Raw genomic sequence first — 45,256 nt, forward strand, 5'->3', positions numbered from 1 at the left:
GGCGATGCTGGAAGACATCGCGATCCTGACCGGCGGTCAGCTGATCTCGGATGACCTCGGCATAAAGCTGGAAAGCGTCACGATCGACATGCTCGGCCGCGCCGGCAAGGTCGTGATCGACAAGGAAAACACCACCATCGTCAAAGGCGCCGGCAAGAAGAGGGACATCGAAGCCCGCGTCAACCAGATCAAGGCACAGATCGAGGAGACCACCTCGGATTACGACCGCGAGAAGCTGCAGGAGCGTCTTGCAAAACTCGCCGGCGGTGTCGCGGTGATCCGCGTCGGCGGCGCCACCGAGATCGAGGTCAAGGAGAAGAAGGATCGCGTCGAGGACGCCCTCAACGCGACCCGTGCGGCGGTGCAGGAAGGCATCGTGCCGGGCGGCGGCGTGGCGCTGCTGCGCGCCAAGAAGGCCGTCGGCCGTATCCACAACGACAATTCCGACGTCCAGGCCGGTATCAATATCGTGCTGAAGGCGCTGGAAGCTCCGGTCCGCCAGATCGCCGAGAACGCCGGCGTCGAAGGCTCGATCGTGGTCGGCAAGATCCTCGAAAACAAGTCGGAGACGTTCGGCTTCGATGCGCAGAACGAGGAATATGTCGACATGGTCGCCAAGGGCATCATCGACCCGGCCAAGGTGGTGCGCACCGCGCTGCAGGACGCTGCCTCCGTGGCCGCGCTGCTGGTGACGACGGAAGCCATGGTCGCCGAACTGCCGAAGGAGCCGGCGCCGCCGATGCCAGGCGGCGGTGGTGGCGGCATGGGCGGCATGGGCGGCATGGGCTTCTAAGGCCCGCCTGCTACCGACCGGACCGATCGACGAAGGCCGCCTCCGGGCGGCCTTCTTTTTTGGCAAAAAAGCTCTACGGTAACGCCCGATTCTGGATCCTCGGGGAACGTTCAAATGCGCGCGCTTCTATTCTGCCTGGCCGGTCTGATGACAGCTGCGCCGGATTTCACCTTGGCTCAAACGAAGCCCCCGACCAAGGCCGCGCCGGGTGCCAGCGAGATCAGATATTTCACGGCGATCGATGGCTTGATGGACGGCCAGGCCGATGTCGTTCTGAAGGAAACCCGCCAGGGCAAGACCGTCACCGCGGCGGTGCTCGACGTCTGCTATCCCGCCGAGAAGGGAAGCGACCGCAAGGACCGCTTCGTCGCCACCCTCGCGGTCAACGGCCAGACCCTGACCGGCACGACCCAGAGCCTCGGCGACAAGCAACCGGTCACGGTCCGGCTGGTGCGCAAGCCGACCGGCGACAGTTTTGAGTTCCGCGGGCAGATCAGCGTCGGCACGGCCGTGACGGAAGTGACTTCGACAGATAATTCCGATCTCAGCGAAAAGGAATTCCAGGAGAACCAGACCACCGACGACGGCATCACGGAGAGCCCGAAGGATTTCACCGAAGTGTCGCCGGAATCGATTGGCGTGCGGGTCAAGCTGGACGCCGCGCTGGACTTCCTGAAAAGTCTGAAGGGACAGGATCTCGAGGTTTCCCTCAGCAGCCTCAGCGTCTCCTGCGACGCGATGCGCGCCGGCCAGCAGACCATCAACATCAATATCGATCCGGAGCGATCGGCGGCCCTGATTGCGAAAGCCAAATCGTCGCCCGGCGTGGTCGCCGCTGGCTGGACCTCAGGCCTCGTGGAAATGGATCGCACCATCCGTTTCGCCGCCGCCGACTGGCGCGATGGCGACAAGCTCAATCGGGAAAAGCTGGCGGCGACGATTTCCGGCGTGCTGGCCAGGACGCTGGCGGCGAAGAATTCGGCGTCGGCCTGGGACGCCAATACCGGCAAGCTGAAGATCACCCTGAAGCGGCCGAGCCAGATCTTCCCGGCACTCGGCCTCACCGAGACCGTCGAAGTGATCGCGATGGTGTCGCCGGACAAGCCCGGCGCGACCGACCGGCTGATGCTGTGGATCGGCAGCCCCGCCATTTCGACGGCGGACGAAACCTCGGGCCCCAAGCTCAACCTGGCGGAGGAGTCCAGCCTCGACGAGGAAGGCGAGCTGAAGGACGACAATGGCTCGGTCGATGCGCTGGCCAGGGAGTTCAAGGGCCAGCGCTGGGACGGCGACAAGAACGCCTGGAAATAGAACGGTTCTCGCGGATCCACCGGGAGCTTCGCAAACGCACCCTGTCCATGCATTCGTGCATTTGACATGCCGCCTCCCAGCGGCAAAGAACGGTACATATCCGCACGAGAAGCTTCAGGGAATTGATGGCGCGCTGTGACGTAGTGGTGATCGGCGCCGGCCTCGGAGGCTTGACGGCCGGTGCGATCCTGGCGCGCGCCGGACGCAAGGTGCTGGTCATCGAGCGCAGCAACTCGGTCGGGGGCGCCGCGTCGAGCTACAAATCCGGCGACCTGTTCATCGAAGGCTCGCTGCAGGAAACCAGCGACCCGCATCATGTCAGTGACCCCAAGCATGACGCGCTGAGCCGCGCGAACGTGCTCGACGCGGTGAAGTGGATTCCGGCAGGTTCGTTGTACGAGGCGCGCGGCGGCCCGCTCGAGGCGCCGTTCGTGATGCCGGACAATTTCGACGCGGCCAGGCGCGCGCTGTCGGAGCGTTTTCCGCGGGCCCGCGCCGGGATCCATCAATTGCTCGACGAGATGGCGGCCATCGCATCGGCCGCGGGCTCGCTTGCGCAGGACGGCCAAGACAGCTCAACCTTGATGAATTCGCCGGATTGGACGCTGTCGCTGTCGCAAAAGCTCGATGCCGTGTTCGGCGACGACGAAGCCGTCAAATGCGCGCTTGCCGCCAACCTTTCGTATTTTCACGACGACCCGGCGACGCTGTGGTGGATCCATTTCGCGATGGCGCAGGGCAGCTATCTGCGGAGCGGCGGACGTTTCGTGCAAGGCGGATCGCAGCGGCTGTCGAGCGCGCTGGCCCGCGCCATCCGCGCCGCCGGCGGCGAGGTGCTGCTGCGCCGCGTCGCGACCGGCATTGCGCTCGACGCGCAAGGCGCTGCCTGCGCCGTCACGCACACCGCCAAGGACGGCAGCGACAGCCAGACCGTGGAATGCGCCCGCGTGATCGGCAACGCCGCGCCCGGCGCGCTCGTAGCCTTGATGCCACAAGCGGCCGCCGACCGGCTGCAGGCAAGTTACGCCAACCACGCGCCATCGATTTCGCTGTTCGCCATGACGCTCGGCCTTAACAAGCCGCCGCGCGAATTCGGCGTATCGGCCTATTCCACGCAATTGCTGCCACGCCAGCTGCGGCGGCTGTCCGACTTTCCGCAAGGCGCAAGGCTGATGGCCGGTGAACCCGGGGAGCGAATGCCGCCGATGTCGCTGGTCGATTTCGCCGCGATCGATTCCGGGATCCCCTCGCCGCCTCATGTGCTGTCGGTCTACGGACCCGATTTGCTGTCGAACTGGGACCCTTCGGACATGGACGCCTACCGCGCAAAGCGCGGGCGCTGGCAGGACGCCATCGTCCGCTATCTGGATTCGCTTTATCCCGGCCTTAGCCAGGCCGTGGTGGCGTCGTCGTTCAACACCGCCTTGTCGGTCAGGCAGTATCTCAATGCGCCTGATGGCGCGGTCTATGGCTTTGCGCCGATACCGCCGCGATCGATCGGGCAGGTCGTGGACCGCTCGCCGCGCACGGCGGTAGCGGGTCTCTATCTGGCGTCAGCCTATGCCGGCTTCGGCGGCTACAGCGGCGTGGTGCAGGCTGGCGGCGCCTGCGCCGACATGATCCTGCTCGAGGATTAGTAGGGACCTCAGTTCGTATTGATGCGAAAGCGCAGCGTCTTCGGTCCGACCAGCGAGACAAAATCGCCCTGCCGCTTCCAGGTCGCGGCCTCGCTCAGGGCGGCGACCAGTTCATCGTCGGCCTGCGCCCGCGCCGGCGGACAGGCGCGGTCCTGCAGCGGCCCGGCGACGAAAATCACCGTGTTGCCTGCCACCGAGAACTGGCCCTTGCCGCCCTTGCACCACAGTTCGAGGATCACCTCGCCGGCATCGCCGATCTCCAGCGACGGAATCCGCTTCGACCCGGGCTGACGCGCCACATCCAGCGTCATCTCGAGCCCGAACGGAAAACCGTCATCGGCGCGAGCCGGGCCGGGATTGAAGGCCGCCGCGACCAAGACCAGAACCAATGCAACGGTCCGCGTCAAAAACCCAGACACTGAAATCATAAGGCCTCTCGAAATGTCACCGCACGCAAAACCAGCGCCGTTCTAATGAATGCGCGCGACATTGGCCAGATCGCTCGCCCATCGGCGCATCAACGCCCCAATCAAGATCCGCTCACAACCTCGCGAAGTCCGAGCACCATCCGCCCCCTCGCCGCGGCACCCATGCTAGGGTTGACCACGACAGGCAGGAACATGAGACTTTAGTCTAATAAAACGCGGTCCCCGCCGTTTCTCAGGCCTTCAGGGCCATTCCCCGGAGACGTTAATCTTGAAAAATATCGGCTCAACGCTCGTGACCGTGTGGCGGATCGCCGCTCCCTATTTCCGCTCCGAAGACAAGTGGGCCGGCCGCGCGCTGCTGGCGGCGGTGATCGCCGCCGAGCTTGCCATCGTCGGCATCACGGTCCTGCTCAATCAGTGGAATAGCCGGTTCTACAACGCGCTGCAGGAGCGAAACTGGGACACCTTCGTGACCGAGATCACCTATTTCTGCGTACTCGCCGCCATCTACACGGTGATCGCGGTCTACCAGCTCTATCTCAATCAATGGCTGCAGATCCGCTGGCGGCAGTGGATGACCAAGCACTATCTCGGCGAATGGCTGGATCAGGCCAACCATTACCGGATGCAGCTTCAGGGCGACGCCGCCGACAACCCCGACCAGCGCATGACCGACGACGTCAAGCTGTTCGTCGAACGGACGCTCAACATCGGCGTCGGCCTGCTGAGCTCGATCGTCACGCTGGCTTCCTTTGTCGTCATCCTGTGGGGACTTTCCAATGCCGCGCCGCTGCACCTGTTCGGACGGGATTTTGCGATTCCCGGGTACCTGGTCTGGGGCGCGCTGATCTATGCGGTGCTCGGCACCGTGCTGACCCATCTGATCGGGTGGCCGCTGGTCGGGATCGATTTCCGGCAACAGCAATACGAGGCGGATTTTCGCTTCAACCTGGTGCGGGTCAGGGAAAATTCCGAGCAAATCGCGCTGCTGCACGGGGACGAAGCCGAGCGTGAGCGCCTGCTGGTCCGCTTCGGACGCGTTGTCGAGAACTGGCTCGCCATCATGTCCCGCACCAAGAAGCTGACGGCGTTCACCGCCAGCTATTCGCAGGCTTCGGTGATATTCCCCTACATCCTGGTCGCGCCGGCCTACTTCGCGGAAAAAATCCAGCTCGGCGGCATGATGCAGACCGCATCGGCTTTTTCCAGCGTTCAGGGCGCGCTGTCGTTCTTCATCAGCATCTATCGCCAGTTGGCTGAGTGGCAGGCGGTGGTGAACCGGCTCGACGGATTTGAGGCGGGGATATCCGCGGCAAGGCAACTTGCCACCCGCAACGAGAGGATTCATGTCGTCCAGGCGGCCGGCGACGGCGCCATCGACCTCAAGGGGCTGTCCGTGCAATTGCCGAACGGAAGGCCGCTGGTGAACGCGGACGGATTCAGTTTGCGCAAGGACGAGCGCACGCTGGTCACCGGTCCGTCCGGTTCGGGCAAGTCGACGCTGTTCCGGGCGATCGCGGGCATCTGGCCGTTCGGCGCGGGCTCCATCGCCATTCCGGCGAACGCGACCATGATGATGTTGCCGCAGCGGCCGTATTTCCCGGTCGGATCGCTGCACGCGGCGATCGAATATCCCGGCAAGGACGGGACCTTCCCGGCCGGTCAAATCCGCCAGGCGCTCGAAGCGGTGGGATTGCCGAAGCTGGCGCTGCAACTCGAGGAGCACGGTCACTGGAACCGGATGCTCTCGCTCGGCGAGCAACAGCGCCTTGGGCTCGCACGCGCGCTGTTGCATGCGCCGCAGTACCTGTTCCTCGATGAAGCAACCGCTTCGCTCGATGAACCTTCCGAGGCGGCGCTGTATGGTCTGCTCCGGGAGAAACTGCCGGCCACCACCCTGGTTTCGATCGGCCATCGCTCGACGCTCGAGGCCTTCCACCAGCGCAATGTCGTGCTCGCCCGTGACGGCAATGAATTTACGCTGCAGGAAGGCGGCGCCAGCGCCAAGCCGTTATGACGACCGGCGCTGGCCGGTAATGCTGACGGCGGCGAGGCTTTCGCTCCCCTCCCGCTACGCGCCCTTGCGCGTTGCGGGGAGAAGAAAAAGCGCGCCTAATCGGCTGAGGTTGGGAGACGCTCAATCTTAGCCAAGCTCGCCTTCTTCAGCCCAAACAAAAGGGGCGGCAGATCGCTCTGCCGCCCCTCAAGATCTCGAAGAGAAGAACTTACTTCAGGTTGGTCATCGCGGTCAGGTCAGCCGAGAGCTTGACGATGCCGGCCGCGCCGCACCAGCTGGAGCCGACGCCGGTTGGATTGATCGCCGTGATGGAGGTGCCGGAAGCTGCGGTGATGTTGCCGCGGGCTGCGAAATCGCTGGTGAAGGCGTTGCAATCACCCTTCGACAGGTCGGTGTCGGAGTAGCGAATATCCAGCGTGAACACCTTGTAGGTGAAGCCGACGCCGATGTTCCAGGTGTTGTAGTCGGCGTAGTTGATGCCGTTCGGGAACGGTCCCGCAAAGCCGGGATTGGTGAAGCCCGTGCCGTAGAACGAGTCAGAGGTTCCAAGCCACTGCCGGCCGAACTCGCCGGAGATGTACATGCCGAGGCCGCTCGAGCCGAAGGTGGAGCTGGGCGCCGTGAACTTGCCGGTGATCGACGCGTAGTTGCCCCAGGCACCCGACCCTAGGAAGCTCGGGGTGTAGTACTCGGTGGCGCCGATCGTGAACATGTCGTTCACGGTGTAGTTCACCTTGGCGTAGGCTTCGAAGAAGCTCAGGTTCTTCTTGATGACGTTGCCGTTGAACAGGAAGTTGGTCTGGCACTCGTTGCTGAGCGGAACGCCGGCCGTGTCGGTGGCGGCGCCGTAGTGGCAGGTGCCGCCGGGATACAGGTAACCCCAGACACCGAAGTCGAAGGCGAAGGCGCCGAAGGTCGGGCGGATACCGCCGTAGATGTCGATTTCAGCGGCGGCGCGGTTCGGGAAGGAGATGCTGGCGCCGGCGAGGCCGACGTAGAGCTGCAAATCCTTGGTGACGTTGTAGCGCGGCTCGAAGTAGGCCGAGACCGAGGGCTTGTGGTTGGACTGGGTGATGCCGCGGAAGATGTAGTCGCTGGCGATCGAGCTACCGAAGGCGATATCCCAGGGATCGAATGCCACCGGCGGCGGCGCCTTGACGGCCTTGACCCGCAAATCTGCCGCAAGAGCCGAACCCGATACCATTGCCAGCGCCGTTGCTAACAAAACGATCTTCTTCATGACGATCCCCATCACCTTTAAAACAGTCCAGTTCCGGGGCCCCCCAGGGACTAGCGGTAACCGACTGTAACCAAATTCCTTAACCTGACTGCAATCTGGTACGCCCCACCGGTTGCGTGAAGCAAAAAAGACAAGCATCTGCCGCCTTTTTGGGCGTTCGCGCGTTTTCAGGAAATGTTGTCGACGGGTGTTGCATTAAGACAACATTTTGGCGGTTCTTTGCGGCTTCCAGTGTCGGCTGAAGTGCATAGGCAGGCCGGTTGGCGCCCGCAAAACTACGGAGCGCCCGCACCAATCGAGGCGCCGGCGAATCGGAGGGAACCTGCACCGCCCCGCACCCGTCCCGCGCCGGACAATAGAATCGCAGCGAAAAGGCCGCAGCGAATGCTGCGGCCTTGAAACGTCATTCGCTGTTTGCGCCCTTACTCGATACGCGTGTCGTCATCTGCGCTGGAAGGCGACTGCTCCCAGGACGGCGCCGGGCTGGAAGCCGCAGGACTCGGAGACGCCCAGCTCTGAGCCGCGGGTTCAGGCGCGGGAGCCGGGGTCGGCGCAACCATCGGCTCCGCGGCCGGCTTGGGCTTGGGCGCGGCACGTTTGCGCGGGGCAGGTTTGGGAGCTGCGGGCGCGGAAGCCGCGGGCTTGGCGGCCGCCTTCCTGGCCGGGCTCTTTTTGGCGCTGGCCTTCTTCGCCGATTTCTTGGCAGATTTCTTGGCGGACTTTTTCGGTGCCGATTTCTTTGCCGACTTCTTGGCAGCTTTCTTCGCGGACTTCTTGGCCTTCTTTGCCGACTTCTTCGAAGATTTCTTGGCGGTTTTCTTGGCGGTTTTCTTCTTCGCCGCTACGGCCTTTTTGGCTTTCTTAGCCTTCTTGCCCTTCTTGCTCTTCTTCCCTTTAGCCATCGTGAACCTCCTGTTGCCGCCGATCAAATGTCTATCCGGCGTTTCAAGCCGTCCGCTTCCGCACGGGGCCAAACGATTCAGTTCGATCCTGGCCGGGGACCGCCTGTCGCCCAATCGAGAAGCTCAATCGTGTGCACCACAGGAACTGACGTACCGCCGGCAATCTGAACCATGCAGCCAATATTGCCCGCAGCAATCATGTCCGGCTTCACTGTCGCAATATTGGCGACCTTTCGATCGCGCAAACTGCTGGCAATGTCGGGCTGGAGAATGTTGTAAGTCCCCGCCGAACCGCAACACAAATGGCTCTCCGGTACATCTTTCACCACGAATCCGTTCTTGGAAAGCAATTCTTTCGGAGCTTGCGTGATTTTCTGTCCGTGCTGCAGCGAACACGCGGAGTGATAGGCGATGGTGATATCGCGCGGCTGCTGCGATGGCTGCAGTTCGATGCCGCTGACATACTCGGTAATATCCTTTGTCAGCGCGGAAACCGTGGCGGCCGGGCCGGCGAAATCGCGGTCCTCGCGCAGCATGAAGCCGTAATCCTTGATGACCGTGCCGCAGCCCGACGCAGTCACCAGGATGGCATCGAGACCGTCCCGTCCGGCCTCCTCGAGCCAGACGCCGATGTTGGCGCGGGCGCGCGCCAGCGCATCGCCATCGCGTCCGAGATGATGGGTCAGCGCGCCGCAGCATTGCTCGTCCTTGACCAGCACCACCTCGATGCCGTGCCGCGTCAGCAGATTGACGGCGGCCTGATTGATGCGCGGCGCCAGCACCTGCTGGGCGCAGCCCTGCAGCAGCGCGACCCGTCCGCGCCGCTCGCCGACCGCCGGGAAAACGCTGCCCCCGGCCGGGCCCGATGGCGGCAGCCTGCCCGGCGCCAGCGCTAGCATCGCCTTGATTCGCCGTAACAAACCGGGCGACCCTTGGGCCGTTTTGGGGGTCGGCAACAAGGCGCTGAGCGGCCGACCAAGCCGCGCCAGAATCATGCTCCAGCGAAACCATTGCGGCCGCGGCAGCACGAAGGCGAGAACCGCGCGCAAGGCCCGCTCGGTCAGCGGTCGGGAGTAGTCCTCTTCAATTTTCACCCGCGCCTGATCGACCAGATGCATGTAGTTGACCCCCGACGGACAGGTGGTCATGCAGGCGAGACAGGAGAGGCAGCGGTCGATGTGCTTGACCACCTCCGCGGTCGGCGGCCGGTTCTTTTCCAGCATTTCCTTGATGAGATAGATCCGCCCGCGCGGGCTATCGAGTTCGTCGCCGAGCAGCACGTAGGTCGGGCACGTCGCAGTGCAGAAACCGCAATGCACACAGGCGCGCAGGATCTTGTCGGCCTCCGCGATATCAGGGTCGGCGAGCTGCGCCAGGCTGAATTCGGTTTTCATGTCGCGGCCCCTCGTATCATCCGGCCGCGGTTGAGGATGTTCTTCGGATCGAAGCCGTGGCGGACGCGTTCGCTCAACTTCGCAAGGCCTTCCTGCTGCGGATGGAACACGTCGATATTGCGCCTGATATGTTCGGGTGCCCGTATCAAGGTGGCATGGCCGCCGGCGGCGTTGACGCGCGCGCGCACCAGCGCCGCCTGCGCATCCGGTTTCGGCGGCAGGGCCGCCCAGATCAGGCCGCCGCCCCAGTCGTAGACCACGTCGCCGCCGGTGTCGCGCGACAGCGCCTGGCCGAGCGCCCCGCCTGTCGCGGGGGGACAGACGATCCGCCACACCGGCCACGCGCCCAGCGCGCCGTCAGCCGCAAACGGCTTCACGTCGCGAACCGAACTCCAGAGTGCCGCCGAGGCGGCATCCTGCAGAATTTCAGCTGCGCCGAATGGCGCCAGCAGCGTCATCAACGAAGCCGCGCGATGCGCCGCCGAGGCCGTGATGCCCTCCAGCCGCAGCAGCGTGAGCGCCTGCGCTCCCATGTCCCCCAGCCCGCCGATCCCTGCCCGAAACGCCGAAGCCGGCAGGTGCGCCGCGCCTGATACGTCGAACGGCGAGCCCAGCGCCACCGTCATCGCCCGGTTCGCGGTGACATCGTCGAGCCCGCGCAGCACCAGCGTGCGTTCGCTTTCGGGCCGCGGCATCACCTTCATGGTCACTTCCGTCATGACCGCGAGCGTGCCCCAGGAGCCCGCCAGCAATTTGCAGAGGTCGTAGCCGGTGACGTTCTTCACCACCTTGCCGCCGGCCTTGAAACTGTCGCCGAAACCCGACACCGCGTGCGCGCCCAGGAGATGGTCGCGCGCGCCGCCCGCGCGGATGCGGCGAGGACCGGCGAGGCCGGCGCCGATCATGCCGCCGATGGTCCCGATATCCGGCGTGCCCAGCAGCGCCGACGTATTGATCGGCTCGAACGCAAATTGCTGGTTTTTGGAATCGATCAGGCTGAGCACGTCGGCCAGCGGGGCGCCGGCCTGCACGGTGATGATCAGCTCGTTCGGCTCGTAGGCCACGACCGCGTTCAGCGCCGACAGATCGAGCAGCGCATTGGTCGCCATCGGCTGGCCGATCAGCCGCTTGCTGCCATGGCCAATGATTTCCAGCGGCTGCTCGCTGGCGATGGCCGTGCGCACCGCCTGCTCGACGTCAGCCGCATCACGTATTTTCAAGGTGTCCACGCGCGCCTGCTTAAAACCGGGGAATGTCAGGAAACGCCAGATTGCCGCCGTGCACATGCACACGGCCGAGTTCGGCGCAACGATGCAGGGTCGGAAACACCTTGCCGGGGTTGAGCAGGCCCTGCGCGTCGAAGGCGCATTTCAGTCGCTGCTGCTGGTTGAGATCGATCTCCGAGAACATTTCCGGCATCAGGTCGCGCTTCTCGACGCCGACGCCGTGCTCGCCGGTCAGCACGCCGCCGAGTTCGACGCAGACCCGGAGGATGTCGGCGCCAAACGCCTCGGCCTTGTCCATCTCGCCGGGCTGGTTGGCATCGTACAGGATCAGGGGATGCAGGTTGCCGTCGCCGGCATGAAACACGTTGGCGACGCGCAGGCCGTATTTTTCGGAGAGACCGCGAATCCGCGCCAGCGCCTGCGGCAGCGCACCGCGCGGAATGGTGCCGTCCATGCAGAGATAATCCGGCGAGATCCGCCCCACCGCCGGAAAGGCCGCCTTGCGGCCGGCCCAGAACAAATTGCGCTCAACTTCGGACGTGGAGATTTGCAGCGTGGTCGAGCCGCAGCCTTGCGCGATCGCCTCGACGCGGCTGATCAACTCGTCGACCTCGACGCCGGGACCGTCGAGCTCGATGATCAGCAGCGCCTCGACGTCGAGCGGATAGCCGGCATGCACAAAGGCTTCGGCGGCGTGGATCGCGGGTTTGTCCATCATTTCCATGCCGCCCGGGATGATGCCGGCGCCGATGATCCGCGCCACGCATTCGCCGGCCGCCTCGACTTGCGCGAAACCGACCATCAGGGCGCGGGCGGTTTCCGGTTTCTGCAGGATCCGCACCGTGACCTCGGTGATGACGCCGAGCAGGCCTTCCGATCCCGTGATGATGCCCATCAGGTCGTAGCCCGAGGTTTCCGCGGATTTGCCGCCGATCCGGAGGATTTCTCCCGTGATCAGGACGATTTCGCAGCCCAGCACGTTGTTGGTGGTCATGCCGTATTTCAGGCAATGCACGCCGCCGGAATTTTCCGCGACATTGCCGCCGATCGAGCAGGCGATCTGCGACGAGGGGTCGGGTGCATAATAGAATCCGGCATGCGCGACCGCCTGGCTGATGGCGAGATTGGTGACGCCCGGCTCGGTCACGACCGCGCGGTTGTCGAAATCGATCTCGCGGATGCGCTTGAACTTGCCGAGGCCCAGCAAGACGCCATCGGCCAGCGGCAGCGCGCCGCCGGACAGCGAGGTTCCGGAACCGCGCGGCACCACCTTGATGCCCTGCTCGAAGCAGTATTTCAGGACGTTTGAGACCTGTTCGGTGGTGTCCGGCAGCACCACCACCATCGGCGGCTGGCGATAGGCCATCAGCCCGTCGGACTCGTAAGGCACCATCTCGGCCGCACTGTCGATCACGCCCTCGCCCGGCACGATCCCGCGCAGTGCCGCCACGATCTCGTCGCGGCGCGCCAGCACCGCCTGATCGGAAGCGGGCATCATGATGGTCATTTGTCAGGCCTCCCGTGCCGGCTGCGGGCACCTTCGCTCTCGTCGAATTATCATTGGAAATCAAGCACGTCTCGAGCGCTTTGGGTAGGCCATCCGGTTGGCCGGCGGAATTCCGATTGCGCGTCGGGCATCGGGGAACGAAGATCGCGCGCCATTCATTGTGACAGCAGGAGGATACCATGGGCCTGCGCCATTATTGCATTGCTTTGTCCATTGCCACGGTTGTCACGGCGCCTTCGTCTATCAGGGCTGCTCCGGCGGCGATCGACTGGGTCAGGTACAGCGTCCCGGAGACCGGGGCCGCGGTTGACATTCCAGCCTCGATATTCACCGAAGCGGCCGGAAAGCCGGAGGGAGGATATGGCGGTCGCTTCCTGACATCGGACCGCCGCGCCGATTTGACCATGCAGTCGGTTGTCAACGACGCCGGACTTTCGCCGGCCGCCTTCCTGGCCCGGAAAAACCCACCGCCGGGCATCGTGTACAAGCGGGTAACACCGCGGTTCTTCGTGGTATCGAGCTTCCGTAATGGAAGAATCTGGTACAATCGCTGCAATTTCGCCGGGCGCTTTGCCCATTGCGTGTTGATCAATTATCCAGCCGCCGAAAAGCGTCAGTGGGATAGCGTCGTCACCCGGATCAGCAACACCCTGGCCAGCCGGTAGCCCCTTCTCCAGATCGAGCGTCACGTGGCCGCAGCGTGGGTCAAATAGCGCGGCGCTCGCCATGAGCGTCCCACGATTCCGCGGTCTTTCCGCACAGCGGAACGCGTGTGGAATTCGAGGCCGCAACAGGCGATATTTTGCCGCCTCGCACGAAATTTCTCTACGCTTGCAATCTATTGCGGGGCATAATGGCCGCTTCAAAGGGAGATCAAGAAAATGCGTGAAGCGGTTATTGTTTCTTATGCGCGAACCGGGTTGGCGAAGTCCGGCCGCGGCGGGTTCAACATCACTCCGCCGATGTCGATGGCGGCCCACGCCATCAAGCACGCCGTCGAGCGCGCCGGCGTCGACAAGGATTACGTCGAGGACAGCTATATCGGCAATTGCGCCCATGGCGCGCCCAATATCGGCCGCCAGGCCGCATTGCTCGCGGGCCTGCCGAAGTCGACCGCCGGCGTCTCGGTCAACCGCTTCTGCTCGTCGGGACTGCAGACCATCGCGATGGCCGCCAACTCGATCCGCTCGGACGGCTCCGATTGCATCGTGGCCGGCGGCGTCGAAAGCATCTCGATCCCCGGCGGCCCGTTGCCGAAGGAAGCGGTCGATCCGGACCTGCTCAAAGTGGCGCCCGCCATCTTCATGGCGATGATCGACACCGCCGATATCGTCGCGGAGCGTTACAAGCTGAGCCGCGAATACCAGGATGAGTACTCGCTGGAATCGCAGCGCCGCATGGCCGCCGCCCAGCAGGCCAACAAGTTCAAGGACGAAATCGTCCCGATGAAGACCAAAATGAAGGTGGTCGACAAGGCCACCAAGGCCGAGAGCATCGTCGACTACACGGTCGACCGCGACGAATGCAACCGGCCCGAGACCACGATGGAAGGCCTCGCCAAGCTCGAGCCCGTGAGGGGTCCCGGCAAGTACATCACCGCCGGCAACGCCAGCCAGCTGTCGGACGGCGCCGCTGCCGTCGTGCTGATGGAAGCCAAGGACGCGGAAAAGCGCGGCCTCAATCCGCTCGGCCGCTTCGTCGCCTGGACGGCGGCAGGCTGCGAGCCGGACGAGATGGGCATCGGCCCGGTGTTCGCGGTGCCGAGGCTGCTGAAGCGCCACGGGCTCAAGATTGAGGATATCGACATCTGGGAGCTCAACGAAGCCTTCGCCAGCCAGTGCCTGTATTCCCGCGACAAGCTCGGCATCGATCCCGAGAAGTACAACGTCAACGGCGGCTCGATCGCGATCGGGCATCCCTTCGGCATGACCGGCGCGCGGTGTACCGGTCACCTGCTGCAGGAGGGACGCCGGCGCAAGGCCAAGTGGGGCGTCGTGACCATGTGCATCGGCGGCGGCCAGGGTGGCGCGGGCCTGTTCGAAATCTACAGCTGAGCTTTGCCTTAGTCCGGCACGGCCGGCACAAGACCAGCAGCGCGACGGGTGACCGCCGCGCTGCTTTCTTTTGAGTCCGGCTGGCATCTCGCGGCAAACTGGAGGTTGTCCAACGTTTCGGTTGACGCTGCCGCGATGCCTCATGATATACGGGAAATATATGCTTGGGATGGGCGCGAAGGCACGCCGGCTCATGCCTTCCAGCGGCCGCGACGAGGAACGATTTGAAGTCGAAAACGCCGAGGAAAGGCCGGTCTCGCGTCGCTGAAGGCGAGGACGGCACGCTAACCGATCGTGCGTACCACGAGCTCGAGGAGATGATCGTCACGCTGCAATTGTCGCCTGGAACGGTACTGTCGGAACAGGCGCTTGCGGTGCGCCTGAAGATCGGCCGGACCCCGATCCGGGAAGCCCTTCAGCGCCTCGCGCGGGACGGGCTGGTGGTGATCATGCCGCGGCGCGGCATCATGGTCTCCGAAATCAATCTGCGGCTGCAACTGCGCCTGCTCGAGGTACGGCGCGAACTCGAGCGGCTGATGGCGAGTCTGGCGGCCGAGCGGGCCACCCCCGACGAGCGCCGCGAATTCGCCGAGGTGGCGGAATCCATGCTCGCCGCCGCCGCGAAAGCCGACGACATCGCCTTCATGCGGCTCGACCAGCGCTTCAATATCCTGATTGCAACCGCCGCCCGCAACGAATTCGCGCGGCGCTCGATGGGGCTGATGAACGCGTTGTCGCGCCGGTTCTGGTACCAGCACTATCAGGAAGTCGCCGACCTGCCGCTTGCCGCCAAACTGCATGCCGCGGTCGCCCGGGCGGTATCGCAGAAGAAAGCCAAGGCGGCCGCGACCGCATCGGACCGGCTGATCGACTACATCGAGGATTTCGCGAGGAAGACGCTGGATACGTGATGGGTTGTTCTTCCCCTTCTCCCCGTTCTTCACGGGGAGAGGGTTAGGGTGAGGGGCTCTCACCGCGGCACCGGACTCGCGGATAGTCCCCCTCACCCGCCGCGCTTCGCGCGTCGGCCTCTCCCCGCAAGCGGGACGAGGCGAAGAAACATCAATCGAACACAATCACGCTGCGAATGGCCTCGCCGCGCTTAAGTGCAGAAAACCCGTCGTTGATCTCGTCGAGCCTGATGCGGCGGGTGATCAGTTCGTCCAGCATCAGCGCGCCGTCGAGATAGGCGCGCGCCAGCAGCGGAAAATCGCGGCGCGGGCGGGCGTTGCCGTAGCTGACGCGGCGGATGCGTTTTTCCTGCATCAGCGAGCCCCAGCGGAACGAGACGTCCTTGTCGACGTCGATCTTGCCGAGCCAGATGATCTGTCCGCCCGGCCGCACCGCTTCGGCGGTCACCCGAAACGCCGACGCGCTGCCGGCGGATTCGATCACGACATCGACGCCGCGGCCGTTGGTTTTGCGTTTGCCGGCGGCTACCGCATCGTCCTTCGAGGCATCGACGCCATGGGTGGCGCCCATCCTGGCGGCGAGCACCAGCTTGGCCGGGTCGATATCGACGGCGATGATGGCGCCGGCGCCCGCCAGCCGCGCGCCCTGCACCGCGGCGAGGCCGACCGCGCCGCAGCCGATCACCATCACGGTATCGCCATGCGCGATCGCCCCGAGATTGAGCGCCGCACCCGCGCCGGTCATGACGCCGCAGCCGATCAGGCAGGCCCGGTCGAACGGCATTTCCTTCGGCACCGGAATTGCCTGCTGGTCCGATACGATGCAATATTCGCCGAACGATCCCAAAAACATCAGCTGCTGGACATCGCTGCCATCGGCAAGGGTGCCGCGATTGCTGCCGTCAAACGCCACTGCCTTCGGGCCCAGCCCGAGATATTCCTCGCACAGGATCGGCGCGTCCCGGTCGCAGTAGAAGCAATGCCCGCAATGCGGATTCCACGACAGCACCACGTGGTCCCCGACCTCAGCGCCACGTGCTGCCGGACCAACCTGCTCGACAATCCCCGCGGCCTCGTGGCCCAGCACGATCGGCAAGGGATAGCGCAGCGATCCCTCGATCACTTCGAGATCGGTGTGACACAGTCCGGCGGCGCGGATCCGCACCAGCACGTCGGTCGGCTTCAACGCCGCCGCGGTGATGGTCTCGATCGACATCGGCGTTTGCGCGGCATGCAGCACCGCGGCGCGATACTGCAGGGACATCAGGCGACCGCCTTGCCGGAAAGCGCCGCAAGCGCCTGGTCGATGTCGGCCGAAGTCATCTCCCATTCATTGCCGAAATTCGCCACCACCGCGGCCATGAACGGCTCGACCGAGGCCTTCGCCCTGTCCTTGTCGCCGAGATGGTCGAGCAGCAGCGCCAGCGCCAGCTGGCGCGGCTCCGGACCTTCGTAGCTCCACTCGAATCCGTTTTTGGTGAACTCCGCCACGTCAACGCCGGGATCAAGCGGCGCGCCGTCAACGGTCACCTTGACGCCATCGATGGTCCGGTCTCCCACATAGCTTTTCATGTTGGCCTCCCGCTTCGACCTGAATGCGTTGTCCTGGTCATGAGGCGACCTCGATCTGGCCTGCGATCACCCGCATGACGTCGCGGTCCCCATGAGCCTGCGACAGCGTGCCCGAAAACATCACCTCGCCGCGCTCCAGAACATAGATCCGATCGACGTAATCGGGAATGTGGTGCACGTTGGATTCGGCAATCAGCACGCCCTTGCCCATGGCCCGGATCGAGGCGACGCCCTCGGCGATCAGGGGAATGATCGCCGGCGACAGACCCTCGAAAGGTTCATCGAGCAGCAACAGCTTCGGGTCGAGCGTCAGCGCCCGTGCGATCGACACCATCTTGCGCTCGCCTCCGGACAGTTGCGCGCCGCCGCGCGCCAGATATTGCCGCAGTTTCGGGAAGACCGTGTAGGCCTCTTCCATCCTCACGACGGCCGGGCGGCCGGAGGGCCGCGTCCAGGTCGACAGTTCGATATTCTCGGCCACGGTCAGGTCCGCATAGACCTCGGACTCTTCCGGTGAAAAACCGATGCCACTCTGAGCGATCTGCCAGGTCGGCAGCTTGGTCAGGTCAGCGCCGTCGAAGTTGATGCTGCCGGATTGCGCACGGCGATATCCCATGATGCTGCGGAAGGTCGTGGTCTTGCCGGCGCCGTTGCGGCCGACCAGGCAGACCAGTTCGCCCGCAGCCACCGTGAGACTAATGCCGTTGAGGATACGGCTGCCCTCGATGTCGACTTTGAGGTTCGAAACTTCGAGCATCAATGCATCTTTCTCAGGGGTTGCGGACGCGTTCCCACCACGGCTGAAATCATCGCCGGGTCCTTGAAGAAGGCATCGGGCGCCATGTCGGCCAGCACGGTGCCCTCCTGAAGGGCGACAATGCGATGCGAATAGCGCTCGACCAGATCCATGTCGTGCTCGACCTGGACGATGGCACGAACGCCCGCGGCCTTCGCGGCGGTGACGAGGACCCCCATGATCGCATGCTTGTCGCCGGACGAGACGCCGCTGGTCGGCTCATCCAGCAGGATCACGCTGGGATTGAGCGCGAATGCGCTGGCGATATCGAGCAGCTTCTTTTCGCCCTGCGACAGCGTCGAGGCCACGGTTTCAAGCCGGGCACGCAAGCCCAGCACTTCCGCGATGCGCTCGGCGTCGGCCTGCAGCACGTCGTCGCGCCTCAGCGAGCGAAACGGATTACCGACCCGGCGCAGGCGGGACGCCACCGCCACCGCCAGCGTTTCGCGCACCGTCAGCGCCGGGAAGATGTTGACGAGCTGAAAGGCGCGCGACATGCCACGTCGTGCGAGTTCAACCGGCCCGATGCCGGCGATATCCTGCCCCATGAAGCGAACCTCGCCAACCGTCGGGCGCAGCAGGCCGGTCACGACATTGACCAGCGTGGTCTTGCCGGCGCCATTGGGTCCGACGATCGAGACGAACTCTCCGTCGCTGACCGAGAATGAGACATTGCGCAGCGCCTTGAACACGCCAAAGGCTTTGGTCACGTTGATGGTTTCGAACAGCGGCGCCGTAGCGCGGGCTGCGGCGGTATCGATCTGCATTTCAATGCCCTCCCTTGCGCCGGTTGGCGAGCGCCTCGATCGTGCCGGATAATCCCTGCGGCATGAAGACCACCAGCAACACCAGCACGCTGCCCATCACGAAGCGCCAATATTGCGTGACCGACATGACGAAATCCTGCAGCAGCACGAACACCAGTGCGCCGATCGCAGGTCCCGCAAACGTGCCGCTGCCGCCGAGCACCGCCATGAAGACCAAATTGCCGGAATGGGTCCAGTACGCCAGTTCGGGATCGGCCAGTCCCGTGGTGACGGCGAGGATGGTTCCGCCGATGCCGCCATAGACGGCCGAAATGACAAAAGCGGTGAGCCGCATCCGGAAAATCTGCACGCCGACATAGGCGGCCTTGCCGGCGTTCTCGCGGATCGCACGCAGATGCAGGCCGAATGGCGACTGGGTGATGCGCCACATCGCCAGCCCCATGAGCGCGAACAGCATCAGCGCATAGTAATAAAATGGCCCGGTCAGGAACGCAGTCTTGCCGCCGCGCCACTCCATCCCGAGCAGCAGCGGCCGCAGCACCCGCATGCCCTGATCACCGCCGGTGATGCCGTAGAACTTGAACAGAAAGGAATGAAACAGCATGCCGAACGCCAGCGTCAGCATGCCGAAGAAGATCCTTGTGTAGCGGACGCAGAGCGCACCGATCACCAGCGACACAAGTCCGGACACCAGCGCCGCCGTGATCAGCAACAGCTCGAAACTCAGGATTCCGAATTTTGAAGTCAGCGCCGCCGCGGTATAGGCGCCGACGCCGAGAAACAGCGCGTGCCCGAACGACAGAAGTCCAGTGGTGCCGAACAGCAGGTTGAATCCCAACAGCGCGATGCCGTAGCCGATGAACGGCAACATCAGCATCAGCGCATAGGGCGACGCCACCATGGGCAGCAAAGCCATGATCGCGATCAGGGCGAGCAGAACCCAAAGTCCATTGATTCGTGGTGCGATGCGTCGCGCCGCCGCTTCGGAAGCAATGTCGATCGAGGGAGTGCTCACGCGGTCGCCTTCCCGAACAGGCCGGCCGGCCGCACGATCAGCACGATGACGACGACGAGATACACCGACAGCATTTCCATCTCGGGCACCAATGAGATGGCCGCAGCGCGCATCCATCCGACCACCAGCGCGCCGACCAGCGCGCCGCGCATGCTGCCGAGCCCGCCGATCACGACCACCGCGAAGGATTCCACGACGAGTTCGACTGCCATATCGAGCGATGCCGCGCCCGACGGAACCACCAGCGCGCCGCCGACCGTGCCCAGCATGCAGCCTACCGTGAAGACCAGCGCGAAGATCTTTGACGCATTGACGCCGAGACCCTCGGCCATGTCACGGTTTTCAGCCGTGGCGCGCACGATGCGGCCGGTCTTGGTGCGTTCGAGAAACAGGCCGAGCCCGGCCGCGATCGCAAGACTGGCGGCGATCACCAGCAGATTGTAGGTCGGTACCCTCACGCCCAGAAAGTTCGCCGTACCGTAGGCCATATAGACATTGTCCATAGTGCGCGGGGTCGCGCCCCACAGGAAGCGAAACAGGTCCTGGAACATCAGGAGAAAACCGAATGTGATCAGGAGCTGGTAACTTTCGTCACGCCGATAGATCGTGCGCAGCACGCGCTCGATCGGCAGCCCGACGATGCCGATGGCAAGCCCGGCCACGATCAAGACCGGGAGGAACAACACCGGCGGCATGCCGAGCTTGATGGCGATGCCGACGGCGGTAATGCCGAAATAGGCACCGAGCGCGTAGAACGAACCGCAGGCCAGGTTGACGACCTTCTGCACGCCGAACACCAACTGCAGTCCGGCCGCCACGAGAAACAGTACCGCGGCGTGGAAGGTCCCGCCGAGGACGACGTCCACGAGCTCGGTCATGCCTCAGACCGGCAGCTTGGCGGTCTTGATCCACTGCCAGAAGTCCACGCCCGGCGGCTTCTGCAACTGATCCGCCGTGAAGGTGTCGATCGAGGCCAGCGTCGGGAAGTCGTACTTGTTCTTGTTGGTCGAGGGGCCCTGGTAGAAGACCTGTTCGGCGATCTTGTCCTTGCGGAAGCGGCCCTTGCCGCCGAGGCTTTCGACCTCAAGCCCCGGCATCGCTTCGGCGACCTGCTCGGGCGTCGGCCATTTCTTCAGTGCTTTTTGCGCAGCCTCGACCCCTGCCTTGTAGGTGGCGAGCGCAAAATAGGCTCGATCGGCTTCCCAGTGCGGAGCTTCCTTGTACTTGTCCATGTAGTCTGCAACGAACGCCTTTTGCAGAGCGGACGCCTGGGGGTGGTCGAAGTACAGAGTGTTATGGCCGAAGATGATGCCTTCGGGCATGAATTCCTTTTTGAGCTGGTTGAGCTGCCAGCCCGCGGCCGGCAGCACCAGCTTGACGCCCTCGAACAGACCCGCCGCGTGTCCCTGCTTCATGAACACGGGAAGATCGGCGAACAGCATCGAGGAAAAGATCAGGTCGGGCTTGGCGGCATTGAGAGCGGCAATATGCGAGGTGAGGTCCATGGTACCGACCTTGGGCCATTGTTCGGCGACGAACTCGGCCTCGACGCCGTAGCGCGCCAGGATCTGCTTGAACGCTTCCCAATTGTTGCGGCCGTAGGAATAGTCCGGGTTGATGCCGGCTACCCGCTTGAACTTGCCCTTGAAATGCTTGACCGCCAGCAGCGAGCCCATCACCGCTTCGCATTCATTGTCGGTGGAACGGAAAACATACTTCGAATTCGGCATCATCTCCTTGACGCCGTCCTGGGTGGTGCCGTCCCACATCACCATCAGCGCCTGCTCTTCCTCAGCGACCGGTGCGACGCCGAGGCTAACGCCGGTCGAGATCAGACCGTGTACGGATTCCACCTTCTCCTGCAGGATCAGGCGCCGGAACCGCTCGATGGTGTCCTTCGGGTTGGTCTCTTCCTCGATCACCAGCTCGATCTTGCGACCGGCGATGCCGCCATCCTTGTTCATGCGCTCGGCGGCCCATTGCACCGCGCGAATGCCGCATTCGCCGGCAGTCCCCGCGACGCCGGAGCGCGGCGCGATGATCCCGATCCTGAGCGGCTTGTCCTGCGCCAGCGCGGGAGAGAAAATCCGCGGAGCTGCCGCGGCCACGATGCCAGTACCTGCGAGCTTCGAAAAATCCCTGCGCGTGAGCTTCATGGTCGCCTCCCCGTTTTCGTTGCGCATTTGCCACGCGCTGTTGGCATATCATAAATATATCAGTGACATCGCATCAAGCGGTTTTTTTCGGGCAACGCCCGAAATCCCGCGATAAAGCTCGTTGCCGACCTGATAGACTGGTGATATATTAGGCTGAAGCCCTGTGACAGACACCTTTTGACGGACGGAGACCGCGAGATGGAATTATCGTCGAGCCCGATGACCGAACGGCAGCGGAAATACCGGGCAACCTACCGCCACCGCATCGCCGGCTGGTACAATGGCTGGCTCCATGCGTTCGTCATCTATGTGATCGGTTTCACCGCGCTGTCGGTCTATTTCGCCAATATCAGCGGCCTGCGCTGGTGGGAACTTCTGATCGTCCCGGTGACGTTCCTCGCCGCGAATTTCTTCGAATGGTGGATTCACCGCTTCGTCATGCACCGCCCCTCGCAGGTCAAGGCGTTTCGCGCGATCTACAACCGGCACACCTTGATGCATCACCAGTTCTTCACCGAGCAGGAGATGCGCTTCGCCGATCATAACGACTGGCGCGTGACGTTCTTTCCGCCCTACGCGCTGGTGACCTTCACCATGATGTCGATCCCGCCGGCGCTGGTGCTGGGCTTTCTGGTCTCGCCCAATGTCGGCTGGCTGCTGATCTCGACCACGACGTCGATGTACCTGATCTACGAATTCATGCATTTCTGCTGCCACGTCGACGAGAACTGGTTCGTGCGCAACACGCCCTTCGTCAACACCATCCGCCGTCATCATACCGCCCATCACAATCAGTCGATCATGATGGAGCGCAACATGAACCTGACCTTCCCGGTGATGGACTGGCTGTTCGGCACCTCGGACCTCGATCGCGGGCTGATCGGCACCCTGCTCAACGGCTACGACACCCGTTACGTGAAGACCAACATGCGCAAGACCTCGCGGACGCCGAAGCCCGAGATGGCCCGGCCATCGACGGGATTTGCGACGCCGGCTGAATAGCCGCGGGCGGGCCGAGGGAGAATCGATGCAGGCGATCGAGCCGAACTGGGTTTCCTCGCTCTGGTTCGCCGGCTTCGCGACCATCTGCACCCTTGCCTTCCTCGTCGTCGCCGGCATGTTTCCGTTGCGCGCCCGCCCGGAGGCGGTGCGATCGAAAGCGGCGACGCTGCTGGTGGGCGGCAACGCCATCCTGTTGGCAGCACTCCTGGTGGGGACCGGGCTTTACGGCTACGCCGAACTGAGGTGGAGCACCCTGGTCGTCGTGGCCGGGCTGGTCGTGTTGTTTACGCCCGGACTGTTCGAAGTCTGGCCCGCGCCGCTGCGCGATGGGCGGACCGGACTTGTGGTACTCGTCGGCGTTCAAATGCTGACGCTCGCGACGCTGGCCAGAGTCGCGGGACCGTTGTGGACAAACCTGTCCTGAGTTTGGTCGGAGAAATAGTGCGATGCCCGTAAAGATAAAACTCGGCCTGTCACTGGTGGTGGTGCTGGTGACGGCCATTGCCTTTTATTATCAGAACTCGCTCGGACACGATCGCATTCAATACGTCGTCGCCTTTCTCGGCTTCTTCATGATCTTCGCGATGTGGCTGTTTCCCGAGGTCAAGCGCGAGGAAACGGCCGGCGGCGTCCGCCGCGACACCGCGCCGCGATAGGCCTAATTCGCGGCAGCCGCCGCCGGGCCGGGCGCGATCCTGGCTATCATTGCCTCGATCTCGGCGACAACCAGTTCGGGTGCGGCGTGCTGCACCATGTGGCCGACATCCGGCAGCACGATCAATTTCGCATTCGGCACAATCGCGGCGAACGGCCGGGAATGGATGCTGGTCGATACGGTCTTGTCGGCACCGTCTCCCGAGATCACCACAACCGGCGCGCTGATCTCGGCGTAGCGCGGCGCCTGCTCCCTGACCGCTTCCTTCAGGGCGACCAGATCATGCGCATTGGCGATGAATTCGCGCGGCCGCAGCAGCAATGGCGTCGCCGATCGCTGGATAAATCCGTCCGGCATCATTTGCGGCAGGAAAACGCCGCGGGCGCCGGGCTCAGCCAGAACGTAGCCGAGTGGCAGCGTGATGGTGTGGGCTAGAAGCCAACCGATCACCGGGGTGCTGATGATCCTGTTATATTGTCCGACGCCGCCCGGCCACGGATAGGCCACCGGCGCCAGCATCACCAGACCGGCGACGCGCTGCGGATAATCCAGCGCCATCCGCGCGCCGAGCGCGCCGGCCCAGGAGTGGACCACGAAAACGGCGCGGCTGACGCCGAGCTTTCCGAGCGCCTCCTCGATCATTCGCCCCTGGATATCAGGCGTCGAATCCCCGGTACGCGCGCGCGCGCTCCAGCCGTGGCCGGGCCGATCGATCAGGATCACCCGGTGATTTTCGGCAAGCCTGCCGCCAAGCGGCTGCCGCATGCTTTCGAGATTGGAACTGGCGCCATGGATCATCACGATCGCGGGGCCTGTGGCATCGCGCGGCCCGATATCGACGACGTGGAGGGCGCCACCCGCCACTTCGATGATCTTGCCTCGCGCGGGATAGGTGCGCTCCAGCAGGAAGACGCCAGCCTGCGTGATCAGCGCCAGGATCGCCAGCGCGGCCACGACGCCTGTCAATATCATTGAGAATATCCGGATGATCCTGTGCACCAACGAGCTACGATTTTACGGCATCCGGGTTTCAAGGCCAGCCCGAATCCGTCAAACGCTGAAACCGACACGCCCCAGTCCGGGCAATTTCACGGCCGGCCGTCGCAGATCGACGCCGAACACCGCGCCGAAAAAATTGACCTCGATGCCTTCGATCCAGCCGATCGCCAGCCCCAGATAGCCGCCCAGTGTGAGGCGAACGCCGGTCCCGGAAGCGGTCGGTCCGAACATATCACCATTATAGGGAAAGTCCTTGCCGATGGCGGTCGGCGGCAACGTGGCCTGCAGCTCCGGCACCGCCGCCATCACGGCGGTGACAAACGTATTGGAGTTCGGTCCCGGCCAGGCCCGATAATCGCCCCAGGATCTGAGCTCATAGCCTTCGACCGCGGCGCGGATTCTGGGAATCATGCGTTCCGCGGTTTCGCCGTCCGTCGCGGCGATGGTCTCCGGCGTGCCCCCGAACCAGCGTCCATCGGCGGCAAATCCGTTGATCCGGATCGGCTCGCCCCAGGCCGTGTAATCATAGCGGGTGTAGCGCGTTGCCCCGCGCTCCTTGACGACGATCCAGCTGTGGACCGCGAAGATTCCGCGCCAGCGAACCGTGCGCGCGGCATAGACGCGAACCACCGCCTCGGGATGTTCCTGCGGTGCGGGCAACAGACCGGCGCTGGAACGGTCGGCCATCTGCCAATCGACCGAACGATCGCCGAGCAGATACTTCACCGCCGACATCGTGATCGGGGCGATCAGCAGCACCAGAAAGATAATCACAGATTTTCTCAAGTTGCGGAAACTTCGGCGGGTCAAATTCATGCAGGCGTCACATGCCGCTTCATATAGTCGTGCCGGGCGCTTTCGCCACGCGGCGTTCAAATGGAGGGTATTCAATGACTTCCGAGGCCAGCGAAGCCGCCATCGACCGGATCGTGGCAACCTGCAATGGCGACATCCGCGGCGCGCTGAAGGCGCTGCTGCTGGTCAACGAGCAGCTGGAAGCCGAGCTGGCACAGGCCTATGCGGCGGTGATCCACGGCGAATTGACGCCGCGCGGCAGCAACGTCCTGCACTGACCGAAGGTCAATCGTCGGTCAGGCTGCGATTTGGGCATTGGCTGATGGTGGAACGCGCCAGCTTGGCATCTTCGAGGGATTTGTAGGGACCGGTTCCGAACCAGAATGGGCCGTCATTGCTGTACGGATAAATGGTTGGATTACTGGTCACGATCTCGCATTTGTTGGTCGCGCGGCTGCCGACCACCCAGTACTGCCCATCGGCCAGACATGCCGTTCCCAGACCGAACGTCATCGCGCCAGCCAGTATCCACGATCTCATGGTCTCGCTCCTACACGCATTCCAGCGGGCAAGTTCGCGGTAGCCAAAAACGTTCCGGCCGACAATGGATGGCCTGGTTTCGTGGTTAACCGGCCCGCGACCGGATCGATCAAAAGCAGCGATCAGATGTCGCGGCCTTCGACTTTTTCAGTCAGGGTCTTGACCAGCTCCGGCACCTTTTCCAGATGCGGATTGACCGCGAGCGCCTTGCGGAAGGCGTCGAGCGCGCGCTTTTCGTCGCCGAGGTCCTGCATGATCATGCCGAGCCCGGCCAGCGCACCGAAATGGCGGGGTTCGCGCACCAGCACCTGCTCGATGTCCTGCATCGAGCGGGTGTAATCGTTCTTGAGATAATACAGCGTCGCGCGCCGGTTCCAGCCCTCGACATAGTCGGGACGCAGCTTCACCACGGCATCGAGCAGCTTCAGCGCCACGTCCACCTGCTTGGCGTCCATCGCGGCCTTGGCGCGCACCATCAGTAGCGCCGCGGTATCGCTCGGCGTCTGCATCCACACCGCCCAGATCCGGGCCTCGACATGTTTGGCGCTGGCCTCATCGGGCGCCGCCTTCAGCGCGCCGAACAGAAAATCCAGTCCCCGCGTCTTGTCGGCGCCGACCTTCGGCAGCTTGGCTGGCGCCTCCGGCAGCTTCTTCTGGTTTCGGGGTGGCGCTGATCTCGGATCCTGCGCCGACGCAGGAACCGCCCATGCGGCTATCGCTGCCGTGAGCAGAATTGCAAGGTGGCGGCGTGACCCTGGGAATCTCATTGCCATGGTTAAAGTCTAGACGCAGCAAAACGCGCTTGCAAAGCAGCAAGCCGTCAAAGACCCGTGATGACCTGAATTTTAGCGAAGGCCGGAAGCCGGAAAGGGCCTCGACTCAGTCGGAATCAACCTTGGCGCGCCTTGAAACGGCGCTGGACCTTGTTGATCACGTAAACCCGGCCCTTGCGGCGGACCAGACGGTTGTTGCGGTGACGTCCACGCAGCGATTTCAGCGAGTTACGGACCTTCATGGGACAATCCTGATGCTTTGAAAGGCCGTGTTTCGACAGGCCGAAAGTGGCAAAACGAGATTTTTCCCGCCAGCGGTCATACCGCCCGGGACGGCCGGTTTCTAAGCCATCGAACGGTCGAATGTCAATCCGGACGGGCAAATCAGGCTGCCGCCGGCCTTTCCTGACCGGTTGGAACCGGGTTCCCCGGTTAGGAAAAATACATAAATTCGGTCAAAGGTTTGCTGCGGCGCCGTGATTCGCACCCTATATCTGGAATTGGCTATTCGGCCGAGCTGGGTCTCGCGCAAAGATGGGATCCGCCTCCGCCATGACATCTGCCCATAACCCCACCATCAAGCCAACGATTCCGGCCCCCGCGGATTATGCCGCCCCACTTGCCGCCACAGGCCGAATACCCCTGCCCGCGGGCGTACGGCCGTTCCAGCTCAACTGGCCCTATATCATCGTGATCGCCGGCTATCATGGCCTGGCGCTGCTGGCCTTCATGCCCGGCTGGTTCTCCTGGAGCGGCCTGTTCCTCGCCATGCTGCTCACCCATCTGTGCGGGCTGTTCGGCATCAACCTTTGCTACCACCGGCTTCTCACCCATCGCGGCCTGAAGGTGCCGAAATGGCTGGAGCATTCGATGGTGGTGGTCGCGATGTCCTGCCTGCAGGAGACGCCTGCGCGCTGGGTCGCGATCCACCGCCGCCATCATCAATTCGCCGACGAGCAGCCGGACCCGCACAGCCCGCTGGCCAGCTTCTTCTGGAGTCATATCGGCTGGATCCTGGTGCACCAGCCCGAACTGTCGCGGCTCGGCATCTATGAGCGCTACGCCAAGGACATTTTGCGCGATCGCTTCTACGTCGCGCTCGAGCGCCATGGCTGGCTGGTCTGGATCAATCTGATCCAGATGCCGCTGTTCTTCGCCGCCGGTTTTTTGGTGGGATGGCTGGCCGGGCAATCACCTGACGTCGCGATGCAAACCGGACTCAGCATCCTTCTGTTCGGTGTCTTCGTCCGCACCGTGCTGGTCTGGCACATCACCTGGGCGGTGAACTCGGTGACCCATCTGTGGGGCTATCGCAGCTACGAGACCGACGAGGACAGCCGCAACAACTTTGTCGTCGGCATGATCTCCAATGGCGAAGGCTGGCACAACAACCACCACGCCGACCCGCGCTCGGCGCGCCATGGCCATCGCTGGTGGGAGATGGACAATACCTGGCTGACCATTCGATTCCTGGAACGGATCGGCCTGGCCACCAACGTCGTGTCGCCCAGCGCGCACCTCAAGGCGCATGCCGCCAAGGCCAAGCTGATCACCCGCGGCTCGGACGGCGTCCCGGTCGATTAGAGGCGCGGTCGAGGGGCCGAGGGGGCTCCCAACCAAAAACAGCGAAAACAACCCCATGCACAGTAAGCAAGGGGTTGACGGCATGGATGTTTTGCCCGCGAAAGCGATTTGACACGTTGGGCAAATCACCGCGATATTGGAATAGTGCCCACGACTAGTACTGGCCACGTGAGATCGTTGAGTCGCTGGCTGTCCATGCTTCGAGACGCTCGCGCCGCTCACTCCTCAGCGATGAGGTCCTCGTCGCTCCTCGAACAACCCCAGTTCCCTCATTGGTGAGGAGCAATGCATCTCGTGTCCCGGACGCGGCGCAGCGCCTCTTCAGCGCTGCTCCGCAGAGCCGGGACCCACACTTCGCAACCGTGGGCCCCGGATCAGCTGCGCACAACGCCGCGAAGGGCGGCGCGCTGCGCAGCATCCGGGGCACGAAACCTCATCTTTCAGGATAAGGTCGCAGGCTCTCAGCATGAGGTTGTTGTGGTTCAACAAGCTAAACCTCATCCTGCGGAGGCCGCGTAGCGGCCGTCTCGAAGGACGGGCTGCAATACCAGTCTGTGATTCCGGGCGCTAACTCGGAAACTCCACCATCGCCTCCCCCGTCGCGACCTTCTCGCCGGCCTGGTTCTTCACCATGACGTCGATCAGCACCCAGCGCGAATTGGCGGTGACCTGTTTCGACTTCACGATGCCGGTCGGCTGGATGGTGTCGCCCGGCTTCACCGGCTTGACCCAGCGGGTTTCCAGGCGGCGATGGATGGCGCCGGCGGGATAGGCCCAGTCGGTGATCATCCGCGTGATCAGGCCGAAATTGTTCATGCCGTGCATGATGATGCCGCCGAAATTGGTCTTGCCGAAACTGCCCTTCATGTATTCGTCGTCGAGATGCAGCGGGTTGTAATCGAGCGAGCCGTCGCAGAACAGGCGGATGGATTCGCGGCTGACTTCGAATTTCGGGCCGTCGATGGTGTCGCCTTCGCCGAGGTTTTCAAACGTGGTGGTCATGATTTCCCTCGCGTCATTCCGGCCGGATGGTCCAGCCGCGGCCGGAACAGATCACGTCGCCTTGCTGGTTGAAGAAGACGTTGTCGTGCACCACGAACAGCCGTTCGCGCTTGATGAATTTGTCGAGCGCGCGGGCCTCAAGCCGGATGACGTCGCCGGGACGCGCGGGAATGTTGTAGCTCCAGGACTGCCCGGCATTGACCGTGCCCGGCGAGCGCATCCAGTCGTCGGCCGGCGTGCAGGCGAACATCAGGAGGATGTGGATCGACGGCGGCGCGATCAGCCCGCCATACCGCGTGGTTTTGGCGTAGGCCTCGTCGAAATAGATCGGGTGATCCTCGCCGACCGACGCGCAATACAGCTCGATGGCGTCGCGCGTCAGCGTATAGGGAATGGTCTTGCGCGGCTCGCCGGGGACGATGTCGTCCCAGACCTTGCGCAGATTGGCGTGTTTCCAGAAATCGGTTTCGAAGGCTTCCGCCTGCGCCATCGCATCCTCCCTTGCCCGCCGCTATTATGATGCAGGTCTGTCATCCCATCTTGCGGAATTTGTTATATAGTATAATCAATTCGCGACCGTGTAAAATCAAGCGACCCTGCCGGGGAAACACCATGCCCAAACTGAAGCTGCCCAATATCGACGACGTCGTGGCGATCGACATCCACACCCATGCCGAGGAGCCCTGCGGCATGCATGGCGACGACGGCTATGACGACTTCCAGGAAAAGATGGCCGACTACTTCAAGTCGCCGAACAAGCACCCGCCGACCGTTCAGGAAACCGCGGCCTATTACCGCGCCAAGAAGATCGCGGCCGTGATCTTCCCGGTCGATGCCGAGCGCGAGACCGGGTTCCGCCGCTACAACAATTACGAGATGCTGGAGATCGCGTCGGAGAATTCCGACGTGCTGATCCCCTTCGCCAGCATCGACCCGCACAAGGGCAAGCTCGGCGTCCGCGAGGCGAGGAAGCTGATCGAGGAATACGGCGTCCGTGGCTTCAAATTCCATCCGACCATGCAGGGCTTTTATGCGAACGACCGCATGGCCTACCCGCTCTACGAGGCCATTACCGAAGGCGGCGCGATTGCGCTGTTCCACACCGGCCAGACCGGCGTCGGCTCAGGCATGCCCGGCGGCATGGGGATGCGGCTGAAATACTCCAACCCGATGTACATGGACGACGTCGCGGCGGATTTCCCCGACCTGAAAATCATCCTGGCGCACCCGTCATTCCCCTGGCAGGAAGAGGCGCTGTCGGTCGCGACCCACAAGCCGAACGTCTATATCGACCTCTCCGGCTGGTCGCCGAAATATTTCCCGCCGATCCTGGTGCGCTACATCAACTCTATTTTGCAGGACAAGATGCTGTTCGGCTCGGACTGGCCGGTGATCACGCCGGACCGCTGGATGGCGGATTTCGCCAAGCTCGACATCCGCGACGAGATCAGGCCGAAGGTGCTGAAGGCCAATGCGCGGAAGCTGCTGGGGATCTAGATTTTGCCTCAGCAAGAGAGCGTCCCTTCGGTGCTGGAAACCGAAGCCATCGGCGAAACCGCCGAAATTTATGCGGACATCCGCAGGACGCTCGACACCAGCGTGGTCAACCTGATTTGGCGTCATCTCGCGACCATGCCCGGCGCGCTGCCGTGGGCATGGTCGGCGGTACGGCCGCTCAATCTGGCGCCGGCCGCGGCGCATGCCGAATCGATCCGCCGCTCGCTGCAGCTGCCCGACATACCCGCGATTTCCAAAGATGTTTTGTCCGCGGCTGGAATTGATCAGCGGGCACTGACGAATATCCGCGCGGTATTGAACAGCTACTATCATACCAACGCGTTGGCGCTGGCCGTTCTCTCCGCCCTGCTCGAACATTACGATCCGAGCGCCGCCGAGCCGGCGCAGCCCTCGGACGCCGTACCCGTCTCTGCGCCGACTGAACTCCCGCCGTTGCCGCCCATGCAAGGCCTGTCACCCGAGGTGCAGCGGTTGATCCTGGAATTGAATGAATTCGGCGAGGACACCGATCCGTTTCTCATTGCCAGCATGTACCGGCATCTGGCGTACTGGCCGGCCTATCTCGGCATCGTCCGGACCCTGCTCGCACCATACCAGGCCGACGGCAGCTTGAACGCGCTGACGCGCTCGGCACGCGCCGTCGGCCGCGCGCATGGAAAAGTGCTGGCCCGCCAGCTGGCGCCCGGCAGGCCGCCAGATAGCCTGTCGGCGGCGCTTGCCTCGTGCCGGTTATTCGTCGAACATCCGATCGCCAGGATGGCAGGAATCTGCGCCATCATTCGACGTGCCACGCCCGAATAGCCCGGCGCGGGCACGACATCAGGGGCGTTGCATGAGCATCAAGGCCGTCGTATTCGACGCCTACGGCACATTGTTCGACATCCAGTCGGTCGCCGCGGTCACCGAAGAGGCGTTTCCCGGTTACGGCGAGCTCATTACCCAGGTCTGGCGCATCAAGCAGCTCGAATATACCTGGCTGCGTTCGCTGATGCGACGATATGAGGATTTCTCCGTCATCACGCGGGATTCGCTCGCCTACACGCTCAGGATACTCGGGCTGCCATACGACGGCGCCGCGTTCGAACGCATCATGGACAAATATCTGCATCTCGATCTTTATCCGGATGCGATGGCGGCTCTTGCGGCGATGCAGGGCCGCAAGCTCGCCATACTGTCCAACGGCAGTACTGGCATGCTGAACGCGCTGGTCGCCAACAGCAGCCTCGACCGCGTGCTGGATGCCACCATCAGCGTCGACTCGCAAAAGATCTTCAAGCCGGCGCCGGAAGCCTACGGGCTGATCGAGACGAGGCTCGGCGTGCCGCCCGCCGAGGTGCTGTTCATCTCCTCGAACCCGTGGGACGCCTGCGGCGCCAAGGCCTTCGGCCTCAACGTCGCCTGGATCGAGCGAGTGACGCATGAAGCGATGGCACTGGCCTGCGTCAAAAATGACCTTGTCACCCCACTCACTATGTTCAAGGCGATCCGCACCCAGATGGACGAACTCGGGCTCGAGCCGGATTATCGCATCCACGCACTGGCGCAATTGCCGCGACTGATCGCCGCTCATCCTTAATCCGTCCGACAAATGAAAACGAGCAGGCAATTCGGAGTTTCCTCCCAACTGCCTGCTCGTCGAAGACCTGACCGCTATTGGCTATCCGCGTCCGGCGCCGTTGTTCACAGCGAGCGATCATGTTTCCTTCGGAGATAGAACTGCACAGCCGCCAAAGCGTTCCACCCGACAATCAAGTCTCTTCACATTTCCATGCTTTTGCGGAATGTAACGATTCCGCTAGAATCCAGCCGCTCAAACCAGCAGAAACAGCCGCTTCATGAGTATTAAATCCGTCCGCGCGTTCTTCGCCGAACATGCCCCCGATATCACCGTGATCGAATCGCCCCTGAGTTCCGCCACCGTGACGCTGGCCGCCGAGGCCTATGGCGTCGAGCCGGCGCGGATCGCCAAGACGCTTTCCCTGCGGATCGGCGAGCGGGTGGTGCTGATCGTCGCCGCCGGCACCTCGCGCATGGACAACAAGAAGGTCAAGGCGCATTTCGGCGGCAAGCCAAAGATGCTCGGCGTCGACGAAGTCGCCGACATCACCGGCCACGAAGTCGGCGGCGTCTGTCCGTTCGGCCTGAAGGCGCCGTTGCCGGTCTATTGCGACGTCTCGCTGCAAGCGTTCGACGAGGTGGTGCCGGCCGCGGGCTCGACCCACAGCGCGGTGCGCATCGCGCCGATGCGGATGGCGCAACTCACTTCCGCCGAATGGATCGACGTGTGCCAGGCGCCGGCATAACCCGGGGGCGTCATTGCGTCACGGCTTGCTACCCGTTTCCGCGTGCAGCGCTTTCGCATCCACAGGCGTCATTCCAAAGCGCCGCCGAAACGACCGGTGAAAATACGAGACGTCGTTGAAGCCGGCAAGATAGGCGACGTCGCTGATCTTGCCCGCCCGGTGCCGCGGGTCACCCAGCAGCCGCGCCGCGCGCAGCAGCCGCTGTTCCAGCACGAATTCCGAAAACGTGGTGCCGCTGCGCTCGAACAGCAACTGGATGGTGCGGGTACTTGCGCGGTGGCGCTGTGCGACCTCGGCAAGCGTGAGGTTGCCGTCGCCGAGGCAAGCCAGAATGTCGGCCTTGACGGCTTCGAGGCGCGCGGCTGCGAGACCACGGCCTTTCGCCAGTTCGGTCGCGTCGCGTCCAGCGCCGAGCGCCAGCACCACCAGATCGATCAGGTGCTGCGAAACGGCATGCTGCGCCAGCGCATCGAGTCCCGGGGCGTGCTGAACCGCGAAGTCGTAGTATCGATGCAGCAGCGTGGTGAGCGCGGGGTCATGATCGAGCGGCCGCGCAATGCTGTCTTCCGCATCGGGACAGTAGGACAGCAGCGTCTTGCGGTCGAACAAGGCAGCCTTGTTGCTGCCCTCCTCGAGCTGCGCGATGAATGCGTCCTTGATGGAGGCGTCGATGAGACTGATGCCCAGCGGCGCGACGTCGAGCGCACGGCGGCCCATGACGGCGTGCAACGGCGAATCCGGCGCCATCAGCAACGCCAGACTGTCGCTGGCGCAGAGCGTCGTGAACCTGATCGGCGTGCCGCTGCAGAGGGATATCGTTGCCTGCGGCAACATCAACGCTGTGACGTCGCAGCGAAAGGCGCCGTCGGACAGAGGCGAAAGATCGGCCGCCATCACCTGGCGGCAAAACTCCTCCCGCCACATTTCATAGGCTGGCCCATGCGGGTCGCCGGCATAGCCGAGGCGCGGCGGGGATCGATTCGTTGTCGGCCGCCATAGGCGCGCGCGTCTCCAGGCTCGTGTAACGGCACAGCAATACCGCGCAGGCGGCCCGGCGCGCAACGCCTTCAAGCCCAATTACGCATCAAGCCATTGAGATTTGCGCTGTCGTCCATTCGGTGCGACGACCCGTGGCGCCGCCGGCCCGACCGGCTGTGGCATCGCCGCAACAGGCCGGCCGCAAAACCGGCGTCCTGCGCCTTCGGGCATAATGCGTTTCGCGTCGCTCCAAGAACCGCATCGTCATTCCCGCTAGCGTTCACGCGCTGCAACAAGGGAATTATCGATGCCGACTGGAATGCCGATTGGAATACAGCCCCGCGCGCAAGACTCTGCGGTCGGAAATATCTTGCGCGACAGGCTGCTCGTCACCACCGCGCTGGCGCCGCTCGTGCTCGGGGGACTGCTGTCACTGGCCCCCGGCCCGGCGCGCGCCGCCTGCACGGTGGTCGGCACCGGCACCATCGGCGCACTCGATTCCAACGATGTGGCGACCTGCACGGGCCTTGGCAACACCGATCACATCAATGCCACGGGCCAGACCAATGTCACGGTCAACATCGGTAGCGGCGCCACGACGTCACTGACGCCGGCCGCCGGAATTCCGGCGATCGTTTTCGACAACACATCGAATTCGAATGTGGTCGTCAATGATCAAGGAACAGCCTCAACCTATAGCGGAGCGCTTCTCCTCTCCAACGGCGCGAACAACAACAATGTGACGATCGCGGTCGGCGGGGTTGCGGAGGGCACGGGCAATGCCGAAGCCGCGATCGTCATCGATAATTCGAATGGCAACCTCGTTAACGTCAGCGGATCGGTGGTCGGCCCCGGGGGGACAGTGACAGGGCTCCGAATAGCCGGAACATCGACCGGGAATATCATCACTATCTTCTCGGGCGGATCGGTGACCGGCGGCCATACTGGAATACAATTCATTGCCGGCGGCAATTCCATCTTCAATGCCGGCACAATTTCGGGCGGCTTCAATCTCGGCATCTCCGGCTCTGCCGGGATCGACACCATCGTCAATTCCGGGATTATCTCCGGGCCCGACGCGATCGACCTGTTCGGCGACAACGATGTGCTTACCCTTGTTTCCGGGTACGCCATCACCGGGAGCGTGCTTGGCGGCACCGGCACCGATACGCTGGGGTTTGGCGGGACCGGCAGCGCCACATTCGACCTCAACAGTCTAGGGGCCGGGCTACAGTATCGGGAATTCGAATTGCTGCAGAAAAGCGGCTCATCGGTGTGGACGCTGACCGGCACCACCGCTTTCAACGGCGCGATGACATTGAGCGCCGGCGGCCTGATCGTGAACGGCACCCTGCCGTCCGTCGTCACGGTCGATGGCGGCTATCTCGGCGGCACCGGTACGGTCGGCGGTCTCGTCGTCAACAATGGCGGCACGGTCGCGCCCGGCAATTCGATCGGTACCATCAACGTCGCCGGCAACGTCGCTTTCAACGCCGGCTCGACCTATCAGGTCGAAATCAACGCCGCGGGCCAATCCGACAGGATCGCGGCAACCGGCGCCGCGACCCTCAATGGCGGCACGGTGCAGATCGTGCCTCTCGGCACCGGATTCCTCGCCAATACCCAGTACACCATCGTCACCGCGGCCGGCGGCGTCACCGGCAGCTTCGCATAGCTGGCGCCGCTGACGACGCCGCTGGCTTCCGGGCAGCTCAGCTACGACGCCAACCATGTCTATTTCCTGCTGCAACAGGTCGCAGCCTTTGGAACCCTGACCGGGCTGACGCCGAACCAGTCTGCCGTCAGCACGACGCTGGACCAGGCACAGCTCGGCGGCGCGTCCGGACCGCTCGCCACTGCCATCAACACGCTCGCCGCGCTCAACACGCCGGGCATCAAGGCCGGCCTCGACGATCTCGCCGGACAGATTCACGCGGATGGACGCCGCTTCACGGTCGACCAGGCCACAGCCTTCCAGAATTTCATGTGGAACGCCGGCACGCAGTCACGCGGCGAGACGGTGCGCGTATCGACCTCGTCGGCCTCTTCCTACGCTCTGGAACCGGCGGACCCGATCGGCAAGTCGCTTGGCGCGCGCCGCGCGGCGCCGGCGCAGAGCGTGTGGTTCGGCGGTTATGGCAATTGGGACAGGGTGGCGGCGACCGACATCGCCTTTGGCTACAACACCGGCGGCGGCGGCGCCGCGCTCGGTGTCGATCTGTGGAACAGCCCCGGTTTCACCGCCGGCCTCGCGGCCGGCGCATCGACCGGCAAGCTGCGGTTGGCGGGCCGCGCCGACCGCATCGAAGCCAATGCCGGCCATGGCGGGTTCTATGCCCGCGGCGAGAGCCACGGATTCAATCTCGCATCGGCCATCAGTTATTCGTTCGCGGCGCTCGACTCCTCGCGCGCGATCGCGTTCCTGGGACAAACCGCCACCGGCTCATCCCATGCCAGCACGTTTGCCGCCACGCTCGGTGTCGCACGGCCATTCCAGTTCGGCGGCATCACGGCCGAGCCCTTCGCCAACCTCGACTGGTACGCGACGAGGCACGATGGTTTCAATGAGACCGGTGCGCCCGGCGTAAATCAGACGGTGCAGGCTGGCGGCTTCGACGCGCTGTTCGGCACTACGGGGCTGCGCATGGTGCATCAAACCGTGATGCCTAACGGTGTTGCGGCGCAGTTCGGCGCGACGCTCGCCGTGCGCCATCAGTTTTCCGGCAACGCGCCGGCCATGACCGCGGCCTTCGAGGGCGCGCCGGGAATTCAGTTCGCGATCTCCGGTGTCGAACGCGCCCGCACCACGGCGCTCACCGGCGTCGAGGCGCGATGGGATCTCACTGCCACGACGTCGTTCAGGACCTCTTACGAGGGCGCGTTCGCACCGGGCTTCGACCGGCACACCCTGCGGGGCACAATTCGCAGCGAATTCTGAGCCGGCCTCCTACTCCACCTTGCCGATCTTCTTCACCGCCGCGATCAGCCGCGCGGAATCCTCCGCGACGAACTTTGAAAATTCCGGCGCGTCCAGATAGGCGACCGGGCTGCCGGCATTTTCGAAGGTCTTCATCACTTCCGGACTCTTCGCCGCCTGCGCCATCGCCTCGCGCAGCCGCGTCATGATCGGCGCCGGCAGCGCGCTCTGCGCGAACAGCCCGGCCCAGATGTAGAACTCGACGTCCTTGTAGCCGAGTTCCCGGAAGGTCGGCAGATCGGGAAAGCTCGAGACCCGCTGCGCGCCCCAGTTCGCCAGCACGCGCATCTTGCCGTCGTCGACATGCTGCTTCAGGGTGCCCGGCGCCGACGCCATCGCCTGCACCGTGCCGCCGAGCAGCGCCGTCAGCGCGGGACCGGCGCCGCGGAACGGCACATGCAACAGCTTGATGCCGGCGGAGGCCGCGAACATTTCCATCGCCACATGCAGCGTGCCGTAGGGACCCGACGAGCCGTAGGGAATCTGGCCGGGGCGTTTCCTGGCGTCGTCGACGAAATCCTGCAGCGTCTTCCACGGCGCCGAAGCCGGCACCGCCAGCAGCGTGGGATCGGCGAGCACGCGCGCGACCGGCGCGAATTGCGAGACTTCGTAAGCGACGGGACGGCCGAACAGCCGGTCGGCTTCCGGCAGCACCGCCAGCGACGACAGCGTCATCAGCAGGGTGTAGCCGTCGGGCTCGGCGCGCGCCGCCGCCGCGTTGCCGACCGAGCCGCCGCCGCCGCCGGCGCGGTTGTCGACGATGACGGGCTTGCCGAGAATTTTCTCCAGCGCCAGCGCCACCGGCCGCGCGGCGAGATCGGCCTGGCCGCCGGCCGGGAACGGCACGATCATGGTGATATTGCGCGAGGGCCATGGGCTTTGCGCGAATGAGGCATTCGAAAGCGCGGTTTGCACCAGCGGCAATACGGCGGCAGCTTTCAACAGTTCGCGACGGTTCATGGTGGTTTTCTCCCCGGTAATGTTGTTCTGGTTGTTGGCGGGCAGCGTACCGGAATTCGCTGGGTGGGCAAACGCCTACGAAGATTTCCGCTTCTTTCCTTCCGCCAGACGCTTCGCCAGAAACTCCGCCAGCACCTCGACGCGGGCGGGGCGCGGGCCGCCGGGTGGGGTCACCAGATGCACGGCGCCTTCGGGCTGCTTCCAGTCTTTCAGGATCACCTCGACCTTGCCGGAGGCAATGGCGTCGCCGACGATGAAGTCCGGCAGGTCGGCGATGCCCAATCCCGCGAGCAGCGCCGGCATGACGGCTTCGCCGTTGTTGACGCGCAACTGGCCCGCCGGGCGCACGCTGGCCTGTTCGCCGGACGCATTGGTGTAGTGCCAGATCCCGGGCGTCGAGAGATAGGCGTAGCCAAAACACTTGTGTTCGGCGAGATGCATCGGATGCGTCGGCCGGCCGTGACGCGCGAGATAGGCCGGCGTCGCCACGGTGTAGCGCGGCATCGCGCATAGCCGGCGCGCGATCAACGAGGAATCCGGCAGCCGCGCGATGCGCAGGCCGGCATCAAAACCCTCGCCGATCAGATCGACGGTGGCATCGCTGAGATGCAGATCGATCGAGACCTCGGGATATTGCTCGAGGAAATCCGGCAACAACGGTGCCACGTTTCGGACCCCGAAGGTCATGGGCACCGCGAGCCGCACCAGCCCGCGCGGCGTGGCCGATTGCGCCAGCGCCTCGTTTTCTGCCGCCTCGCCGTCCGCCAGCAGCCGTGCGGCGCGCTCGGCCAGTTTTTGCCCCGCATCGGTCAAAGCGAGCCGCCGCGAGGTGCGGTTGAACAGCCGGGCGCCCAGCCGCCCCTCCAGCCGGGTGACCGCCTTGGATACCGTCGCCTTGGACAGCGCCAGTTCGGTCGCGGCCGCCGCAAACGACCGTAATTCCACGACTTTTGCGAAAATCGCGAGGCCTTCGAAGTCCGGCAGTTTTGCCATCGGTGCTCGCCCTATTGGACCTATTTTTGAAACAATGTGTTTCGATAGTTTCTATTTCTATCATACCGGCGGAGGCATATCCATTGCTCCAACGGAAATCGAACGACGGATCTGTCGACAGCGATTTCCAAAGTTCAAACCAAAGGGAATATTCCATGATCGAACTCAGGCCTTTTGAACAACTCGGCGGCGCCGATCACGGCTGGCTGAAAGCCAAGCATCATTTCTCGTTCGGCAGTCATTACGACCCCAGCAATATGGGCCATGGCAGCTTGCGGGTGTGGAACGACGACGAGATCGCGCCGAACAGCGGCTTTCCGGCGCATCCCCATGCCAATATGGAGATCATCACCTATGTCCGCGAAGGCGCGATCACCCATCAGGACAGCCTCGGCAACGAGGGCCGCACCGAAGCCGGCGACGTGCAGGTGATGAGTGCGGGAAGCGGCGTGCGTCACTCCGAGTACAATCTGGAACCGACGCTGACAAGAATCTTCCAGATCTGGATCGAGCCGACCACGCAGGGCGGTCAGCCTACCTGGGGCGCCAAGCCGTTTCCGAAGTCGGACCGGTCAGGAAAATTCGTCACCATCGCCAGCGGCTTTGCGGCCGACAACGATGCGCTGCCGATCCGGGCCGATGCGCGGGTGCTCGCCACCACGCTGAAGGCCGGCGAAAGCGCAGAGTATGCGTCCGACAAGGCCCGCAACCTCTATCTGGTACCGGCCGTCGGTAGCGTCGAAGTCAACGGCGTGTTCATCAACGCCCGCGACGGCGTCGCGATCTCGGACGAGGCAAGGCTGACGATCACCGCGCTGGAGGATTCGGAGCTGGTGCTGGTCGACGCGGCGTAAGGTTCCTCATCTCGTCATGCCCGGGCCTGACCCGGGCATCCATCCTCTTCACGTAAATTCTCGCGAAGCGAGATGGATTGCCGGGTCAAGCCCGGCAATGACGACCTCTTTTTCACTCTCGCAAACCCAACCACACGGAAAACCACCATGACAAAAGTCCTCGTTCTCTATCATTCCACCTACGGCCATATCGAGACCATGGCCAACGCCATCGCCGAAGGCGCGCGCGAAGCCGGCGCCACGGTCGATATCAAGCGGGTGCCGGAGCTGGTGCCCGAAGCCGTCGCGAAAGCCTCGCATTACAAGCTCGATCAGGCGGGCCCCGTGGCTGACATCAAAGACCTCGTCAATTACGACGCCATCATCGTCGGCACCGGCACCCGCTTCGGCCGGATGGCATCGCAGATGGCGAGTTTCCTCGACCAGGCCGGCGGCCTGTGGGCCAAGGGCGCGCTGCACGGCAAGGTCGGCGGCGCCTTCACCTCGACCGCGACCCAGCATGGTGGCCAGGAGACAACGCTATTCTCCGTCATCACAAACCTCCTGCATTTCGGCATGACCATCGTCGGACTGAATTACGGCTTTGCCGGCCAGATGAAGCTCGACGAGGTCACCGGCGGTTCGCCCTATGGCGCCACCACCATTACCGGCGGGGATGGCAGCCGCCAGCCGAGCGAAAACGAACTGGCGGGCGCGCGTTATCAAGGACGCGTGATCGCGGAGACCGCGAGAAAGCTTTATGGCTGATGCAAGGGCGGTATTCCCTTTCGGGAATGCCGCCCTATCTCGATCACGGGGATCGACGGATATTGCCATGATCGAAATTCTTTTTGTCTATCAATTGGTTCGCAAACCGCTCGAGGCGCTGGCGCGCCGCTGGTATTGCCGTAGTCCGTTCTGCGCGTCGCGGGGACGGCGGCAATGCCCGGGTTGCACCGATTTGTGAAGCGACGTGACGATTCGTGATGCCTCATGTCGTCACGACATCGGCGACAGAGCCCATCAGCGAGTCTGGGTATGAACCACGCCCCGCATGTTCACTGGCCGGAATTGCCCACCGCGGCATGGCGCGACACCTATGCCACGCTGCATCTGTGGACGCAGATCGTCGGCAAGATCCGGCTGGTGCGCTCGCCTTGGCTGAACCATTCCTGGCATGTCGCGCTTTACGTCAGCGCGCGGGGGTTGACGACCTCGCCGATCCCGGACGGCAACAGGACATTCCAGATCGATCTCGACTTCATCGATCATGCGTTGCGCATCACCACCAGCGACGGCGCACAGCGGCAGTTCGCGCTGCCCGGACACTCGGTCGCGAGTTTTTATGCCGGCGTCATCGCCGCGCTCGCCGAACTCGGCATCGACGTTGCCATCGACGAGACGCCCAACGAATTGCCTGACCCAATTCGGTTCTCGCAAGACAGCCGGCATGCTTCCTACGATCCGGACGCGACAGGTCGTTTCTTTCAAATCCTTGTCAACGTCGACCGGGTATTAAAGCAGTTCCGCACCGGCTTCCTCGGCAAGGCAAGCCCGGTGCATTTCTTCTGGGGCAGTTTCGATCTCGCGGTGACGCGCTTTTCCGGCCGCCGCGCGCCGCGCCATCCCGGCGGCGTGCCGCATCTGTCAGATGATGTCGCCAGCGAGGCCTATTCGCACGAAGTCAGCAGCGCCGGCTTCTGGCCGGGCTCGGGTGCTGTCGATTACCCCGCGTTCTATTGCTATGCCTATCCCGAACCGGCGGGCTTTCGGACGGCCCAGGTGCGTCCCGACGCCGCGTTCTTCAGCGAGGCGCTTGGCGAATTCATCCTGCCCTACGACGCCGTGCGCACCGCCGCCAATCCGGACCAGGCCTTGCTCGGATTCCTGCACAGCAGCTATGAGGCCGCGGCCAATGCGGCGCAGTGGGACCGCGACGCGCTGGAATGCGCGCCGGGAAAGCCGGGCGTGGTGCGGCAGATCTAGGACGTCAATCTTCATTCCGCGACGGCGCTTGCCCAAGGCGCGTTACAAAAACGCCTCAAACGGGGATGTCTGTGCAGCGACTGCACGGCGCGAACACGTCACGCTTAGGGAAGTCCGCGCCAGCCCAGGGCCGTCGTGATATCGGATAGCGGAAAGCGCGTCACGCCAAACCGCCGCTTGTAGGCGTAGATGCCGATGCTGAAGTCGACTTCACGCACACCGCCATAGTGCAACGCCGCCATGGCCGCTCGATGATCCGCCGGCCCGGCGAACAGTTCGACCATTTCTCGCCGGCATTGCTGATGCGCAGATGAATAGCGCATGCCGCGGCGGATGCCGAGCAGTGTTGCGACCACCTCCTCGCCCACGGTCAGCGCCGACACGACGGTAAAGCCACTATGGATGCCATCATTGAGCAGATGCCCGAAGGATCTCGGTCGGGGCCTTTGTCTTACTTAATGAAAATTGGGTTCGTTCTGCCAATTAGTGCGTTTTTAAACCTCCTGCATCTGCAGAAACAAACGTTTCTTACGGGATGACGCCCTCTTCTCGTAGCGGTCGATGCGCTGCAAGCTCTGCAGCGACATCAACACCGAAGCGCTTGCGCTAGCCCGTTCGGCCGCTTCAAGGAGTTTCTCGGTCAGCCGGCTGCGCACGGTGTGGACCGACCTCGTCCGATATTCAGCAACCGCGAGCAGGCGCGCTTCTCGTTCACAGTGGCCAGCCTTGCGCAGCAGGTTCGTCAAGACTTCAACGGAACGGACCGCAGCTGGATCCTTCCGGAAGTTCGCTGCCAGCCCGTGGCTGGTGGCGTTTCGGCTCGCACGCATCTTGCCGCCGATGCTGCGGGGCCCGCGGCTTTTCTGGGCATTAGTCCTGTTGGCGGCCAGTTGTTTTTCAGATGCCATCGATCCCCTACTCCGCCACATCACTGAATTCACCGTCAATGATTTGCTGGGAGGTTTTTTCCAAGCGTCTCGCCATAAACTCATCCCGCCGTTGAACCTCCCGCAAGATGGCCATCCGTCGGAATTCCCGGTCGGCAATCGACTTGTCGAGGACTTGCAGCTCGGCGACACACAACGAATAGGCCTTGCCGAGTATGGAAGCGACATCGTGACCACGAGCGGCGAGTCGTTCATCAATCTTGGCGCCGAAAGCGGGGTCCGTTGACCAGCGGCGAGCCTCATTTCGTGCGTCTAACATGTTGTACAAAGTGTCTCTGTAGGCATCCCGGGGATCGTAGGTTGATTTCATAAGCTCCTCAACGACCTCGATTTGCTTGTTCAGAATCAACGCGGCCTTTGCCACCTGAAGCCGGCGAGCGTCCAACGCAAGACAGGTGACGTCGTTGGCACAGAACCAATCCACGATGTCCCGAGCCCCTACCGATACGGCAACGGCCAAAAGTATTGCATCGTAGTGATCGCGCTTTTCATTCCGCCAGAGCACGGGCTCGCCCAACAGATTTGCAATCTCGACGGGAATTTTCCGCAGCGGTGGCGCGTTATTGACTTCGGACATGACGGCTCCCTTTTCGCCACGCGACGGCTACACCAAGGCATCGATCGCAATGCGGCAAGAACCGAGCGGGAAAACTTATCCCCGATCTTATTTTTCCTTTGGGAAGCTCAGCAGGCCTGCAAACAGGATCCGGCGGCATTGTTAAGATGAGGGCGATTCGAGGAGACTCGAGATGGAAATGATGGACATTCAAGCCGCTACTCGCCAGTTCGAGTCAGCCGCCAATATGTTGGCCAATGCGCGCCAGGATCTGGAAGCATTGCCTCAAGCCCATTCCGATCCGGAAATCCAGGCGCACATCGATTCGTTTCGCAAGACCCTGAAGAAATTGTTTCGAGACACGTCGATCGCAGCAATCGCATGTTATGAACTGATGCCTTCCCAAATGCCGCTATTACTTAACTATCCCGGCGAACTGGGAAAGCTAATCGCTGCACAAACTCGTTTTACAATGGAACACAACCAGACGACCCGGCTGTTCAATAAGGTCAGCGACCCGGCCGGGGCAACAGCCGGAACACAGGCCGGCTAATCCACGTCATTGGTTCCGGCCGCCGTGCGACGTTACGCCAGACGGTGGAGCAAGGAGCGCGGGCAATCGGCGGCGCCCTGAAGGTGTCGCGGAACACGGTCAAGGAGGTGCTGAGCTCGGGAGAGCTCTCCTTGCGAGTACGAGCGTGTTGTTCAGCCGGCCGAAGCTGGGACGATGGGCAGCAGAACTCGACAGTTTACTGGCAAGTAACGATAGCCAAGGCTGCTCGCGAGCAGTTAACGTTGATCCGGATTTTCGAAGAACTCCTCGGGCGCGGCTATGATGGCGGTTACGACGTTACGCTGCCTGCTTTCGCGAAGCAGGTGGTCAGGGATGCTGATCCTGGAGACAATTGCTCGGATTCAGCGCGAGCACTTTATCAAGGGCAACACGATCAAGGAGATCGCCCGCAGCCTACGTGCCGCTGAGGCTTGAGCTGGAGAAGCCTATCAGTTCGGCTGGAGCCACGAGGTGGTTCTGCTGAATGGCGTGACGGTGATCGTAAAGGCCGCCCATGTCCGGCTTGGCCATAGCCGTATGCTGTTTGTGCGGTGCTATCCGCGCGAGAAGCAGGAGGTGGTGTTCGACGCCCACGACCGGGCATTCGCCCTATTCAAGGACACTTGCGTGCGCGGCATCTACGACAATATGAAGACTGTGGTGGAGACGATCTTCGTCGGCAAGTGTCGTCTCTAAACGGAGTCCTCGGTCAATCGAAAAGACAATTTTTATGTTCGACTATTAGGTCCTGTGGACACTTATCGCATTCATAAGACGATGGCGGCAAGGATAACGACAGCCAGATCGTTCCGAGCGGTTTTCTCGAAGCGCGTTGCGACGCGCCTGAACTGCTTGAGTTTTGAGAAGCAGCACTCCACGAGATGGCGTTGAGCATAGAGATGCTTGTCGAGCGGATATTTGAGCGCGCGTGACGGGTTGTTGGGAATGACGGCGAGTGCTCCCTTGGCGGCGATGGCCTGGCGCAGAGATCGGCGTCATAAGCTGTGTCGGCCATGACGACCTCGGCGGGCAACCCTTCGATTAACCCGTCGGCTTGCGGTGCATCGCCTTTCTGGCCTGCTGTCAGCGTGAGGCGCACCGGACATCCATCCCGGCCTCGACCATCGAACGCAAGCGGCGTCTTCGGCTTCCGCCCAGCGGTCGCGCGGCAATGACGTCGCTAAGGCCATGGACTACATGCTCAAACGCTGGAGCGCGTTCACCCGCTTCCTCGACGACGGCCGTATCTGCCTGTCGAACAACGCGGCGGAGCGTGGCGTGCGCGGCATCGCTTTGGGGCGCAAGTCGTGGTTGTTCTGCGGCTCAGATCGCGGTGGCGAGCGCGCCGCCGTTATGTACAGCCTGATCGTCTCGGCTAAGATGAATGACATCGACCCGCAAGCCTGGCTCGCCGACGTCCTGGCCCGCATCGCCGAACATCCCGTCCAGAAACTCGACGAACTGCTGCCGTGGAATTGGCGTGGGTCCAGCGCGCAGATCCGTCGGGCAGCATGACGTCCGCTTCCGCCCCTCAGCCGCGCGAGTGATGCCACCGCGGTCCTGACCGGATGCTAAC

The 45,256-nt window shown here is 63.2% G+C and carries 47 protein-coding genes and 4 pseudogenes; 24 read left to right on the forward strand and 27 right to left on the reverse strand.

The genetic code is table 11. The features are described from left to right. From groEL to Q7T45_RS24940, 3 genes are all read left to right on the forward strand, one after another. Positions 1 to 793, forward strand: a 793-nt coding sequence (gene groEL / locus Q7T45_RS24930) for a chaperonin GroEL (protein ID WP_304874458.1), incomplete at its 5' end; no start/stop codon positions are given. A gap of 114 nt (positions 794 to 907) precedes the next feature. Then, positions 908 to 2,104: a hypothetical protein gene (locus Q7T45_RS24935; RefSeq protein ID WP_304874459.1), complete on the forward strand. Its 1,197-nt coding sequence runs from the start codon at positions 908 to 910 to the stop codon at positions 2,102 to 2,104. 125 nt (positions 2,105 to 2,229) lie between these two features. Next, on the forward strand, positions 2,230 to 3,741 hold the full coding sequence (locus Q7T45_RS24940; protein ID WP_304874460.1) for an NAD(P)/FAD-dependent oxidoreductase: 1,512 nt from the start codon (positions 2,230 to 2,232) through the stop codon (positions 3,739 to 3,741). An 8-nt stretch (positions 3,742 to 3,749) separates the two neighbouring features. Here Q7T45_RS24940 and Q7T45_RS24945 read toward each other — a convergent pair whose 3' ends face one another. Beyond that, positions 3,750 to 4,169: an META domain-containing protein gene (locus Q7T45_RS24945; protein ID WP_304874461.1), complete on the reverse strand. Its 420-nt coding sequence runs from the start codon at positions 4,167 to 4,169 to the stop codon at positions 3,750 to 3,752. Between the two features lie 268 nt (positions 4,170 to 4,437). Between Q7T45_RS24945 and Q7T45_RS24950 the strand changes: the two genes are divergently transcribed. Beyond that, complete coding sequence (locus Q7T45_RS24950; protein ID WP_304874462.1) at positions 4,438 to 6,186, forward strand: ABC transporter ATP-binding protein/permease; 1,749 nt, start codon at positions 4,438 to 4,440, stop codon at positions 6,184 to 6,186. 208 nt (positions 6,187 to 6,394) lie between these two features. Here Q7T45_RS24950 and Q7T45_RS24955 read toward each other — a convergent pair whose 3' ends face one another. The 5 genes from Q7T45_RS24955 to Q7T45_RS24975 all read right to left on the reverse strand — a co-directional run bounded on the left by Q7T45_RS24955 (position 6,395) and on the right by Q7T45_RS24975 (position 12,455). Then, entirely contained in the window at positions 6,395 to 7,426 is a 1,032-nt protein-coding gene (locus Q7T45_RS24955) for a TorF family putative porin (RefSeq protein ID WP_304874463.1), read from the reverse strand. A gap of 422 nt (positions 7,427 to 7,848) precedes the next feature. After that, a complete protein-coding gene (locus Q7T45_RS24960; protein WP_304874544.1) occupies positions 7,849 to 8,328 on the reverse strand; it encodes a histone in 480 nt (159 codons plus the stop codon). 77 nt (positions 8,329 to 8,405) lie between these two features. Continuing rightward, entirely contained in the window at positions 8,406 to 9,722 is a 1,317-nt protein-coding gene (gene glcF, locus Q7T45_RS24965) for a glycolate oxidase subunit GlcF (protein ID WP_304874464.1), read from the reverse strand. After that, positions 9,719 to 10,951, reverse strand: a complete 1,233-nt coding sequence (locus tag Q7T45_RS24970; protein ID WP_304874466.1) for an FAD-binding protein — start codon at positions 10,949 to 10,951, stop codon at positions 9,719 to 9,721. The genes glcF and Q7T45_RS24970 overlap by 4 nt, the downstream gene beginning before the upstream one ends. A gap of 10 nt (positions 10,952 to 10,961) precedes the next feature. Then, complete coding sequence (locus Q7T45_RS24975) at positions 10,962 to 12,455, reverse strand: FAD-linked oxidase C-terminal domain-containing protein (protein ID WP_304874467.1); 1,494 nt, start codon at positions 12,453 to 12,455, stop codon at positions 10,962 to 10,964. Between the two features lie 179 nt (positions 12,456 to 12,634). On the opposite strand from Q7T45_RS24975, the gene Q7T45_RS24980 reads away from it, so the two are divergent. The 3 genes from Q7T45_RS24980 to Q7T45_RS24990 all read left to right on the forward strand — a co-directional run bounded on the left by Q7T45_RS24980 (position 12,635) and on the right by Q7T45_RS24990 (position 15,420). Continuing rightward, on the forward strand, positions 12,635 to 13,120 hold the full coding sequence (locus tag Q7T45_RS24980; protein WP_304874468.1) for a hypothetical protein: 486 nt from the start codon (positions 12,635 to 12,637) through the stop codon (positions 13,118 to 13,120). 216 nt (positions 13,121 to 13,336) lie between these two features. Continuing rightward, entirely contained in the window at positions 13,337 to 14,509 is a 1,173-nt protein-coding gene (locus Q7T45_RS24985; RefSeq protein WP_304742099.1) for an acetyl-CoA C-acyltransferase, read from the forward strand. Between the two features lie 224 nt (positions 14,510 to 14,733). After that, positions 14,734 to 15,420, forward strand: coding sequence for a GntR family transcriptional regulator (locus tag Q7T45_RS24990; RefSeq protein ID WP_304874470.1), 687 nt, complete (start codon positions 14,734 to 14,736; stop codon positions 15,418 to 15,420). A 151-nt stretch (positions 15,421 to 15,571) separates the two neighbouring features. Here Q7T45_RS24990 and Q7T45_RS24995 read toward each other — a convergent pair whose 3' ends face one another. The 7 genes from Q7T45_RS24995 to Q7T45_RS25025 are packed head-to-tail and all read right to left on the reverse strand — an operon-like array spanning position 15,572 to position 21,726. Next, positions 15,572 to 16,684 carry a Zn-dependent alcohol dehydrogenase gene (locus Q7T45_RS24995; protein ID WP_304874472.1) on the reverse strand — a complete coding sequence of 371 codons (1,113 nt, stop codon included), beginning with the start codon at positions 16,682 to 16,684 and terminating at the stop codon, positions 15,572 to 15,574. Beyond that, a complete protein-coding gene (locus Q7T45_RS25000; RefSeq protein WP_304874473.1) occupies positions 16,684 to 16,992 on the reverse strand; it encodes a DUF6166 domain-containing protein in 309 nt (102 codons plus the stop codon). Before Q7T45_RS25000 ends, Q7T45_RS24995 begins: the two co-directional genes overlap by 1 nt. 37 nt (positions 16,993 to 17,029) lie before the next feature. Then, the gene (locus Q7T45_RS25005) at positions 17,030 to 17,749 is read right to left on the reverse strand and encodes an ABC transporter ATP-binding protein (protein ID WP_304874474.1); all 720 of its coding nucleotides are present in this window, start codon (positions 17,747 to 17,749) and stop codon (positions 17,030 to 17,032) included. Continuing rightward, positions 17,749 to 18,555, reverse strand: a complete 807-nt coding sequence (locus Q7T45_RS25010; protein ID WP_304874476.1) for an ABC transporter ATP-binding protein — start codon at positions 18,553 to 18,555, stop codon at positions 17,749 to 17,751. Before Q7T45_RS25010 ends, Q7T45_RS25005 begins: the two co-directional genes overlap by 1 nt. Before the next feature lies 1 nt (position 18,556). After that, a complete protein-coding gene (locus Q7T45_RS25015; RefSeq protein ID WP_304874477.1) occupies positions 18,557 to 19,570 on the reverse strand; it encodes a branched-chain amino acid ABC transporter permease in 1,014 nt (337 codons plus the stop codon). Next, positions 19,567 to 20,448, reverse strand: coding sequence for a branched-chain amino acid ABC transporter permease (locus Q7T45_RS25020; RefSeq protein ID WP_304874478.1), 882 nt, complete (start codon positions 20,446 to 20,448; stop codon positions 19,567 to 19,569). The genes Q7T45_RS25015 and Q7T45_RS25020 overlap by 4 nt, the downstream gene beginning before the upstream one ends. A 3-nt stretch (positions 20,449 to 20,451) precedes the next feature. After that, positions 20,452 to 21,726, reverse strand: coding sequence for an ABC transporter substrate-binding protein (locus Q7T45_RS25025; protein ID WP_304874479.1), 1,275 nt, complete (start codon positions 21,724 to 21,726; stop codon positions 20,452 to 20,454). Positions 21,727 to 21,924: 198 nt separating this feature from the next. On the opposite strand from Q7T45_RS25025, the gene Q7T45_RS25030 reads away from it, so the two are divergent. From Q7T45_RS25030 to Q7T45_RS25040, 3 genes are read left to right on the forward strand one after another with little or no spacing between them, the layout of a single operon-like run. After that, on the forward strand, positions 21,925 to 22,728 hold the full coding sequence (locus Q7T45_RS25030) for a sterol desaturase family protein (RefSeq protein ID WP_304874480.1): 804 nt from the start codon (positions 21,925 to 21,927) through the stop codon (positions 22,726 to 22,728). 25 nt (positions 22,729 to 22,753) lie between these two features. Next, positions 22,754 to 23,152, forward strand: coding sequence for a hypothetical protein (locus Q7T45_RS25035; protein ID WP_304874482.1), 399 nt, complete (start codon positions 22,754 to 22,756; stop codon positions 23,150 to 23,152). A 22-nt stretch (positions 23,153 to 23,174) separates the two neighbouring features. Beyond that, positions 23,175 to 23,384, forward strand: a complete 210-nt coding sequence (locus tag Q7T45_RS25040; RefSeq protein WP_304874484.1) for a hypothetical protein — start codon at positions 23,175 to 23,177, stop codon at positions 23,382 to 23,384. Between the two features lie 2 nt (positions 23,385 to 23,386). On the opposite strand, the gene Q7T45_RS25045 is transcribed toward Q7T45_RS25040, so the two are convergent. Continuing rightward, positions 23,387 to 24,355, reverse strand: coding sequence for an alpha/beta fold hydrolase (locus tag Q7T45_RS25045; RefSeq protein ID WP_304874485.1), 969 nt, complete (start codon positions 24,353 to 24,355; stop codon positions 23,387 to 23,389). Positions 24,356 to 24,433: 78 nt separating this feature from the next. Continuing rightward, a complete protein-coding gene (locus Q7T45_RS25050) occupies positions 24,434 to 25,156 on the reverse strand; it encodes a DUF3750 domain-containing protein (RefSeq protein ID WP_370691360.1) in 723 nt (240 codons plus the stop codon). 116 nt (positions 25,157 to 25,272) lie between these two features. Here Q7T45_RS25050 and Q7T45_RS25055 point away from each other — a divergent pair, with 116 nt between their 5' ends. Next, the gene (locus Q7T45_RS25055; RefSeq protein WP_304874488.1) at positions 25,273 to 25,455 is read left to right on the forward strand and encodes a hypothetical protein; all 183 of its coding nucleotides are present in this window, start codon (positions 25,273 to 25,275) and stop codon (positions 25,453 to 25,455) included. 7 nt (positions 25,456 to 25,462) lie between these two features. Here the strand turns inward: Q7T45_RS25055 and Q7T45_RS25060 are convergent, their stop codons facing one another. From Q7T45_RS25060 to ykgO, 3 genes are all read right to left on the reverse strand, one after another. Then, on the reverse strand, positions 25,463 to 25,717 hold the full coding sequence (locus Q7T45_RS25060) for a hypothetical protein (protein WP_304874490.1): 255 nt from the start codon (positions 25,715 to 25,717) through the stop codon (positions 25,463 to 25,465). Positions 25,718 to 25,839: 122 nt separating this feature from the next. Beyond that, positions 25,840 to 26,490, reverse strand: a complete 651-nt coding sequence (locus tag Q7T45_RS25065; protein ID WP_304874491.1) for a tetratricopeptide repeat protein — start codon at positions 26,488 to 26,490, stop codon at positions 25,840 to 25,842. Positions 26,491 to 26,606: 116 nt separating this feature from the next. Beyond that, positions 26,607 to 26,732, reverse strand: a complete 126-nt coding sequence (gene ykgO, locus Q7T45_RS25070) for a type B 50S ribosomal protein L36 (RefSeq protein ID WP_002718645.1) — start codon at positions 26,730 to 26,732, stop codon at positions 26,607 to 26,609. Between the two features lie 310 nt (positions 26,733 to 27,042). Between ykgO and Q7T45_RS25075 the strand changes: the two genes are divergently transcribed. After that, positions 27,043 to 28,074 carry a fatty acid desaturase gene (locus tag Q7T45_RS25075; RefSeq protein WP_304874521.1) on the forward strand — a complete coding sequence of 344 codons (1,032 nt, stop codon included), beginning with the start codon at positions 27,043 to 27,045 and terminating at the stop codon, positions 28,072 to 28,074. Between the two features lie 567 nt (positions 28,075 to 28,641). Here Q7T45_RS25075 and Q7T45_RS25080 read toward each other — a convergent pair. Both Q7T45_RS25080 and Q7T45_RS25085 read right to left on the reverse strand, forming a co-directional pair. Next, positions 28,642 to 29,076, reverse strand: a complete 435-nt coding sequence (locus tag Q7T45_RS25080; RefSeq protein ID WP_304874523.1) for a MaoC family dehydratase — start codon at positions 29,074 to 29,076, stop codon at positions 28,642 to 28,644. Positions 29,077 to 29,089: 13 nt separating this feature from the next. Then, positions 29,090 to 29,566: a MaoC family dehydratase gene (locus Q7T45_RS25085; protein ID WP_304874524.1), complete on the reverse strand. Its 477-nt coding sequence runs from the start codon at positions 29,564 to 29,566 to the stop codon at positions 29,090 to 29,092. 122 nt (positions 29,567 to 29,688) lie between these two features. Here Q7T45_RS25085 and Q7T45_RS25090 point away from each other — a divergent pair, with 122 nt between their 5' ends. The 4 genes from Q7T45_RS25090 to Q7T45_RS25105 all read left to right on the forward strand — a co-directional run bounded on the left by Q7T45_RS25090 (position 29,689) and on the right by Q7T45_RS25105 (position 32,897). Next, positions 29,689 to 30,573, forward strand: coding sequence for an amidohydrolase family protein (locus Q7T45_RS25090; RefSeq protein WP_304874525.1), 885 nt, complete (start codon positions 29,689 to 29,691; stop codon positions 30,571 to 30,573). A 30-nt stretch (positions 30,574 to 30,603) separates the two neighbouring features. After that, positions 30,604 to 31,395 carry a hypothetical protein gene (locus Q7T45_RS25095; RefSeq protein ID WP_304874527.1) on the forward strand — a complete coding sequence of 264 codons (792 nt, stop codon included), beginning with the start codon at positions 30,604 to 30,606 and terminating at the stop codon, positions 31,393 to 31,395. 31 nt (positions 31,396 to 31,426) lie between these two features. Beyond that, positions 31,427 to 32,170, forward strand: coding sequence for a haloacid dehalogenase type II (locus tag Q7T45_RS25100; protein ID WP_304874528.1), 744 nt, complete (start codon positions 31,427 to 31,429; stop codon positions 32,168 to 32,170). Positions 32,171 to 32,429: 259 nt separating this feature from the next. Further along, positions 32,430 to 32,897: a YbaK/EbsC family protein gene (locus Q7T45_RS25105; RefSeq protein ID WP_304874529.1), complete on the forward strand. Its 468-nt coding sequence runs from the start codon at positions 32,430 to 32,432 to the stop codon at positions 32,895 to 32,897. Between the two features lie 18 nt (positions 32,898 to 32,915). Here Q7T45_RS25105 and Q7T45_RS25110 read toward each other — a convergent pair whose 3' ends face one another. Continuing rightward, entirely contained in the window at positions 32,916 to 33,791 is an 876-nt protein-coding gene (locus tag Q7T45_RS25110) for an AraC family transcriptional regulator (RefSeq protein ID WP_304874530.1), read from the reverse strand. A gap of 454 nt (positions 33,792 to 34,245) precedes the next feature. Here Q7T45_RS25110 and Q7T45_RS25115 point away from each other — a divergent pair, with 454 nt between their 5' ends. After that, a complete protein-coding gene (locus tag Q7T45_RS25115; RefSeq protein WP_304874531.1) occupies positions 34,246 to 35,550 on the forward strand; it encodes an autotransporter outer membrane beta-barrel domain-containing protein in 1,305 nt (434 codons plus the stop codon). Between the two features lie 138 nt (positions 35,551 to 35,688). Further along, positions 35,689 to 36,813 (forward strand): autotransporter outer membrane beta-barrel domain-containing protein, encoded by a 1,125-nt coding sequence (locus tag Q7T45_RS25120; RefSeq protein ID WP_304874546.1) that lies wholly within the window; start codon positions 35,689 to 35,691, stop codon positions 36,811 to 36,813. A gap of 9 nt (positions 36,814 to 36,822) precedes the next feature. Here the strand turns inward: Q7T45_RS25120 and Q7T45_RS25125 are convergent, their stop codons facing one another. Together Q7T45_RS25125 and Q7T45_RS25130 are read right to left on the reverse strand one after the other, a co-directional pair. After that, entirely contained in the window at positions 36,823 to 37,812 is a 990-nt protein-coding gene (locus Q7T45_RS25125; RefSeq protein ID WP_304874532.1) for a tripartite tricarboxylate transporter substrate binding protein, read from the reverse strand. A 75-nt stretch (positions 37,813 to 37,887) separates the two neighbouring features. Further along, positions 37,888 to 38,805 (reverse strand): LysR family transcriptional regulator, encoded by a 918-nt coding sequence (locus tag Q7T45_RS25130; protein WP_304874533.1) that lies wholly within the window; start codon positions 38,803 to 38,805, stop codon positions 37,888 to 37,890. Between the two features lie 155 nt (positions 38,806 to 38,960). On the opposite strand from Q7T45_RS25130, the gene Q7T45_RS25135 reads away from it, so the two are divergent. From Q7T45_RS25135 to Q7T45_RS25145, 3 genes are all read left to right on the forward strand, one after another. Next, positions 38,961 to 39,659 (forward strand): pirin family protein, encoded by a 699-nt coding sequence (locus tag Q7T45_RS25135; protein WP_304874536.1) that lies wholly within the window; start codon positions 38,961 to 38,963, stop codon positions 39,657 to 39,659. A gap of 147 nt (positions 39,660 to 39,806) precedes the next feature. Next, complete coding sequence (wrbA, locus tag Q7T45_RS25140; protein WP_304874537.1) at positions 39,807 to 40,406, forward strand: NAD(P)H:quinone oxidoreductase; 600 nt, start codon at positions 39,807 to 39,809, stop codon at positions 40,404 to 40,406. Positions 40,407 to 40,676: 270 nt separating this feature from the next. Beyond that, positions 40,677 to 41,624 (forward strand): DUF5996 family protein, encoded by a 948-nt coding sequence (locus Q7T45_RS25145; protein ID WP_304874539.1) that lies wholly within the window; start codon positions 40,677 to 40,679, stop codon positions 41,622 to 41,624. Positions 41,625 to 41,728: 104 nt separating this feature from the next. Here the strand turns inward: Q7T45_RS25145 and Q7T45_RS25150 are convergent. The 3 genes and pseudogenes from Q7T45_RS25150 to Q7T45_RS25160 all read right to left on the reverse strand — a co-directional run. After that, positions 41,729 to 42,058: pseudogene (locus Q7T45_RS25150) on the reverse strand (GNAT family N-acetyltransferase); the annotation flags it as partial. Positions 42,059 to 42,118: 60 nt separating this feature from the next. Then, positions 42,119 to 42,532, reverse strand: a complete 414-nt coding sequence (locus Q7T45_RS25155; protein WP_304874540.1) for a hypothetical protein — start codon at positions 42,530 to 42,532, stop codon at positions 42,119 to 42,121. A 7-nt stretch (positions 42,533 to 42,539) separates the two neighbouring features. After that, positions 42,540 to 43,148: a hypothetical protein gene (locus tag Q7T45_RS25160; protein WP_304874542.1), complete on the reverse strand. Its 609-nt coding sequence runs from the start codon at positions 43,146 to 43,148 to the stop codon at positions 42,540 to 42,542. 172 nt (positions 43,149 to 43,320) lie between these two features. Between Q7T45_RS25160 and Q7T45_RS25165 the strand changes: the two genes are divergently transcribed. Both Q7T45_RS25165 and Q7T45_RS29085 read left to right on the forward strand, forming a co-directional pair. Further along, complete coding sequence (locus tag Q7T45_RS25165; RefSeq protein WP_304874543.1) at positions 43,321 to 43,680, forward strand: hypothetical protein; 360 nt, start codon at positions 43,321 to 43,323, stop codon at positions 43,678 to 43,680. 44 nt (positions 43,681 to 43,724) lie between these two features. Further along, a pseudogene (locus tag Q7T45_RS29085) lies at positions 43,725 to 44,370 on the forward strand (hypothetical protein); the annotation flags it as partial. Between the two features lie 77 nt (positions 44,371 to 44,447). Here the strand turns inward: Q7T45_RS29085 and Q7T45_RS25180 are convergent. Continuing rightward, positions 44,448 to 44,788 (reverse strand): annotated as a pseudogene (locus Q7T45_RS25180) (transposase); the annotation flags it as partial. Between the two features lie 44 nt (positions 44,789 to 44,832). Here Q7T45_RS25180 and Q7T45_RS25185 point away from each other — a divergent pair. Next, positions 44,833 to 45,195 (forward strand): annotated as a pseudogene (locus Q7T45_RS25185) (transposase); the annotation flags it as partial. Between the last annotated feature and the right edge of the window lie 61 nt (positions 45,196 to 45,256).

This window comes from Bradyrhizobium sp., assembly GCF_030646015.1.
Taxonomy (GTDB): Bacteria; Pseudomonadota; Alphaproteobacteria; order Rhizobiales; family Xanthobacteraceae; genus Bradyrhizobium.

Coding starts and splice junctions, on each gene's coding strand:
- Q7T45_RS24935 (WP_304874459.1), top strand. CDS start 908: ATGCGCGCGCTTCTATTCTGCCTGGCCGGTCTGATGACAGCTGCGCCG.
- Q7T45_RS24940 (WP_304874460.1), top strand. CDS start 2,230: ATGGCGCGCTGTGACGTAGTGGTGATCGGCGCCGGCCTCGGAGGCTTG.
- Q7T45_RS24945 (WP_304874461.1), bottom strand. CDS start 4,169: ATGATTTCAGTGTCTGGGTTTTTGACGCGGACCGTTGCATTGGTTCTG.
- Q7T45_RS24955 (WP_304874463.1), bottom strand. CDS start 7,426: ATGAAGAAGATCGTTTTGTTAGCAACGGCGCTGGCAATGGTATCGGGT.
- Q7T45_RS24960 (WP_304874544.1), bottom strand. CDS start 8,328: ATGGCTAAAGGGAAGAAGAGCAAGAAGGGCAAGAAGGCTAAGAAAGCC.
- glcF (WP_304874464.1), bottom strand. CDS start 9,722: ATGAAAACCGAATTCAGCCTGGCGCAGCTCGCCGACCCTGATATCGCG.
- Q7T45_RS24975 (WP_304874467.1), bottom strand. CDS start 12,455: ATGACCATCATGATGCCCGCTTCCGATCAGGCGGTGCTGGCGCGCCGC.
- Q7T45_RS24980 (WP_304874468.1), top strand. CDS start 12,635: ATGGGCCTGCGCCATTATTGCATTGCTTTGTCCATTGCCACGGTTGTC.
- Q7T45_RS24985 (WP_304742099.1), top strand. CDS start 13,337: ATGCGTGAAGCGGTTATTGTTTCTTATGCGCGAACCGGGTTGGCGAAG.
- Q7T45_RS24995 (WP_304874472.1), bottom strand. CDS start 16,684: ATGTCCCTGCAGTATCGCGCCGCGGTGCTGCATGCCGCGCAAACGCCG.
- Q7T45_RS25000 (WP_304874473.1), bottom strand. CDS start 16,992: ATGAAAAGCTATGTGGGAGACCGGACCATCGATGGCGTCAAGGTGACC.
- Q7T45_RS25005 (WP_304874474.1), bottom strand. CDS start 17,749: ATGCTCGAAGTTTCGAACCTCAAAGTCGACATCGAGGGCAGCCGTATC.
- Q7T45_RS25010 (WP_304874476.1), bottom strand. CDS start 18,555: ATGCAGATCGATACCGCCGCAGCCCGCGCTACGGCGCCGCTGTTCGAA.
- Q7T45_RS25020 (WP_304874478.1), bottom strand. CDS start 20,448: ATGACCGAGCTCGTGGACGTCGTCCTCGGCGGGACCTTCCACGCCGCG.
- Q7T45_RS25025 (WP_304874479.1), bottom strand. CDS start 21,726: ATGAAGCTCACGCGCAGGGATTTTTCGAAGCTCGCAGGTACTGGCATC.
- Q7T45_RS25030 (WP_304874480.1), top strand. CDS start 21,925: ATGGAATTATCGTCGAGCCCGATGACCGAACGGCAGCGGAAATACCGG.
- Q7T45_RS25035 (WP_304874482.1), top strand. CDS start 22,754: ATGCAGGCGATCGAGCCGAACTGGGTTTCCTCGCTCTGGTTCGCCGGC.
- Q7T45_RS25040 (WP_304874484.1), top strand. CDS start 23,175: ATGCCCGTAAAGATAAAACTCGGCCTGTCACTGGTGGTGGTGCTGGTG.
- Q7T45_RS25045 (WP_304874485.1), bottom strand. CDS start 24,355: ATGATATTGACAGGCGTCGTGGCCGCGCTGGCGATCCTGGCGCTGATC.
- Q7T45_RS25055 (WP_304874488.1), top strand. CDS start 25,273: ATGACTTCCGAGGCCAGCGAAGCCGCCATCGACCGGATCGTGGCAACC.
- Q7T45_RS25060 (WP_304874490.1), bottom strand. CDS start 25,717: ATGAGATCGTGGATACTGGCTGGCGCGATGACGTTCGGTCTGGGAACG.
- Q7T45_RS25065 (WP_304874491.1), bottom strand. CDS start 26,490: ATGGCAATGAGATTCCCAGGGTCACGCCGCCACCTTGCAATTCTGCTC.
- ykgO (WP_002718645.1), bottom strand. CDS start 26,732: ATGAAGGTCCGTAACTCGCTGAAATCGCTGCGTGGACGTCACCGCAAC.
- Q7T45_RS25075 (WP_304874521.1), top strand. CDS start 27,043: ATGACATCTGCCCATAACCCCACCATCAAGCCAACGATTCCGGCCCCC.
- Q7T45_RS25080 (WP_304874523.1), bottom strand. CDS start 29,076: ATGACCACCACGTTTGAAAACCTCGGCGAAGGCGACACCATCGACGGC.
- Q7T45_RS25085 (WP_304874524.1), bottom strand. CDS start 29,566: ATGGCGCAGGCGGAAGCCTTCGAAACCGATTTCTGGAAACACGCCAAT.
- Q7T45_RS25090 (WP_304874525.1), top strand. CDS start 29,689: ATGCCCAAACTGAAGCTGCCCAATATCGACGACGTCGTGGCGATCGAC.
- Q7T45_RS25100 (WP_304874528.1), top strand. CDS start 31,427: ATGAGCATCAAGGCCGTCGTATTCGACGCCTACGGCACATTGTTCGAC.
- Q7T45_RS25105 (WP_304874529.1), top strand. CDS start 32,430: ATGAGTATTAAATCCGTCCGCGCGTTCTTCGCCGAACATGCCCCCGAT.
- Q7T45_RS25110 (WP_304874530.1), bottom strand. CDS start 33,791: ATGGCGGCCGATCTTTCGCCTCTGTCCGACGGCGCCTTTCGCTGCGAC.
- Q7T45_RS25125 (WP_304874532.1), bottom strand. CDS start 37,812: ATGAACCGTCGCGAACTGTTGAAAGCTGCCGCCGTATTGCCGCTGGTG.
- Q7T45_RS25130 (WP_304874533.1), bottom strand. CDS start 38,805: ATGGCAAAACTGCCGGACTTCGAAGGCCTCGCGATTTTCGCAAAAGTC.
- Q7T45_RS25135 (WP_304874536.1), top strand. CDS start 38,961: ATGATCGAACTCAGGCCTTTTGAACAACTCGGCGGCGCCGATCACGGC.
- wrbA (WP_304874537.1), top strand. CDS start 39,807: ATGACAAAAGTCCTCGTTCTCTATCATTCCACCTACGGCCATATCGAG.
- Q7T45_RS25145 (WP_304874539.1), top strand. CDS start 40,677: ATGAACCACGCCCCGCATGTTCACTGGCCGGAATTGCCCACCGCGGCA.
- Q7T45_RS25155 (WP_304874540.1), bottom strand. CDS start 42,532: ATGGCATCTGAAAAACAACTGGCCGCCAACAGGACTAATGCCCAGAAA.
- Q7T45_RS25160 (WP_304874542.1), bottom strand. CDS start 43,148: ATGTCCGAAGTCAATAACGCGCCACCGCTGCGGAAAATTCCCGTCGAG.
- Q7T45_RS25165 (WP_304874543.1), top strand. CDS start 43,321: ATGGAAATGATGGACATTCAAGCCGCTACTCGCCAGTTCGAGTCAGCC.